Genomic DNA, 57671 nt, shown 5'->3' on the forward strand with positions numbered 1-57671 from the left:
CGACGGCTATGCCCGAGTTGCCCTGATTCATCCCTTTCTACAGGCCGTCGGACAACGCCCAGGGCCCGCGTCGCCGACCGGCGACGCGGGCCCTGTCGCCCATTCAGAACCCGTGGGTCAGGAGCGCGGCGGAGCCGGCAGCACGGCCTACTTCAGCGTCGGCGCCGCTCCCGCGCGCGGGAGTGGCACGGTCCGGTCCGGCAGGCCGAACCGGACGTCGTGTCGCGCTGGGTGATCGTGGTGTCACACGGGTAGGACTGTGGCTGTCCTGACCGGGCGTCGCCGAGACATCGCAGGAGCCGCGAGTGGCCGCTTACCACGACAGTGACGGAGCCGAGCAGGTGCCGGCGCAGGATGCTCCGCCGCCGCCCGCCGAACTGGTGGCGCTGGCGCAGGCGTACGGGGTGGACACCCGGTACCCGGGGCCGGGCGGGCAGGCGGTGGGGGCGCGGACGCTGGTGGCGGTGCTGGGGGCGATGGGGGTGGCGGCCGGGTCGCCGCAGGAGGTGCGGGAGGCGCTGGAGCGTCACCGGGCCGAGCAGCGGGCCCGGTTGCTGCCGCCGTGCGTCGTGGTGCGGCAGGGGAGGCGGACGGCGCTGGACGTGCCGGCGGACGCCCGGTTGCGGGTGGAGCTGGAGGACGGCGGGAGTTGGGAGCTGCCGCGGGGGCACTCGCACTGGGTGCCGGGGGACCTGCCGCTGGGGCGCCATGTGCTCACGGCGGAGAGCGAGGGCCGGACCGCCCGGGCCGCGCTGGTCGTCGCGCCCGAGCGGCTGCCGCAGCTCCCCGGCCGTAGTTGGGGGTTCCTCGCCCAGCTGTACTCGGTGCTGTCCGAGCGCTCCTGGGGCATGGGCGACCTCGGCGACCTCGGTGAGCTGGTCCGGTGGGCGGGGGCCGGTCTCGGCGCGGGCTTCGTGCAGATCAACCCGCTGCACGCGGGCGTGCCCACCAGCCCGTCCGACCCCTCCCCGTACCGCCCGTCCTCGCGCCGCTTCGCCGACCCGGTGCACCTGCGGATCGAGGCCGTCCCCGAGTACGCGTACCTGGAGGACGGCGCGCGCGACGAGGCCGAGGAGCTGACCCGCCGCGCCGCCCGGCTGCGCGAGGAGGTGCTCGTCCACGACGCCCTGATCGACCGGGACGCCGTGTGGCGGCTCAAGCGAGAGGCCCTGGAACTGCTGCACGAGGTGCCGCGCGGCCCCGGGCGGCAGGCCGAGTACGAGGCGTTCCGGCGCCGCGAGGGCGAGTGGCTGCGTCGGCACGCGCTGTGGAACGCCCTGGCCGAGGAGCACGGCGCGGACTGGCACCACTGGCCGAAGGGCCTGCGTCACCCGGACGGCCCACAGGTCGGGCAGGCGGAGAAGGAGCTCGGGGAGCGGGTCGAGTTCCACCGCTGGCTCGCCTGGCAGGTCGACCAGCAGCTCTCCCACGCCCAGCGGGCGGCCCGTGACGCCGGCATGCCGGTCGGCCTGATCCACGACCTGGCGGTCGGCGTCCACCCGGACGGCGCGGACGCCTGGGCGCTGCGGGACGTGCTGGCCGCCGGCATCTCGGTCGGCGCCCCGCCGGACGCCTTCAACGCCCACGGCCAGGACTGGGGCCTGCCGCCCTGGCGCCCGGACGCGCTGGCCGAGGCCGGCTACGCCCCGTTCGCGGAGCTGCTGCGGGCCACCGCCCGGCACGCCGGGGCGGTGCGGATCGACCACGTGATGGGCCTGTTCCGGCTCTGGTGGGTGCCGAACGGCCACCCGCCGACCGAGGGCGTGTACGTGCGCTACGACCCGGAGGCGATGCTCGGCGTGCTGGCGCTGGAGGCGCACCGGGCCGGGACGGCGGTGATCGGCGAGGACCTCGGCACGGTGGAGCCGGGCGTTCGGGAGGAGCTGGCGGCGCGCGGGGTGCTCGGCACCTCCGTCCTCTGGTTCGAGCGGGACTGGCAGGCCGACGGGGCACCGGTCCTCGGCCCGGACCGCTGGCGGCCGGGCTGCCTGGCCACCCTCACCACCCACGACCTGCCCAGTACGGCGGCCCGGCTCTCCGGCGAGCACGTCGAGCTGCGTCACCGGCTGGGCCTGCTGGCCCGGCCGCTGGCGGAGGAGCAGGCGCAGGCGGCGGCGGAGCTGGTGGACTGGCGGGCCGAGCTGGCGCGGCTGGGGCTGCTCGCCGAGGACGAGCCGCTGACGGCGCCGCTGCTGTACCGCTTCCTGCGGGCCACCCCGGCGGAGCTGGTCGGGGTCTGGCTGCCGGACCTCGTCGGCGACCCGCGCCCGCAGAATCTGCCCGGCACCTGGGACCAGTACCCGAACTGGCGTCTTCCGGTCGCCGACGGCTCCGGTGCGCCGGTCACCCTCGAACGCCTCGCCGCCGCCCCCGCCGCCGTCCTGCTCGCCCAGCTCCTCGCCCCGGCCGCCTCCGCCAGGCCGACCCCGACGCGCGCGCCCCTGTAAGCGGCGGGTAAGTTGGAAACGTGGACAAGAGGAACGCTTTGCGAGCCGGCGCGGTCTCCGCAACGGTCACGCTGATGATGCTGCTGACGTCGCCCGCCATGGCCTTCGCCCGGGACGACGGTGACGACCCGGGCTCCGGCCTGAGTGTCGGTGAGACCCTCGGCCTGTACGTGTTTCTGCCGCTCGTGGCCTTCGCGCTGATCGCCGGGCTGGCCGGCCTGCCGTACGGCAAGGGCAAGAAGAAGTAACTCCTCGAGGCACCTCCTCAAGGCACCTCCGCGGAGCAGGCCGACCGTCGCGTCCACCAGGACCCGCACGACCCCGAAGGGGCGCCGGACGATCCGGCGCCCCTCTGTGGTTCCGGGGGTCCGTCAGCGGGCCCCCGCCGCACGGTCGGCCGCCTGGGCCCTGAGCGCGCGCTCGACGCCCGCCCGCGCCTCGACGACCTGGCGCCGCAGCGCCGGCGCCGGCTCGGCCGAGGCCAGCCACGCGTCGGTCGCGTCCAGCGTCTCCTGCGTCACCTGCAGAGCCGGGTACAGCCCGACGATGATCTGCTGCGAGATCTCGTGGCTGCGGGTCTCCCAGACGTGCTTCACCGCCGCGAAGTACTTGGCCGCGTACGGCGCGAGCAGCTCGCGCTGGTCGGACTGCTGGAAGCCGGCGATGACGGCCTCCTGCACATAGTTCGTCAGCTTGTCGGACTCCACCACCGACGCCCAGGCCTCCGCCTTGGCCTCGGCGGTCGGCCGGGCGGCGCGGCAGGTGGCCGCGTGCTCCTGGCCGGCCGCGGTGTTGTCCCGCTCCAGCTCGGCGGCGATGAGCGCCTCGTCGGCCCGCCCGGTGGCCGCCAGGCGCACCAGCAGGGTCCAGCGCAGCTCGGTGTCCACCGCGAGGCCCTTGACCTCGGCCGAGCCGTCCAGCAGCCCGGCGAGCAGGTCCAGCTGACCGTCCGTACGGGCGACCGCGGCGAGGGCGCGGGCCCAGGCCAGCTGGTGGTCGCTGCCGGGCGCGGCGGCGCGCAGGTGCTCCTCCGCGGCGGCGGCCCAGCGGTCGAGGCCCTCCTCGCGCCACGCCGGGTCGGCGTAGGCGTCGAGGGCGAGCTTGACCTGGCGGTGCACGGACTGCACCACGCCGATGTCGCTCTCGCGCCCGATGCCGGACAGCGCCAGCGACAGGTAGTCGCGGGCGGCCAGCTCGCCGTCGCGGGTCATGTCCCAGGCGGAGGCCCAGCACAGCGCGCGCGGCAGCGACTCGGTGAAGCCGCCGAGGTTCTCGGTGACGACGGCCAGCGAGTCCTCGTCGAGCCGGATCTTGGCGTACGAGAGGTCGTCGTCGTTCAGCAGCACGACGGCCGGGCGGTGCCGGCCGACCAGCTCGGGCACCTCGGTGCGCGGGCCGTCGACGTCCAGCTCGATCCGGTCGGTGCGCACCAGCGTGTCACCGTCGAGCTCGTACAGGCCGATCGCGATGCGGTGCGGGCGCAGCACGGCCTCGCCCTTGGCGCCGGCGGGCAGCGCGGGGGCCTCCTGGAGCACCGCGAAGGACTCGATCTCGCCGTCGGTGTTCAGCACGACGGACGGCCGCAGCACGTTGATGCCGGCGGTCTCCAGCCAGGCCTTGGACCAGGCCTTGAGGTCGCGGCCGCTGGCCTCCTCCAGGGCGCCGAGCAGGTCGCTGAGCCGGGTGTTGCCCCAGGCGTGGCGCTTGAAGTACGCCTGGACGCCCTGGAAGAAGGCGTCCTGGCCGACGTACGCCACCAGCTGCTTGAGCACCGAGGCGCCCTTGGCGTAGGTGATGCCGTCGAAGTTGACCTGGACGTCCTCCAGGTCGTTGATCTCCGCCATGATCGGGTGGGTGGACGGCAGCTGGTCCTGCCGGTACGCCCAGGTCTTCATCTGGTTGGCGAAGGTGGTCCAGGAGTGCGGCCACCTGGAGCCGGGGGCCTCGGCCTGGCAGACGGCCTCGGCGAAGGTCGCGAAGGACTCGTTGAGCCAGAGGTCGTTCCACCACTCCATGGTGACGAGGTCGCCGAACCACATGTGGGCGAGCTCGTGCAGGATCGTCGCGGCGCGGGCCTCGTAGGCGGCGTCGGTGACCTTGGAGCGGAACACGTACTGGTCGCGCAGGGTGACGGCGCCCGCGTTCTCCATCGCGCCGGCGTTGAACTCCGGGACGAAGAGCTGGTCGTACTTGGCGAACGGGTACGGGAAGTCGAACTTCTCCTGGAAGTAGTCGAAGCCCTGCTTGGTGACCTCGAAGACGGCCTCCGGGTCCAGGTACTCGCGCAGCGAGGGCCGGCAGTAGACGCCCAGCGGCACCTTCTGCTCGCCGTTCTCGTAGGTGTCGAAGACCCCGACGTACGGGCCGGCGACGAGCGCGGTGATGTAGCTGGAGATCCGGCCGGTGGGCTCGAACGTCCAGACCCGGGTGTCGCCCTCGCCGACCGGCTCCGGGGTCGGCGAGTTGGAGACCACGACCCAGCCCGCGGGCGCGGTCACGGTGAACGCGAACGCGGCCTTCAGGTCGGGCTGCTCGAAGTTGGCGAAGACCCGGCGGGCGTCCGGCACCTCGAACTGGGTGTACAGGTAGGTCTCGCCGTCGACCGGGTCGACGAACCGGTGCAGGCCCTCACCGGTGTTGGTGTACTCGCAGTTCGCGACGACCCGCAGCTCGTTCTCGGCCGCCAGGCCCGGCAGCGGGATGCGGCTGTCGGCGAAGCTCGCCGGGTCCAGCCGCACGCCGTTGAGGGTGATCTCCTCGACGCTCGGGGCGACGAGGTCGATGAAGGTCTCCGCGCCGGGGGTGGTGGCGGTGAACCGGACCACGGTGGTGGACCGGAAGGTACCGCCCTCGCGGGCCGAACCGAGGTCGAGCTCGATGTCGTACGCGTCCACGTGGAGGAGGTCGGCCCGGGTGCGGGCCTCCTCACGGGTCAGGTTTGTGCCGGGCACTCGCTGCACTCCTTTGTCAGACTGATGGTCCGAATCCTCGCACGTCCAACGGACCGGGCGGCCGGAAAACCGCGGGCGGGGCGGGCCCGGGCGGTCAGCCCTGGCCCACCCCGCCCGGGTGGGTCGCCGTGTCGGTTCACGACGGGGGGTTCACGCCCCCGGCGTCACTTCTTCCACTTGGTCAGCGGACCGTCGCTGGCGCTGTAGCGGCGGAACGCGTAGACCGCGGCGCCGTCGTCCGAGATCAGGTACTCGGTGCTGCTGCTGCCGATGCTCATGCTGCTCGGCATGGCCAGGGTGCCCAGGTCGGACAGCGAGCCGTCGGTCGGCGAGAGCGTCACCAGCCGGGCCGGCTTGCCGTAGCCCTGGTCGACGATCGCGCGGACCTTGCCGTCCTTGTCGGTCCCGGCCACCAGGCGCATGTCGTTGCTGGCCGAACCGGAGTTGGCCGCCCACAGCCGCTTGCCGGTGTTCAGGTCGTAGGCGTTGATGCCCGACTTGCTGCCGCTGACCTGGACGTACAGCGTGGTGCCGCTGACCACGTTGCGGGTGACGGCCTCGTCCTGGCCGGAGAGCCGCAGGCTGTCCGAACCGGGCTCCTTGACGGACATCTGGTTGCCCGGCTTGTTGTCCTTGTCGAACGGCAGGACGTAGTCGCCCTGCGGACCGTTGGTCATCAGCAGCACCAGCGGCTTGTCCTGGACGACCGCGTCGACCTCCTCGATGCTGCCGGTGAGGGTGATCGGGGTGCTGGCCGGCTTGCCGGTCTCGGCGTTGACGATCACCAGCTGCGACTTCGGGCCGCTGGTGCCGTAGCAGCGGTCACTGACCGCGATCTGGGTGCCGGCCGCCTTGGCGCGCAGGATGCAGTCCTTGTCGCGGGGCTGGTACTGCCAGGCCGGCTGGCCGTTGGCGATGCTCAGGGCGCCGACCATGTTGCCGCCGACGGCGACCACGTTCTCGGTGACGCTGAGGGTCGGCGAGGACATCCGGTCGGCCGAGACCTTGACGCTCCAGAGCAGCTTGCCCTGCGCCAGGTCGACGGCGCCGACGGTGGAGCAGTCGCTGTCACCGGTGTTGAAGGAGACGGCGGCGATGCCCTTGGAGTTGGCGCCGTACGAGGCGGTGCACATCTCCTTGCTGCCGGCCGGGACGGGGATGGTCCAGGCCTCCTTGCCGTCGGTCAGGTTGTAGGCCTTGATGCCGGAACTGTCGGCACGCACGGCGAGCTTGTCGGTACCCCAGACGCCGAGCAGCTGGCTGGAGCTGTCCGAGGTGGCCGGCTTGGGGGCGCTCCAGGCGACGGTGAAGGTGCCGCCCTTGGTGCCGGGGCCGGGGCCGCCGCTGGTCCCGCCGTTGTCGGTGCCGCCGCTGGCGACCGGGCCCGGGCCCGGATCGGGCTTGGGGTCGGGGTCCTTGAGCAGGACGACCAGGGCGATCACGATCGCGATCGCCAGCACGCCGCCGATGATCCCGCCCCACAGCATCACGGGGTTGCGCTGCTTGGGCGCGACGGGCGCGACCGGGTAGCTGTAACCCGGCTGCTGCTGGTAGTTGTAGCCGCCGGTGTTGTAGCCCTGCCCGGCGTCCGGGGCGCCGTACGGGGCACCGGGGACCGGGTCGTACGGGCCGACCGGCGCGGCGCCGGTCGGCGGGGCCTGGGTGGGGAACCCGGTCGCGGTCGGCGCGTACGCCGCGTACTCCGGGCTGCCGACGGGCGGCTGCGCGGGTGGTGCCGGCGGCTGGGCGGGCGGCGGGCCCGCGGGTGCGGCCGGGCCCGGCACGGCCGCACCGTCGAGCTGCGTCATCTGGTCCGCGACGGCGGCCGGATCGACACCACCGCCCGGCGGGCGCCCGAACGAGACGCCCCGGTTGTCCTGCGGACCGCTGCCGGGCGTTTCGCCTGCCCCCGGCGTAGGGTGATCCCCTGCCATCTGATTCCCCGTCATGTCTGGAAGCGTCCCCCTGTCGGTGCCGTCCGGCTCCGATGGGACGGGTGAGAATTGGGCACCATGGTAGTGGTGTGCGGATTTGGGCCGCCGCCAGGACCGCGGATCGCCGTCCGCGCAGGTCCAGGCCGTGCAACACCTTCACCCCCCGATCACCGCGCCCCCACGCCCGCGCCCCGCGCCACGGTCCGCGCCGGTGGTCCGCCGTCCGCGCTCCCCCGTGCGCCCGCCGGCTCCGGCCGGGGCCCCCGTCCGGGCCCCCGGGCCGTACCCTTCAGGAGTTGAAGGGGACGCCCGGCGGAGGGGTCCCCGCCGTGGGAGGGTGGATCATGTCGACGGACACACCGGGCTCGCAGTCCTCGCTGCACCGGGCGAACCTGGAACGGGTGCTCCGCGCGGTGCGGACGGCCGGCTCGCTGACCCAGGCCGAGATCGCCCGCAGCACCGGCCTGTCCGCGGCCACCGTCTCCAACATCGTGCGGGAGTTGAAGGAGGGCGGCACCGTCGTGGTCGCCGACACCTCCTCCGGCGGCCGCCGCGCCCGCAGCGTCTCGCTCAGCGGGGACGCCGGCATCGTGGTCGGCATCGACTTCGGCCACACCCACCTGCGCGTCGCGGTCGGCAACCTGGCCCACCGGGTGCTGGCCGAGGAGAGCGCCCCGATCGACGTCGACGTCTCCGCCCAGCAGGGCTTCGACCGCGCCGAGGCGATGGTGGAGCGGCTGCTGGCGCAGGCCGGGTTCCGCCCCGACAAGGTGATCGGCGTCGGCCTCGGCGTGCCCGGCCCGATCGACGTGGAGACCGGCGCGCTCGGCTCCACCGCGATCCTGCCCGGCTGGACGGGCATCGCCCCGGGCCGGGAGCTGGCCGAGCGGCTCGGCATGCCGGTGCACGTGGACAACGACGCCAACCTGGGCGCGCTCGGCGAGCTGGTCTGGGGCGCGGGCCGCGGGCTGAGCGACCTCGCCTACATCAAGGTCGCCAGCGGGGTCGGCGCCGGGCTGGTGGTGAACGGCCAGATCTACCGCGGCCCGGGCGGCACCGCGGGTGAGATCGGGCACATCACCCTGGACGAGGCCGGGCCGGTCTGCCGCTGCGGCAACCGCGGCTGCCTGGAGACCTTCGTCGGCTCCCGCTACCTGCTCTCGCTGCTCGTCTCCACCCTCGGCCCGGACCTCAGCCTGCCCCGGGTGGTCGAGCTGGCCCACCAGGGCGACCTCGGCTGCCGCCGGGTGATCGCCGACGCGGGCCGGCAGATCGGCACCGGCGTCGCCACCCTGTGCAACCTGCTCAACCCCCGCCGGGTGATCCTCGGCGGGGACCTCGCCGAGGCCGGTGAGCTGGTGCTCGCCCCGATCCGGGACTCGGTGGCCCGCTACGCGATCCCGAGCGCCGCCCGGCAGCTCTCGGTCGTCCCCGGCACCCTCGGCGGCCGGGCCGAGGTGCTCGGCGCGCTGGCCCTGGTGATGAGCGAGATGGGGGAGTCCGGCGCGCTGGGCCGCGCCTGAGGCCGGTGGCCGCGGGCACGGCCGCCCCGGGTCGCTTTCGAACAGCCGCACCGACCGCATCGGCGCGCCCGAACGTCCGTACGTCAATCCGGCCTGACCCGCCTCCCCCGCCCGACCTCCCGGAATGGCGGTGGCCGAACCGTGGCACCGGGCGCGCCGCTCGGTGTCCGGCAGGCGGACATTAGACTCGACCGGTCGGCACCGGCCGGGACCGTCGGCCTGCCGCCGGACCGGGCAGCGACGCCCGCCGGACCGTCCGTGGTCCGCGAACACTGAACGAGGAGGAACGGGTGGCCCTGCTGACCCGCATTCGGGGACCGCGCGATCTCGACCGGCTCACGCCCGGCCAGCTGGCCGCACTGGCCCAGGAGATCCGGACCTTCCTGGTGACCGAGGTCTCCAAGACGGGCGGACACCTCGGCCCCAACCTCGGCGTGGTGGAGCTCACCATCGCGCTGCACCGGGTCTTCGACTCGCCGCGCGACCGCATCCTCTTCGACACCGGCCACCAGAGCTACGTCCACAAGCTGCTCACCGGCCGCCAGGACTTCTCCCGGCTGCGGATGAAGGGCGGCCTGTCCGGCTACCCGTCCCGCACCGAGTCCGAGCACGACGTGATCGAGAACTCGCACGCCTCCACCGTGCTCTCGTACGCCGACGGCCTGGCCAAGGCCAACCAGCTGCTGGGCAAGAGCGACCCGGTCGTCGCGGTGATCGGCGACGGCGCGCTCACCGGCGGCATGGCCTGGGAGGCGCTCAACAACATCGCCGACGCCAAGGACCGCCCGCTCGTCATCGTCGTCAACGACAACGAACGCTCGTACTCGCCGACCATCGGCGGCCTGGCCAACCACCTCGCCACCCTGCGCACCACCCAGGGCTACGAGCGCTTCCTGTCCTGGGGCAAGGAGGCGCTCCAGCGCACCCCGGTGGTCGGCCAGCAGCTGTTCGAGACGCTGCACGGCGCCAAGAAGGGCCTCAAGGACTTCATCGCCCCGCAGGGCATGTTCGAGGACCTCGGCCTCAAGTACATCGGCCCGATCGACGGCCACGACCTGACCGCGCTGGAGTCCGCGCTGACCAAGGCGCGCGGCTTCGGCGGCCCGGTGATCGTGCACTGCCTCACCGAGAAGGGCCGCGGCTACCACGCCGCCGAGAACAACGACGAGGACCGCTTCCACGCGGTCGGCAAGATCCACCCGGAGACCGGCCTGCCGATCCAGAGCGGCGGAGGGCAGAGCTGGACCTCGGTCTTCGCCGAGGAGATGGTCGCGCTCGGCCACGAGCGCGAGGACATCGTCGGCATCACCGCCGCCATGCTCCACCCGGTGGGCCTGGCCCCGTTCGCCGAGGCCTTCCCGGACCGCATCTTCGACGTCGGCATCGCCGAGCAGCACGCCGTCACCAGCGCCGCCGGCCTGGCCACCAACGGCCTGCACCCGGTGTTCGCGGTCTACGCGACCTTCCTGAACCGGGCCTTCGACCAGGTCCTGATGGACGTCGCCCTGCACAAGCTGGGCGTCACCTTCGTGCTGGACCGGGCCGGGGTCACCGGCGACGACGGCGCCTCGCACAACGGCATGTGGGACATGTCGATGCTGCAGATCATCCCGACCCTGCGGCTGGCCGCCCCGCGCGATGCCGAGCAGGTCCGCGCGCTGCTGCGCGAGGCCGTCGAGGTCAAGGACGCCCCGACCGTGGTCCGCTACTCGAAGGGCACGGTCGGCCCGGCCGTTTCCGCGGTCGGCCGGATCGGCGGCATGGACGTGCTGCGCGCCGCCGAGGAGCCCTCCGGCGCCCACCGCGCCGACGTGCTGATCGTCTCGGTCGGCGCGATGGCCCCCACCAGCCTGGAGGTCGCCGACCTGCTGGCCGCCCAGGGCGTCACCGCCACCGTGGTGGACCCGCGCTGGGTCAAGCCGGTGGACCCGGCCCTTCCGGGCCTGGCCGCCGAGCACCGGGTGGTCGTCACGATCGAGGACAACGGCCGGGTTGGCGGCGTCGGCGCGGCCGTGGCGCAGGCGCTGCGGGACGCGGACGTGGACCTCCCGGTGCGCGACTTCGGCATCCCGCAGGAGTTCCTGGACCACGCCAGCCGGGCCGAGATCCTGGCCGAGATCGGCCTGAACGGCCCGGACATCGCCCGGAAGGTGGCGGCGCTGGTGGCCAAGCTGGACGCGGCGCCGGTCGAGGCCTGACGAATGAAGCGGACGGAAGCGCCGGTGGAAGGGCTGCGCCGGGCCCGGCGGACGGACCGGCGGTCCGTTCGTGTCGGACCGGTCACCCGTTTCGCCGCCGACTGTTCGTCGTAACTTCGTAACAGTTCGTCACGAAACAAGCTGACAATCGCACTGAAAGGCGGGACCGGCGCCACCGGCGCCGATCCCGCCCGGTAGGTTGTCACCCGTGCCGACCCCCACCCGCCTCCGCCTCACCGGACTGGCCGAGCGCCTGCCCGAGCGCGTCCGTACCCGTGTACTCACCGGGTACTGGACCAGGCTGGTGCCGGTGCTCGCCCTGGTCGCGCTGCTCACCCACATCCCCTCCTTCGCCCGGCCCGTCTGGAGCCCGGACGAGGGCTTCCTGGCCACCCAGGCCCGGATGCTGGCGGACGGCGGGGTGCTGTACGACACCGTGGTGGACCGCAAGCCGCCGCTGCTGCCCTGGCTCTACCAGGCCTGCTTCGCGGTCTTCGGCTCCGCCTCGCTCTGGCCGCTGCGCACCCTGGCGGTGGTGGCCCACCTGGTCACCGCGATCCTGCTGGCCTCGATCGCCCGCGGGCGCTGGGGCAACCGGGCCGGGGCCGGGGCCGGCCTGCTCTACCTGCTGGTCTCCATCGGGCTCTCCCCGGAGGACACCCAGGCGGCGACCTTCGAGGTCTTCATGCTGCCCGCCATGGTGGCCGCCTTCCGGTACGCCGAACGGCGCCGCTGGCTGGCCGCGGGCATCGCGGTCGCCCTGTGCTCACTGACCAAGCAGACCGGCGGCGCGGTGCTGCTGCCGGTGCTCTGGATGCTCTTCCAGGACGCCCGCCGGCGCGGGGTGCGCTGGCCGCCCGCGCTGTTCAAGATCGGGTTCGGCTTCATCCTGCCGATAGCGCTGGTCGCGGTGATCCTCACCAAGCCCAAGGGCTTCCTCTTCTGGGTGGTCACCGGCAGCGGCGACTACGCCTCCTTCGGCGGCGCCTGGCTCCAGATGGTCGGCCGGGCGCTCGGCAACTCGGCCATCCTGGCCGGGGCCGGCCTGGGCTTCCTGCTCCCGGTCGGGCGCCGGCTCTGGCTCAAGCGCCGCCACCGCCCGCTGCCGGTGGCCGGCGAGGAGCACGGCTCGACCACCGACCTGTGGGTCTGGCTGCTCTCCTCGGTCGTCGCCGTCAGCGTGGGCTTCCACTTCTTCGGCCACTACTACCTCCAGCTGATGCCGCCGCTGGTGCTGCTGGGCACCGGGGCGGTCGCCACCTCGGCGGTCCGCTGGAAGCCTGTCCTGGTGTACACCACGGCCGCCGCGACGGTGTTCTGGGGCCTGGCGCTGGCCTGGCCGGGCGAGCGGCTCAACCGCACCACCGAGGTCGCCACCGCCATCGCCGCCCAGACCACCCCCAAGGACACCCTGCTGGTCTGGGGCATGCACCCCGAGCTGTACTGGCTGGCCGACCGCAAACCCGCCACCCGCTACCTGACGGCCGGCTTCCTCACCAACTACAGCGGCGGCAAGGACGGCAACCAGAACGTCGGCGAGCAGTTCAGCGTCGCCAACGCCTGGCAGACCTTCGACAAGGAGCTGGCCAACGGCCTGCCCGAGGTCGTGGTCGACGACTCCGGCATCGCCCCGTACCAGCCGGTCATGGTCCCGCGGATCGAGAACCTGCTGGACACCCACTACGAGATGGTCGGCGTCTTCGCCGACACCGTGGTCTACCGCCTCAAGCACTGAGACCGCCGTCCACGGGAAGTTCCGTCGACGACTCCGTACACGCGACGTCCGACGGTGACCCCGTACACAGGGAGGAGCCCCGGCGACCATGCGGTCACCGGGGCTCCTCCGTGTACGGGCCGGGTGTGCCTTACGCGGGCACCGAGGCCACGCCGGGGGCGAGGAAGCGCTTGCCGTTCACCCGCTCCGAGACGCCCTCACGGTCCAGGTACGGGGTGATCCCGCCCAGGTGGAAGGGCCAGCCGGCACCGGTGATCATGCAGAGGTCGATGTCCTGCGCCTCGGCGACGACACCCTCCTCCAGCATCAGGCCGATCTCCTGCGCCACGGCGTCCAGGGCGCGGGCGCGGACCTGCTCCTCGGTGAGCACCGAGTCGCCGAAGGTCAGCAGCTCCAGTACCTCGGGGTCGAGGACCTGCTGGCCGTCCGTCCAGGTGTAGAAGCCGCGCTTGCCGGCCTTGACCACCTTGGCGAGGTTCTCGGAGACGGTGAACCGCTCCGGGAAGGCGCCGTGCAGGGTCTCCGAGACGTGCAGGGCGATGGCCGGGCCGACCAGCTCCAGCAGCACGATCGGGGACATCGGCAGGCCGAGCGGCTCGACGGCCTTCTCGACGTCGGCGATCGGGGTGCCCTCGTCGATGATGCCCTGGATCTCGCCCATGAAGCGGGTCAGGATCCGGTTCACCACGAACGCCGGGCGGTCCTTGCAGAGGACCGAGGTCTTCTTCAGCTTCTTCGACACCGCGAAGGCGGTGGCCAGCGAGGCGTCGTCGGTCGCGTCGCCGCGGACGATCTCCAGCAGCGGCAGGATCGCGACCGGGTTGAAGAAGTGGAAGCCGACGACCCGCTCGGGGTGCTTCAGCTTCGAGGCCATCTCACTGACCGACAGCGAGGAGGTGTTGGTCGCCAGCACACAGGTCGGCGAGACCACGTTCTCCAGGTCCGCGAAGACGGCCTGCTTGACGCCCATCTCCTCGAACACGGCCTCGATGACGAAGTCCGCGTCGCCGAAGGCGGCGGCCTTGTCCAGCGAGCCGGAGACCAGGCCCTTGAGGCGGTTGGCCTTGTCCTGGCCGATCCGGCCCTTGCCGAGCAGCTTGTCGATCTCGGCGTGGACGTAGCCGACGCCCTTGTCGACGCGCTCCTGGTCGATGTCGGTGAGGACCACCGGCACCTCCAGACGGCGGGCGAACAGCAGTGCCAGCTGGGAGGCCATCAGGCCGGCGCCGACGACGCCGACCTTGGTGACCGGGCGGGCCAGCGACTTGTCCGGCGCGCCGACCGGGCGCTTGGCCCGGCGCTGCACCAGGTTGAAGGCGTAGATGCCGCTGCGCAGCTCGCCGCTCATGATGAGGTCGGCCAGGGCCGCGTCCTCGGCGTCGAAGCCGGCCTGCAGACTGGCCTTGTCCGCGAGGTCGAAGTCCTTGGCGGCGGCGATGATGTCCAGCGCCTTGTAGGCGGCCGGGGCGGCGCCGTGCACCTTGCCGTCGGCGACCATGCGGCCCCAGAGGACGGCGTCGTCCCAGGCCTTGCCACGGTCGATCGCCTCGCGCTCGACGACGTGGTCGCCCTTGAGGACCTTGGCGGCCCACAGCAGCGACTGCTCCAGGAAGTCGGCCGGCTCGAAGATCGCGTCGGCGATCCCCAGCTCGAACACGTCCTTGCCCTTGAGCTGCTTGTTCTGGTTCATCGAGTTCTCGATGATGACCTTGACGGCCTTACCGGCACCGATCAGGTTCGGCAGGATGGTGCAGCCGCCCCAGCCGGGGACGAGGCCGAGGAAGACCTCCGGCAGCGAGAACGCCGGGACGCCCGCCGACACCGTGCGGTAGTCGCAGTGCAGGCCGACCTCGACGCCGCCGCCCATCGCCGCGCCGTTGTAGAAGGCGAAGGTGGGGACGGGCAGCGCGGCGATCCGCTTGAAGACCTCGTGGCCGCCCTTGCCGATGGCCAGCGCGTCCGCGTGCTGCTGGAGCAGCTCGACGCCCTTGAGGTCGGCGCCGACCGCGAAGATGAACGGCTTGCCGGTGATCGCCGCACCGACGATCCTGCCCTCGGCGGCCTCGGCCTCGACCTGGTCCAGCGCCTCGTCCAGCTTGAGCAGCGAGCCCGGGCCGAAGGTGGTCGGCTTGGTGTGGTCGAAGCCGTTGTCCAGGGTGATCAGCGCCAGCTTGCCGGCCTGCAGCGGCAGGTCCAGGTGGCGGACGTGCGCGGTCGTGACGACCTCGCCCGGGAACAGCTCGGCGCCGCGCTGGAGCAGCTCAGTGGTGTTGCTCATCGTCACTTACCACCCTCGAAGTGGGGGTTCTCCCAGATGATGGTGCCGCCCATGCCGAAGCCGATGCACATCGTGGTGAGGCCGTAGCGGACGTCCGGGCGCTGCTCGAAGCGGCGGGCCAGCTGGTTCATCAGGCGCACGCCGGAGGAGGCCAGCGGGTGGCCGAAGGCGATCGCGCCGCCGTACGGGTTGACCCGCTCGTCGTCGTCCGCGATGCCGTAGTGGTCGAGGAAGGCCAGGACCTGGACGGCGAAGGCCTCGTTGACCTCGAACGCGCCGATGTCGTCGATGGTCAGACCGGCCTTGGCCAGCGCCTTCTCGGTGGCCGGCACCGGGCCGATGCCCATGACCTCGGGCTCGACGCCCGCGAAGGCGAAGGAGACCAGGCGCATCTTGACCGGGAGGCCGAGCTCCTCGGCGACGTCCTCGGCCGCCAGCAGCGAGGCGGTGGCACCGTCGTTCAGACCGGCCGAGTTGCCCGCGGTGATGTTGCCGTGCGGGCGGAACGGGGTCTTGAGGCCCGCCAGGCTCTCCATCGTGGTGCCCGGGCGCAGCGGCTCGTCCACGGTGGCCAGGCCCCAGCCGGTCTCGCCGACCTCGGGGTTGGTGTTGCGGATCGAGATCGGCACCAGGTCGGGCTGGATGTCGCCGTTGGCGTACGCCTTGGCGGCCTTCTCCTGCGAGCGCACGGCGTAGGCGTCGCAGCGCTCCTTGGTCAGGTGCGGGAAACGGTCGTGCAGGTTCTCCGCGGTCATGCCCATGAACAGGGCGGACTCGTCGACCAGCTTCTCGGAGACGAAGCGCGGGTTCGGGTCGACGCCCTCGCCCATCGGGTGGCGGCCCATGTGCTCGACGCCGCCGGCCACGACCACGTCGTACGCGCCGAAGGCGATGCCGCCGGCGGTGGTGGTCACGGCGGTCAGCGCGCCGGCGCACATGCGGTCGATCGCGTAGCCGGGGACGGACTTCGGCAGGCCGGACAGCAGGGCGGCGGTGCGCCCGATGGTCAGACCCTGGTCGCCGATCTGCGTGGTGGCCGCGACGGCGACCTCGTCGATGCGCTCGACGGGCAGGTTCGGGTTACGGCGCACGAGCTCCCGGATGCACTTGACGACCAGGTCGTCGGCGCGCGTCTCGTGGTAGATGCCCTTCGGGCCGGCCTTGCCGAACGGGGTGCGGACGCCATCGACGAAGACGACGTCCCTCGCGGTACGAGGCACGGGGGCTCTCCTCCCAGGGACCAACATTTGAGGTGGGCGGACTGCCGCCGTCGAAGACCCGAGCGGCGCCGCATCACGGCCATGCTACCCGTCGGTAACCAACCTGCCCAGGCCCCTCGGAGTGATCTGACCATGTGTCCCCGGACACGTTCCCGCCCCGTCCCACCAGCAGTGCCGTTCCCGGGGACGGCGAAGGGGATGTCGCCCGTACGGACGACATCCCCTTCATCGTGTTGCCGGTCGGCCCGGACCGCGGTCGGCCCCGCGCCGCGACCGGACCCGGGCGATCAGTCCTGGGTCGCGGCCGCGGCCGCGGCGAACGCTGCGGCCATCGCGGGTGCCACCAGGTCCACCTGCCACTGCCGGGCGCCGAGCCCGCGCAGTGCGGCGGCCACGCCCTCCGGGCCCGGGTCGGCCGGTGGCTGCCAGGAGACCCGCCGGACCAGGTCCGGGGTGATCAGGTTCTCGGCCGGCAGGCGGTACCGCTCGGCCAGCTCGCTGATCGCGCTGCGCGCGCCGGAGAGCCGGGCGGCGGCCACCGGGTCCTTCTCGGCCCAGGCCCGCGGCGGCGGCGGTCCGTCGTGCGGCGCGGCGGCTGGCGGCAGCTGGTTCTCCGGGATCTCCCGGGCGCGCTGCACGGCCGCCAGCCACTGCTCCAGCTGGCGCCGGTGCACCCGCGGGCCGAAACCCTGGACGGCCTGGAGGGCGGCGATGTTCAGCGGCATGGCCAGCGCGGCGTTCACGATCGCGGCGTCCGTGAGCACCCGGCCGGGGGAGACGTCGCGGTCCTGCGCCATCCGGTCGCGGGCGAGCCACAGCTCGCGCACCACGGCCAGCTGACGGCGGCGGCGGATCTTGTGCAGCTGCGAGGTCCGGCGCCACGGGTCGGTGCGCGGGGCCGGGCGGGGCGCGGCGGCGATCGAGGCGAACTCCTCCAGCGCCCAGCCGAGCTTGCCCTGGGCGTCCAGCTCCTGTTCGAGTGCGTCGCGCAGCTCGACCAGCACCTCGACGTCCAGAGCGGCGTAGCGCAGCCACGGCTCGGGCAGCGGGCGGGTGGACCAGTCGACCGCGGAGTGCTCCTTGGCCAGGCTCAGGCCGAGCACGTTCTCGGTCATCGGCCCGAGGCCGACCCGGGCGAAGCCGGCGATCCGCCCGGCCAGCTCGGTGTCGAACAGCTGCCGGGGTCTCATGCCGACCTCGGCCAGACAGGGCAGGTCCTGGGAGGCCGCGTGGACCACCCATTCGGCGTCCTCGACGGCCTTGCCGAGGGCGCTGAGGTCCGGGCAGGCGATCGGGTCGATCAGGGCGGAGCCGGAACCCGCGCGGCGCAACTGGATGAGGTAGGCGCGCTGCCCGTAGCGGTAGCCGGAGGCCCGTTCGGCATCGACGGCCACCGGTCCGGTGCCCGCGGCGAAGGCCGCGACGACATCGGCCAGCGCCTGCTCGTCCGCCACGACGGGCGGGATCCCCTCCCTCGGCTCGAGGAGCGGGACCGGGGCTGCTTCTTCTGGGATGGCTGCTACGGCGTCGGTCACCCCCCAAGGGTACGACGGTCCTCGCGGCCGGGAGTGTTGTCGGACTGGTCAGACTGCCACTCGACCGGGGGAACGCCCGCCCGCCCCGGGGGCGGGCGGGCGTGTCGCGGGGACAGCACTGCGGCGGCCGAGGAGGAAACGTTCCTCCTCGGCCGCCGCAGCGGTCCGGAGCGTCCGGCTCAGTGAATGATGCCGGTGCGCAGCGCGACCGCGACCATGCCGGCGCGGTCGCCGGTGCCCAGCTTGCGGGCGATCCGGGCGAGGTGGCTCTTCACGGTGAGTGCCGACAGGCCCATCGCCACGCCGATCGCCTTGTTGGACTGCCCTTCGGCGACCAGCCGCAGCACCTCGACCTCGCGGCCGGAGAGCTCGCGGTAGGCGGCCTGTTGCGGGCCCGGCGCTCCGGGGGCTCCGGGGGCGCCCGGCGCACCGGCCGCGCCCGGCATGCCCGGCATCCCGGGGCGGCGCATCCGGCCGGCCAGCCCGGCGGCGCCGAGCGGCAGGCCCGGGCGGCCCGGCATCGCGACGTTCGTCCGGGTGCCGGTCACCACGTATCCCTTGACGCCGCCGGCCAGCGCGCTGCGGACCGCGCCGATGTCGTCGGCGGCGGAGAGTGCCAGGCCGTTGGGCCAGCCCGCGGCGCGGGTCTCGGCGAGGATGGTCAACCCGGAACCGTCCGGGAGGTGGACGTCGGCGACACAGATGTCACGAGGGGTGGAGACCCGGGGGCGGGCCTCGGCGATCGAGGAAACCTCGATCACGTCCCGGACACCGAGTGCCCACAGGTGGCGGGTGACGGTGTTTCGGACGCGGGGATCGGCGATGACCACCATGGCGGTGGGCTTGGTCGGCCGGTAGGCGACCACGTTTGCGGGGTGCTCAAGAAGGACCGACACCAGGCCTCCTGCGGGGAGTGGCGGACGGAACCCCGATGGGGGCGGTCGGAGTGTTCCGCGTTCGGAAAGGGTCACAGTCTGCTTCGGCAGCAACCGTGCCCGGCTTTAGCGAAAGATCACGATCTAGTGAGTAACAATACGGACAAATCGCGCAAATGATTGATGCGACATGCCCGGTATTCGCACAAAATCGATCAGATTCGATGCCAATCGGTCGGTATCGGCCGATGAATTGACGCAGAGCGGGGTCCGAAGTCACACTCCGTCAGCCGCGGGAGTGCCCCGTCAGCCCTGGGGGTGGCGTCCGGCCCTCCGGGCGCCGTCCGGGCCGCACGCCACCCGTCAGTGCGACCGGGGGCGTCGCCGGGCCGGCATCGGGACCACTCCACCGAGTGAAGGAACCTCGGCGGGCCCCTGCGGGGACGGGGTGGCCGGCGGCAGGCCGGCGCTGATGCACAGCAGGTCCGCCCAGGCCGCCAGGTGCCGCTCGAAGCGGCCGTCGGCCGGGGTCCAGGAGGCCCGGATCTCGATCTCGGTCGAGGACGGGCGGTCCGCCAGACCGCCGAAGTACTGGGACGCGGCCAGGGTCACCGTGCCGGACGGCTCCGCGTACCCGGCGCCGTGCGCCTGGAGGGCGTCCAGCAGCCAGGCCCAGCCGACCTCCGAGAGCATCGGGTCGCCGGCCATCTCCGGCTCCAGCTCGGCCCTGGTCATCGTGACCACCCGGAACTCCCCGTTCCAGGCCTCCTGCCCGGCCGGGTCGTACAGCAGCACCAGCCGGCCGTCCGCCAGCTCCTCGCCGTCCACCTCGACCGAGGCCGTCACCGCGAACGAGTACGGGGCCAGCCGACGCGGGGCGGGCGCGGGGGAGAGCTGCACCTCGGGGCGCAGCCGCGCCCCGTCCAGGGCCGCCACCGCCGCCCGGAACTCGCTCGGCGCCCCCTCGCGACCCGCTCCGCCACCTGCTCCGCCACCCTGTGCGGGGTGCCCTCCGACCGCTGCCATGCCCCGAAGACTAGGTCGAAGCACGGGGTTATCGCCGCAACTTCTCTCCCAGCGGCGTGCCGGAACGGCAAACCCGGACAGATCCTGGAGGAAGCGACGAGACCGGCCGGGAAACCGGGCCCGGCACGCGTGCGAAGATTTGACGCGTGAGCGAGACTACGGCAGACACGACGGCGGCCACCCACGACGGCCCGACCACCCCCGCGCGCCGCGGCGCCGCGCACGACTCCGCGTTCCTGCGCGCCTGCCGGCACGAGCCCGTGCCGCACACCCCGGTGTGGTTCATGCGCCAGGCCGGCCGCTCGCTGCCCGAGTACCTGAAGGTCCGCGAGGGCATCCCCATGCTGGAGTCCTGCATGCGGCCCGAGCTGGTCAAGGAGATCACCCTGCAGCCGGTGCGCCGGCACAAGGTGGACGCGGCGATCTTCTTCAGCGACATCGTGGTGCCGCTCAAGGCCGTCGGCATCGACGTCGACATCAAGCCCGGCATCGGCCCGGTGATCGCCGACCCGATCCGCACCGCCGAGGACCTGAAGCGGCTGCGCCCGCTGGAGCCGGACGACGTCCCCTACATCACCGAGGCCGTCGGCCTGCTGGTGGACGAACTCGGCGAGACCCCGCTGATCGGCTTCGCCGGAGCGCCCTACACGCTGGCCAGCTACCTGGTCGAGGGCGGTCCGTCCAAGAACCACGAGAACACCAAGGCCATGATGTACGGCCGGCCCGAGCTGTGGGCCGCCCTGGTGGACCGGCTCGCGGACATCACCTCGGCCTTCCTCAAGGTGCAGATCGAGGCCGGCGCCTCGGCGGTCCAGCTGTTCGACTCCTGGGTCGGCGCGCTCGCACCGGAGGACTACCGCCGCTCGGTGATGCCGGCCAGCACCAAGGTCTTCGACGCCGTCGCCGGCTACGGCGTGCCGCGGATCCACTTCGGCGTCGGCACCGGCGAGCTGCTCGGCCTGATGGGCGAGGCCGGCGCGGACATCGTCGGCGTCGACTGGCGGGTGCCGCTGAACGTCGCCGCCGAGCGGGTCGGCCCCGGCAAGGGCCTGCAGGGCAACCTCGACCCGGCGGTGCTGTTCGCGCCCACCGAGGTCGTGGAGGCCAAGGCCCGCGAGGTACTGCACGCCGCCCAGGCGCTCGGCACCAGCGGCCACATCTTCAACCTCGGCCACGGCGTGCTGCCGTCCATGGACCCGGACGCGCTCAGCCGCCTCGTCGCCTTCGTCCACGAGGCCAGCGCGCGCTGACCTCCCGGTGACGGGCCCCCGGCTCCGGGGGCCCGGCTACCCGGCCGCGACGTCGATCCCGGCCCGGCGCAGCAGCGCCGCCGTCACCCCGTCGCCGGGGCGCAGCTGCCCGGTGAACGTCCCGTCGTACACCTGCCCGCAGCCGCAGGACGGGCTGCGCGCCATCAGCACCGCCCGCCGCGCCCCCGCCTCCTCGGCGGCGGCCAGCGCCGCCCGGGCGCCGGCCAGGAACTCCTCGGTGCAGTCGGTGCCGGTGGCGTCCACCACCCGGGCCCGCCCGTCCAGCACGTCCGCGCCGTCCCCGCCCACGATCTCCGCCGGCGGCCGCGGCGTCGGCAGCCCGCCCGCCCCCTCCGGGCACACCACCACGGCCCGCCCCTCCCCGACCAGCCGCACCGCGCCGTCGGAGGTCTTCGCCCGCCCGTCGTACCGGCAGGGAATCCCGGCCAGACACGCGCTCACCACGATCGGTTCCATGCGAAGCAGCGTACGGGACACGGCATTTCCACCAGTTCGGGCCCATGGACGAGCTGCCGGAACGGATGTACCCGCCCGTGCGGAGGGCTGGTACGCCGAGGACCTCGGCCACCTGCCCGACGCCCCCAAGCACATCGAGCTGATCGACGGCGCAGCGGTGTTCCGCGGCTGGCCGCAGACGAGCCGGCACAGCCGGGTCGGATCCCGATGGACCGAGACGTCGGACGCGCTCGTGCCGGAACGCGAACGGCGGGTGCCGTTTCCGATCCTGATCGACCTGGACGGCTGGTGTCGAGCGGTGGGCGTGCGGGGGATTGAGGGTTCGGCGTAAGGACCTGCGAGACTGCGGAGCATGTCGGATGCACAGGTCGTCGTCGTCGGTGGTGGGATCGCGGGGCTGGCTGCGGCCGCTTTCCTGAGTGGGGCGGCCGGGGGGCCGGCGCGGGCGCGGGTGACGGTGCTGGAGGCGTCCGGGCGGGTCGGCGGGAAGCTGTGGGGCGGCGAGGTCGGCGGGGTCCGGGTGGACCTCGGGGCCGAGTCGGTGCTGGCCCGGCGGCCGGAGGCGGTGGAGCTGGCGCGGGCGGTCGGCCTCGGCGAGGAGCTGGAGCCGCCGACCACCGCGAAGGCCGCGATCTGGACCCGCGGCGCGCTGCGGCCGCTGCCCGGCGGGCAGGTGATGGGCGTCCCCGGTGACCTGGCGGCGCTGGCCGCCTCCGGGGTGCTGACCGACGAGGGACTGCAGCGGGCCCGGCACGAGCAGGCCACCGAGGTCGGCGAGGACGTCGCGATCGGCCGCTACGTCGCCGACCGGCTGGGCCAGGAGGTGGTGGACCGGCTGGTCGAGCCGCTGCTCGGCGGCGTCTACGCCGGCCGCGCCGACGAGATCTCGCTGCGTGCCGCCGTCCCGCAGCTGCTGTCGATCGCGCGCGGCGGCGGCTCGCTGGTCGAGGGGGTGCACGAGCTGGCCTCCCGGCCGAAGGTGGTCGGCACCCCGGTGTTCCAGGGCCTGCGCGGCGGCCTCGGCACCCTGCCCGGCGCGGTCGCCGCGGCCTGCGTCGAGGCGGGGGTGGAGGTGCGCACCGACGCCCCGGTGGACGAGCTTCGCCGCACCCCCGGCGGCTGGCGGGTGGTGACCGGCGGCGAGGTGCTGCACGCGGACGCCGTGGTGCTGGCCGTCCCGGCGCCCGCCGCGGCCCGGCTGCTGCGTGAGGACGCCCCGGCGGCCGCCGCCGAGCTGGACGCCGTCGAGTACGCGGGCATGGCCCTGGTGACCCTGGCCTTCCGCCGCGCCGACCTGGCCGAACTCCCGAGCGGCAGCGGCTTCCTGGTGCCGCCGGTGGACGGGCGGCGGATCAAGGCCTCGACCTTCTCCTCCAACAAGTGGGGCTGGCTGGAGCGTTCCGCGCCGGACGCGTTCCTGCTGCGCACCTCGCTGGGCCGGTACCGCGAGGAGGAGGCGCTGGGGCTGGCGGACGAGGAGCTGGTGGCCCGCTCGCTGGCGGACCTGGAGGAGGCGGTCGGGCTGACCGCCCGGCCGTACGACACCTTCGTCTCCCGCTTCTCGGCCGGTCTGCCGCAGTACCCGGTGGGGCACCTGGACCGGGTGGCCCGGGTACGGGCGGCGGCCGGGCGGGTGGGCGCGCTGGCGCTGTGCGGCGCCGCGTACGACGGGGTGGGCATCCCGGCGTGCATCGGTTCGGCGGCCGCCGCGGCGGCGGCCGTCGACAGACTGTTGACCCCGGCGACCGGGGAAGGTTCCACGGAGAGGACAATGGGCGCATGACTGAGAGCGTTGAGCGGGAGCCGGAGCAGCGGCCCGAGAAGAAGAAGGCGCGCGACCTGAACCAGGTCATCCGCTACACCATGTGGTCGGTGTTCAAGCTCAGGGGCGCCCTGCCCGAGGACCGCACGGCGCTGGCCGCCGAGGTGGACGAGCTGTTCGCCCAGCTGGACGCCAAGGACGTGACCGTGCGCGGCACGTACGACGTCTCCGGTCTGCGCGCGGACGCCGACATCCTGGTCTGGTGGCACGCCGCCGACTCGGACGACCTCCAGGAGGCGTACAACCGCTTCCGCCGCACCGGCCTGGGCCGGCTGCTGGAGCCGGTCTGGTCGAACATGGCGCTGCACCGCCCGGCCGAGTTCAACAAGTCGCACATCCCGGCCTTCCTGGCCGACGAGCGCCCGCGCGACTACGTCTGCGTGTACCCGTTCGTCCGCTCCTACGAGTGGTACCTGCTGCCGGACGAGGAGCGGCGCGCGATGCTCGCCGAGCACGGCATGATGGCGCGCGGCTACCCGGACGTGCGGGCCAACACGGTGGCCTCGTTCGCGCTCGGCGACTACGAGTGGCTGCTCGCCTTCGAGGCGGACGAGCTGCACCGGATCGTCGACCTGATGCGCGACCTGCGCCCGTCCCGGGCCCGGCTGCACGTCCGCGAGGAGGTGCCGTTCTTCACCGGCCGCCGCAAGCCGGTCGGCGAGCTGCTGAACGGCCTGGTCTGAGCGGCCTGCTCTGAGCGGCCTGCTCTGAGCGGTCCCGCGGTCCTCGGAGGCCGGTTCCCCCTGGCGGGGAGCCGGCCTCCGGCATTCCCGGGGTCCGTCGTGAGGCCGGCGGGGTGGGCGCAGCCGGCCCTCAGGTCCGGTGCGGGCGCAGGGCGGCGCGGAGCCGGGCGTCGGGCAGGACGGCCGGGCCGTTCATGGCGACGGCGGTGAGCAGTTCGCGCTCCTCGTCGTCGGCCAGGCCGCGCTGGCGGGCCGGGCGGACCTCGCGCAGCACCTCCTGGCCGATCGGGGAGGCCCAGCGGGTGTACGGGTAGACGTCGACCCGGGCCATCAGCAGGGTGCCCGAGGTGAGCACCAGCGGCAGTGAGAACCAGGCGAGCGGGGCGAGGGTGGCACCGCCGGTGAGGACGCCGAGGGCCAGCGAGGCGGCCAGCAGGACCAGCGCCAGCAGCAGTGCGTGCCGGACCTGCCGGACCACCACCACGGTGTTGCGCTGCACCAGGGCCGGGGTGGCCAGGCCCGCCAGGGCGAGCCGGGCGCCGATCTCCAGCACGGTGGGGTGCTCGGCCATCGCCCGGCGCAGCTCGTCGGTCGGGCACTGGCCCTCGGAGCCGACGGTGGCGATGACCGCCCGCTCCAGGCGGCTGCGGCCCTTGGGGTCGACCACGGTGGTCCACCCGGTGTGCGCCAGGTGCAGCCGGCCGCGGCCGGCCATCAGGACGAGGGCGAGTTCGACCACCCGGTCCGGGCCGCCGGCCAGGTAGGCGGTCTCGTACAGGCCGATGCCGACGGCTTCGGGGGGCCGCAGACCGCTCTGGTCGGTGAGGGCGTCGGCGGTGGCGGTCATCCGGACCAGTCGGACGCAGGACAGGACCGCCGCGACACAGGCCGGTATGAGGAACAGCAACCACATGGGCTTGTTGTATGCCTGCGCCGACGGCGCGCGGAACGGCTTCCCGGTCCGCGATACCGAACTGTGACGTCCGGCGGTGGCGTCGGTGGTGCGCGGAACCGGGCCGCCGAGCGTCCTCGGTCGGCCCGGCGGGGGTCAGGAGCCGCAGCCGCCCCCGCAGCTCGACCCGCAGCTGGAGGAGGACGAGGAGCCGCAGCTGGAGGAGCTGGAACCGCAGCTGGAGGAGGACGAGGAGCCGCAGCTCGACGAGGAGGACCCGCAGCTGGACGAGCCGCAGCCGGAGCCGGAGCCGGAGGAACCGGAGGAACCGCACCAGGTGCCGGAGCCGCAGCCGGAGCCGGAGGAGCAGGAGGATCCCGACGACGAGGACGACGCGGAGGCGTTCGCGGTGACCGCCTGCCGCACGGCCTCCTCCTCGGCCGACGCGGCCAGCAGCGCGGTCTCCAGCTCCGGGTTCTCCAGCCCGGCGGCGGCCAGGCCGCCGAGCGCGAGCGCGCCCAGCAGCGCGCCGCCGGCCAGCCGCAGCGGCATCCCGGCGTTGGGCGTCCACGGGCTGCCCTGCATCAGGGAGAGCTGGCGCTGCCCGGCCGGGGTGATCCGGCCCTTGACCGGCGGGTTGGCGAGCAGCGAGACGAAGCCCCCGACCAGCAGGAGGCCCGGAACCCAGAGGTTCGGGCGCTCGTGGCCGACGACGCCGTCGTCGAGCAGCAGGGCGGCCACCGCCGAGGCCACCACGACGAGCATCGCGAGCCAGAGCAGCCGGCGGGCGGTGCGGGCCCGCCGCAGCCGCTCGGGGCGGCGCAGCAGACCGCGGTCGGCGAGCCGGTCGCCGATCTCCTGGACGGCGGCGGAGCGCATCACGGTGCGCCGCAGCGGGCCGAGTTCGCGGCTCCCGGTCGGGCCGACGGCGTCCTGGACGGCCTTGTCGACGGCGTCGTACGGCTTGGCGCCGGTGAGCGTGACCAGGCCGGAGCGGCTGATCACGGCCTGCTCGCTCAGGTGCATCCGGACCATGGCGGTGTCGAACACCCGCCCGGGCCCGCCGGACAGGAACGCGGTGTCGAGCAGCGGCAGGCCGCGGCCTGGCAGGCCCTTGGCGTACCGGACCCGGCCGATGCGCTGCCGGGTCTGGGCGGCGTACAGGGCGGCGGCCACCAGCAGGACGGCCGGGACGGTGAAGTAGCTGTTGTGCCACATGGGCGGTTCCCCCGGAATGGTGACGGTCGGTCAGGGCGCGGTGGCGCCGTGGTCGCCGGTGGTCGGCTGTCGGCGCAGGGCCCGGCGCAGGCGCGCGAGCGGGCCCTGCGGTCGTGCGGGTGCCGGGCGGAGCCACTGCTCCAGCGCCCGGCGGTGGTCGGCGGCGAGCGGGCCGCCGTCGGTGAGCGCCCACTGGGCGAAGGCCCGGGCGTCGGCGCGGTAGCCGCCGGCCTGTGGGTGGCGGCGGGCGTAGCCGAGGAAGAGCGGCCCGTACTGCGCCCCGAGCAGGCGGGGCAGGTCCGGGGCCACCTTGGCGGTGGTGTCCCGCCGCTTGGCGGCCAGGCCGGTGGACTGGGCGCGGACCTGGCGCTCGTCGAAGCCGGGCGGGACGGGCCCGCCGGCCACCAGGGCGGCCAGCAGCTCCTCCTGGCGCCGGGCCAGGCGCCGCCGGGCGGCGGCGGGGTCCCGGTCGGCGGCGCGGTCCCGGCCGGCGTCGGGCTGTGCCGGTGTCGTCAGGTCGCTCATCGCGGGGTGCTCCCCTCCAGCACCCTGCGGATGGCGTCCAGTTCACCGGCCAGCTCGCTGGGCGGCGGGAAGTTGGCGTCCCGTTCCAGCAGCACCCCGGGCGGGGCGACCCGCGCGCAGAGTTCGGCCAGTACCTCCAGCACCGGTTCGGTGACGGGGTGGGCGTGGGTGTCGTGCCAGACGCCGTCGACCAGGGTGCCGCCCGCGACGTGGACGTAGGCGAGCGCCTCCAGCGGCAGGCGGTCGAGCTCGGCGGCCGGGTCGATGCCGAGGTTGACCCGGTTGGTGTGCAGGTTCGCGACGTCGATCAGCAGCCGGACGCCGGTGCGCTCGACCAGCTCGGCGAGGAACTGGCCCTCGGTGAACTCGTCGTCCGGCCAGGCGAGCTGGGCGGCGACGTTCTCCAGGGCGAGCGGCACCGGCAGGTGGTCCTGGGCGATCCGGACGTTCTCGGCGATCACCCGCAGCGAGTCCCGGGTGCGGGGGACGGGCAGCAGGTGGCCCGCCTCCAGGCCGCCGGCCCGGACGAACGCCAGGTGCTCGGTGACCAGCGGGGAGCCGAGCGCCAGCGCGGCCCCGGCGAGCCGGTCGAGGCGGCCGGGGTCGGGCAGGTCGGCGCCGCCGAGGCCGAGGCCGACGCCGTGCGGGACGACGGTGACGCCGCGTTCGCGCAGCACGGTCAGCGAGTCGGGCAGGTGGTCGGCGCAGATGTTCTCGGCGACCACCTCGACCCAGTCCAGGCCGGGCTGGCGCTCGACCACGGTGTCGATCTCGCCGCGCCAGCCGAGGCCGACGCCCAGTCGGGGCGGGGCTTCGCGGCCCGCGGCCGCTCGGGGCGCGCTGTGCACGGGCACGGCGGCGGAGCCGGGCAGTTCCAGGGCAGGGGAAGTCATCGGGTTCGCCCCCTTCGGAGGGCCGGACGGGAGGCCGTCGACCGGTACGGGCGTCGTCGCCGGAACCGCGCGGCCGTGCTGCTGAGAATGTCCCCGGGCGGGGCGGCTGCCAAGCCTCACCCGGTCTTCTCAGAGCATTATTTGAGCATGTCGTCCCGGGGGTGAGGGACTTTGGTCCCGAGCCCGGGCCGTCCGCGCAGGTGGGGCGCCCTTGCCGGGGGGAAAATCGGAGGCGCCGGACGGGTGGGCGCGGCTAGCGTGGGAATCCATGACTTCTCTCTCTTCTTCCTCCCTGACGATCCGTGGCTTCCGCCCCGAGGACGCCGAGGCCGTGGTCGCGGCCCACCGGGCCGGGCGCGAGCACCTGGTGCTCTCCGCCGAGGCCCTGGTCTGGCTGAACGCCCGCCCCAGCCCCGAGGAGCACTTCCGCACCTTCGTCGCCGAGCTGGACGGCCGGGTGGTCGGCGCGGTGCGCTGCGGGGTGGTGCTCGGGACGACGACCACGGGCGTCGGCTACGCCAACGGCAGTGTGCTGCCCGGGTTCCGCCGGCACGGTGCGGCCTCCGCACTGCTGGCCGCGGCCGAACGGCACCTGGCCGGGCACGGGGTGGCCGAGCTGCACACCTGGGTGGACGACGAGCCCGCCTCGCTGGCCTTCGCCACCGCCCGGGGCTACCGGCTCGGGCGCGCCATGCACTTCGCCGGTCGGGACCTGACGCTCCCGCTGCCGCCCGCACCCGTACGGCCGGTCGGCGTCGAGCTGCGCCCGGCCGCCGACTGGGCGGCCGACCCGCACCCGGTGTTCCTGGTCGAGGCGGACGCCATCCTGGACGAGCCCGGCAGCGAGGTGCCGATGGACGCCCTGGAGTACGAGGACTGGCTGCGCGACGACTGGTCCCGGCCGGACCGGGACCTGGCGCTGAGCGTCGTGGCCGTGGTGGACGGACGGCCGGCCGCGTTCAGCATGGCGCAGACCGACGGGGACGGGGGCTACTGGTCCGCGTTCACCGCCTGCCGCCGGGAGTTCCGGGGCCGGGGGCTGACCAAGCTGGCCAAGCTGGAGTCGCTGCGGCTCGCCGCGGCGGCGGGCTACCGCCACGCGTACACCAGCAACGACACGACCAACGGGCCGATGCTGGCGATCAACGCGTGGCTCGGGTACGAGCGCTGCGCGGGGGAGCGCAAGGGCATCAAGCAGCTGGAGCGGCCGTCGGAGCGGGAGGGCTGACGCTCCGGCCCGTCGTGCCGGGGGAGTGCGGCCGACAGGACGGGCCGGGGACGTGGCCGGCCCGTACCCGCCACGGTCGGCGGGCCGAGTCACTTCGGCCAGATGTGGTCCAGACCACACGGGACGAATCGGGACGGTCCGGGTTGCTCCGGGCGTGAAGTGGCTTGAACCGCAATGGTTTTGCTCCACTCCTGTCACGGGATGGGGATAATCGCGCACATGACGATCAGCCGTGCGAACGTGAGCGCGATTGCCGAGGACCTGTACGTGTGGCTCCCGCCGAAGCGGGGGTGGGGCCTGGCCAACTGTGGGCTGCTGGCCTCGGAGACCACCGCGCTCTGGATCGACACGCCGTACGACCCCTCGATGGCCGGGGAGTTCCTCGCCGCGAGCCGGCGGCTGCTGCCCGACGGGGTCGGGATCGACCGGGTGGTCGTCACCCACGCCAACGGGGACCACCTGTGGGGCGCCGGCGTGCTGCCGGACGCCGAGGTGATCGCCACCCGCGAGGCGCTGGAGCACATCCACTGGGAGCCCACCCCGCAGCAGCAGCACGCACTGGTCGCCAACAGCGACCCGGACTCGCCGCTCGGCGGCTACCTGAAGGAGCACTTCGGGCGGTTCGACTGGTCCAGCACCGAGCCGGTGCGCCCCGACACGGTCTTCACCGGCGAGCTGGAGCTGACCGTCGGCCGCTACCCGGTGCGGATCACCAGCCTGCCCGCCGCCCACACCGGCGGCGACCTGCTGGTCCACCTCCCGCACCAGCGCACGGTGTTCACCGGCGACGTGATCTTCTCCTCGACGCCCGAGCAGCCCGGCGACCACCCCTCGCACTGGGCCGGACCGCTGGAGAACGTCATCGGCGCCTGCGAGCAGGCCCTGGCCACCGGCGCGGAGATCTTCGTGCCCGGCCACGGCCCGGTGCTCGACCGCGACGGAGTCCAGCAGCACATCGGCTACCTCGCCTACGTCCGCGAGCGCGCCCACACCCTGCACGCCGCCGGGATACCCGCCCTGGACGCGGCCCGACGGGTGATCGCCGAGCAGCGCCACCCCGAACTCGGCCTGCCCGAGCGGCTGGTGCTCACCGTCGCGGCCGAGTACCGGCACCTGGACGGCTCGGCGGCCCCAGGCGCCCTGGAGGCCCTGGGCCAGGTCGCCCTGGTGGCCCGGGAGCTGGCCGAGGACGCCGCCCGCGCCCCGCGCCCGCGCACCGTCCGGAACTGACCCGGCCCGCGTTCCCCTCCCCACCACCAGCCCGACAGGCCCGGCGGGCCCGGCCGCAGCGCCCGGTCCGACCCGCAAGCACCCCCGAGGACTCCGATGACGCAGATCGCGCTGATCGTCCTGGCGCTGGTCGCCGCCGTGGCCGCGGCCGTGCTCGCCCGCGGCCGGGCCGGGGCCGTCGCCCGGGCGACGGCCGCCGAGACCGCGCTCGACCGGGGCGAGGAGCGCACCCGGGCCGCCGAGGGCCGGCTCGCCCGCGCCGAGCAGCAGCAGCGCGAGGCGCAGGAGGCCGCCCGGCGCTCCGCCGAGGAGGCCCGGCGGGCGGAGGAGCGGGCCCGGGCCGCCGAGGACGGCGCCCGCGAGGCGCGGGAGGCGGCCCGGCAGGCCGAGGACACCGCCCGGGAGGCCGTGCGGCAGGGCGCCGCCGCGACCGCCCGGGCCGAGCAGGCCGACCGCGCGCTCGCCGAGGCCGAGGCCCGTGGCGCCGCGCTGCTCGCCGAGATCGGCCACCTCGCCCAGGAGCGGGTCGCCGCCACCGCCGTACGGCTCACCCACACCAACGCCCCGCTGGTCGGCCCGCTGGACCCGCAGGCCGTCGGCCCCGAGGCCGTCCGGGCGTTGCAGGCCGTCCTGGACGCCGCCCACGCAGCGCTCGCCGACGAGCGCGAGCGGGTGGACGCCGCCGCCCGCGCCGCCATGCGCGGCGCCACCTCCCGGATCCAGACCCTGCTGTACCAGATCCAGAGCCTGGTCCAGCAGCTCCAGCACGAGAACGACGACCCCCGGCTGCTGGAGGTCGACTTCCGCAACGAGGTCGCGCTGCGCCGGATCCAGACCGTCGCGGTGCTCTGCGAGGCCTGGCCGGGCCTGGCCCGCACCGACTCGCCGCTCGCCGAGGTGGTCGTCGGCGCTCTCTCCCGGGTGCCCGGCTACGGCCGGATCAAGGTCGCCAACCACCTGCGCGAGCAGCGCCTCGCCGTGGTCGCCCGGGCCGCCGAGCCGGTCGCCGTCACCATCGCCGAGCTGCTCGCCAACGCCACCGCGTACTCCCACCCGGAGACCGACGTCCCGGTCACCGTCCAGCAGGGCGGCCGCGGCGCGCTGGTGATCATCGACGACAGCGGCATCGGCATGGACGAGGACCAGCTGCGCCGCGCCCGCCGACTGCTGGCCGGCCCGCCGGACATGCTGCTCACCGAGCTCGGCAACCCGCCCAAGACCGGCTTCGCGGTGATCGGCAAGCTGGCCCGCCAGTACGGCTTCTCCTGTCACATCGAGCCCTCGCCGTACGGCGGCATGCGGACCATCGTGCGCATCCCGGCCGCGCTGGTGACCGTGGTGGACGACGAGCAGCCGCTGTCGGTGCTCACCCCGCTGCCGCTGCGGGCCGGTGCCGGGCCGGCCCCGGCGCCCACCGTCGCGGCCGTCCCGCCGATGCGCGACGCGGACGGGCCGGACGGCCCGCGGCTCGCCGACCGCCACAACCAGCCGGGCCCGCATCCGGCCCCGGCCATCCGCGTGGTCCCCGACCCGGTCGCGGACGGGCCCGCGACGGACGCCCCCGCAGCCGGCACCCCCGCGACGGACGCCCCCGCGGCCGAGACTCCCGCAGCCGACGACGGCACCGGCCTGCCCACCCGGCGCCGCCGCCGTCCGCTGGCCGCCGAACGGCCGGCCGCCGCGGAGCCCGCCACCGCCCCCGCCCCCGCCGCCGAACGCACCCCCGAGCAGGCCGCCGCCCACTGGCAGGCGCTGCAACGGGGCACCGACTCCGGCCGGGCCGCCGTGGCCCGGGCCGCCCGGGAGGAGGCCGCCGCCGGAAACGGCGACAGCACCCCCGCCACCCCCGGCGACACCACCGCCGGCCGCGCCCCCGGTGACCGGAGCGCCGGTCCGACCTCAGAAGGAGCCGAGCAGTGAGCAGCACGCCCAGCCCGACCACCACCGACGAGATCTCGTGGGTGCTGACCCCGCTGCTGGAGCTGCCGGGGGTGCTGCACGCGGTCATCGCCACCGGGGACGGCCTGGTCGAGGGCGCCTCGGACGGCCTGGAGCGCGCCTCGGCCGAGCGGGTCGCCGCGATGACCGCCACCGTCCACGCCGCCGCCCGGGCCTTCACCGCCGCGTTCACCGACGCCGAGCGGCCCCGGCTGGCCCAGACCGTGGTGGAGTCCGACCTCGGCTACGCCGTCGTGGTGCCCGCCGGGGAGAACACCTCGCTCGCCGTGTTCACCTCGCCGGACGCCCAGCTCGGCAACGTGGCCTACCAGATGCAGCTACAGGTCGCCGCCCTCGGTCGCGCGCTCGCGAGCCCGGCCCGGCGGCAGGACGACGACGACCGGTCATGACCGCCGTCCCCCGCAGGCGGATGGTGCCCGCCTACCTGGCCACCGGCGGCCGCAGCCGCCCCGGCACCAAGGGCTTCGAGCGGCTGACCGTGCTGTTCGCCGACCGCGCCGACCCGCCGGACGCGCTCGAACCCGAACACCGCCGGCTCTGGGAGCTGCTGCGCCCCGGCGCGCTGACCGTGGTGGAGGCCGCCGCGCACCTGCGCCTGCCGGTCAGCGCCACCGTCTTCCTCGCGGCCGACCTGGTCGAGGCGGGCTGCCTGCACGCCCGCGCGCCGATCCCGCGTGCCCAGCAGACCGACCGCTCCGTCGTCGAGAGGCTCCTCGTTGGACTCCGTGCGCTCCGGTGACCCGGCCGGCCGGCCGGGCCCGGAAGACCAGACAGGACGGCCCGGAGGGGCGGAGCAGCCGGGCCGGGTCGGCTACCTGCCCGACCGGGACCAGACGCTGATGAAGCTGGTGGTGGCCGGCCCGTTCGGGGTCGGCAAGACCACCCTCATCCGCACCCTCTCCGAGATCGCCACCCTGCACACCGAGGAGGCGATGACCGAGACCGGCCGCCCGGTGGACGACCTGGCCGGCCTGCCGGAGAAGAGCACCACCACCGTCGCCGTCGACTTCGGCCGGCTCACCCTGCCCGGCAACGTCGTGCTCTACATGTTCGGCACCCCCGGCCAGCGCCGCTTCTTCCCGCTCTGGCAGGACATCGCCCGCGGCGCCGTGGGCGCCCTGGTGCTCGCCGACACCCGCCGGCTGGCCGACTCCTTCGAGATCATGGACATGGTCGAGGAGCAGGGCCTGCCGTACGCCGTCGCCGTCAACCGCTTCCCGGACGCACCGGACCACCCGGTCGAGGTGCTGCGCACCCACCTGGACCTGCACGCCGCCACCCCGCTGCTGTTCTGCGACGCCCGGGACCGCGACAGCAGCCTGGACACGCTGATCGCGCTGGCCGAGCACGTCCTGGACGCCCTGCCCGCCGCCCCCGCCACCCCGGAGCAGCCGTGACCGACGAGTCCCGCCCGACCCCGATCCACGGCCCGGCCTTCGCCGCCGCCCCCCGGCTGGTCTACGAGCGGCTGCGGCGGCACGGCGCGGTCGCCCCGGTGGAGGTCGCGCCCGGCGTGGACGCCCTGCTGGTCACCGACTACCAGGCCGCGCTGGACCTGCTGCGCGACACCGACACCTTCTCCAAGGACTCCCGGGCCTGGCAGCGGACCGTCCCGCCGGACTCCCCGCTGCTGCCGGTGCTCGGCTACCGCCCGACCGCGCTGTTCAGCGACGGCGAGACCCACGCCCGCTACCGGGCGGTGATCACCGACGCCCTCGCGCTGTTCGAACCGCACCGGCTCCAGCGCCAGGTCGCCGAGACCGCGCACCGGCTGATCGACCGCTTCGCCGCCGTCGGGCACGCCGACCTGATCGCCGAGTACGCCCGCCAGCTGCCCGCCTTCGCGCTCACCACCTGGTTCGGCGTGCCGGAGGAGCAGCGGGCCGAGGTGGTGGCCGCGATCACCGGGCTGATCGAGTCCACCGCGAAGGCCGGCGCCTCGTACGGCAAGCTCCTGGCGGTGGTCACCGCGATGGTCGCCGAACGCCGCGAGCGCCCCCGGCACGACCTCGCCTCCTGGTACGTCACCCACCCGGTCGGGCTGGACGACGACGAGGTGATCCGGCAGATCACCCTGACCCTGATCGCCGGGCACGAGCCGACCACCAACCTGATCGGCAACGCCCTGCTGCGCCTGCTCACCGACGCCCGCTACGCCGGCTCGCTGTTCGGCGGCGCGATGACCGCCCACCAGGCGATCGACGAGGTGCTCTGGCACGAGCCGCCGATGGCCAACCTCTCGGCGCACTACCCGCGGTACGACATCACCTTCCACGGCCGGGAGATCAAGGCGGGCACGCTGGTCCTGGTCTCGTACGCGGCCGCCAACTCCCAGGCCGCGCCGCCCACCGGCGACGGCGGGCTGCGCAGCGGCGAGAGCGCCCACCTGGCCTGGGCGGCCGGGCCGCACGCCTGCCCGGCCAGGGACCCGGCCCTGCTGATCGCGATCACCGCCATCGAGCAGCTGGGCAGCCGGCTCAGCGACCTCGAACTGTCCACCCCCGCCGAGGACCTGCTCTGGCGCCCGGGCCCGTTCCACCGGGCCCTGATGCACCTCCCGGTCCGCTTCGAACCGGTCCCCGCGTGACGCCGGGAGGCCCGGACACCGTGCGGTGCCCGGGCCTCCGTACCGTCGTTCGTCCTACTCGGCCGGCCGCAGCGTCAGCGAGACGCTGTTGATGCAGTACCGCTGGTCGGTCGGCGTGCCGTAGCCCTCGCCCTCGAAGACGTGCCCGAGGTGCCCGCCGCACTTCGCGCAGCGCACCTCGACCCGGCGCATGCCGAGCGTGTTGTCCTCGATGTACTGGACCCGGTCCTCGGCCAGCGGTGCGTAGTAGGACGGCCAGCCGCAGTGGCTGTCGAACTTGGTCTCGGAGCTGAACAGCTCGGCCCCGCAGGCCCGGCAGCCGTACACGCCGACCGTTTTGGTGTCGGTGTACTCACCGGTGAACGGGCGCTCGGTGCCCGCCTCGCGGAGCACGTGGTACTCCTCTGGGCTGAGCTGGGCGCGCCACTCGGCCTCGGTCTTCTCGATCTCGTAGCTCATCTCACGGCTCCCGGTCGCGGCGTACGTCGGACGGACGTGGGTCAGACGTTGGAGGCAACGTTCGCGAGGTGCGTCAGGATTTCCGGCCCCAGGTTGGTGACGTCGCCGGCGCCCATGGTGAGCAGCAGGTCGCCCGGGCGGGCGAGGCCGGCCAGCAGAGCGGGGGCAGCGGCGAAGGAGTGCTCGGCGGTGACCTCGGCGCCGGCCCGGCGGGCGGCGTCGATGATCAGCTCGCTGGTCACGCCGGGGATCGGGTCCTCACGGGCAGGGTAGATGTCCAGCACCACCGAGGCGTCGGCCAGGGCCAGGGCCCGGCCCATCTCCTCGGAGAGCTGCTCGGTGCGGCTGAACAGGTGCGGCTGGAAGACCACCAGCACCCGGCCCCCGCCGGTCAGGCCCTCGCGGATGGCCTCCAGGTCGGCGGTCATCTCGGTGGGGTGGTGGGCGTAGGAGTCGATCACCTGGACCCCGCCGGCCTCGCCCTTGAGCTGGAGGCGGCGGCGCACCCCGGTGTACGCGCCGAGGGCCTCGGCCAGGTCGGCGGCCGGGACGCCCAGCGCGACGCCGGCGGCGAGCGCGGCCACCGCGTTGTGGGCGTAGTGCCGACCGGGCACCGAGACGGTGAAGGTCAGCTCGGCGCCGTCCAGCAGCACGGTGACCTCGCTGGTCATGCCGTGGGCGACCACCGACAGCACCCGCAGGTCGGCGTCCTCGGCGGAGCCGACCGTCACCACGTTCAGGCCCTCGCGGCCGGCCACCCGGGAGGTGAGCTCGCGGGCGCCGTCGTGGTCGGCCGAGACCACCAGGGTGCCGCCGGGGACGATCCGGCCGACGAAGGTCTCGAAGGACTCGTAGATCTCCTCGATCGAGGCGTAGTTGGCGTGGTGGTCCAGCTCCACGTTGAGCACGATCGCCACCTCGGGCGCGTACTTGTGGAAGCTGCGGTCGCTCTCGTCCGCCTCGGCGACGAAGATCTCGCCGGCGCCGTGGTGGGCGTTGGAGCCGGGCGCGTCGAGGTCGCCGCCGATCGCGTAGGACGGGTCCAGGCCCAGCTCGCCGAGGGCGACGGCGAGCATGCTCGTGGTGGTGGTCTTGCCGTGGGTGCCGGCCACCGCCAGCGCCCGGCGGCCGCCCATCAGCGCGGCCAGCGCGTCGGAGCGGTGCACCACCGGGATGCCGCGCTCGTGGGCGGCGACCAGCTCCGGGTTGTCGGCGCGGATCGCGCTGGAGACGACCACGCTGCTGGTGCCGTCCGGCACGTGCTCGGCGGCGTGGCCGACGTGCACGGTGGCGCCGAGGGCGCGCAGCGCGAGGACGGTCTCGGACTCCTTGGAGTCGCTGCCGGAGACGCTGGCCCCGCGCACGGCGAGGATCTTCGCCAGGCCGGACATCCCGGCGCCGCCGATGCCGATGAAGTGCGGGGCGTGCAGGTCGTGCGCGGCGTCGTTCAAGGCGTGGCTCCGTACGGGCGGGGGCAGACAGGTCGGGCGGACGGGACGGGAAGACGGAATCGTCCTCGCGGGCGGACCGCAAGGACGATTCTGCACCACCGGCGCTCCGGGCCAGGAGTCGCTCAGGAGTCGCTGGCGAACAGCCGGAGCACCGGGACCCCCACCTTGTGCCGGGCCTGGGAGGCCCAGTCGCGGTGGAAGAACTCCTCCACGAAGTGCGGCGAGGTGAGCACCACCACCTCGTCCGCCCGCTGCTCCTCGACGACCGTGCGCAGCCGCTCCAGCGGCTTCTCCTCGACCAGCTCGCCCACCGCCTCGGCCCCGGCCGAGCGCAGGTGGCGCAGGCTGTGCTCCAGCGACTCGGTGGCCACGGTCGGTCCGGTCTCGGACTCGTCGTGCTCGTGCACCACCTTGTCGAGGTGGCCGAGGGCGACGTCGTCGAGCGCCCGGAGCAGTTCGTCCTGCTTGCCGCGCGGCTGCATCAGGACGACGAAGGACACCTCCTCCTCGCCGTGGAGCGTGGTGACGAGCTCCACGTCCGCGTCGGAGAGAGCCTTTTCGATCATCAGTACCGTCTTGAACACGTGAGTCCTTCCAGTGGCCGGCCCCCGGGCCCCGGCATCGCATAACGGGATCACGATCAGGGGGTCACGGGGTCATCCGAACCCGGGTGACGCAGGTAGCGGGTGAAGAGGAATCCTTTCTGCTCGATCAATGAGACCAGCCGCATCCGCTGCACGTCCGGCATTCGGGCATCGTGCAGGATGCGCGGCGCGTCGCCACCGGTCAGCAGCGGGGCCAGCGACAGGCACAGCTCGTCCACCAGGCCGGCCGCCGTGAGCTGCCCCAGCAGGCGCGGGCCGCCCTCGGTCAGCAGCCGGGTCCAGCCGCGCTCGGCCAGGGCCGCCACGCCCGCCCGCAGGTCCACCGAGCCGGTGCCGGCGACCACCAGGTCGGCCACCTCGGCGACCGCCCGGCGGCGCTCCGCGGAGGCGTCCTCGGTGGTGATCACCACCGTCCTGACCAGCGGCTCGGTGAACAGCGGCGCGGTCAGGTCCAGTTGCAGCGAGCGGGTCACCACGGCGATCGCCGGGGCGGGAGCCTGCCCCGCCGCCGTCCGGGCCGCCGCGAACTCCCTGCGCGCCCGGGCCGGCCGGTAGCCCTCGGCGCGGACGGTCTCCGCGCCCACCAGTACCACGTCCGACAGCGCCCGCAGCACCCCGAAGATCCGCTTGTCGGCGTCCCCGGAGAGCCCCTCGGACAGCCCGTCCAGCCTGGCCCCGCCGTCCAGACCGGCCACCATGTTGGCGCGCAGCCAGGGGCGCCCCTGATTCACCTGTTCGGGGTACGCGTAGACGGCGGCGAGCGATTCCAGTGCGGCCGGATCGGCGAGCCGCCCGCTCAGCGGGCTGATCAACTGTTGCATGCACCCAGTCTTCCACCGCGGGGCCGCGGGCCGTTCGGGACGGCGTACGGGGCAGGCGTACCCTCTACTGATGTGCCCGCAGCCTCCCACTCCGCAACCGCGACCGAGCCGATAGCCGCCGCACCCGTGTCCGGCTCCCCGATCGCGCTCACCGACCGCCGACCCGTCGTGCCCGCCGAGCGGCTGGTCGCCGAGATGGTCCCGCCGCCCCGGTTCGCCGACGTGAGCTTCGGGACGTACATCCCGGACCCGACCCAGCCGAGCCAGTACGAGGCCGTCCAGGTCCTGGAGCAGTTCGCGGCCACCCTCGGCAGGGGAAACGGTTCCGCGCCCAAGCGCAGCTGGTTCCGCCGCTCCGCGCCCGCGCCCACCGGCCCGGCCGGGGTCTACCTCGACGGCGGCTACGGCGTCGGCAAGACCCACCTGCTCGCCTCGCTCTGGCACGCCGCCCCGGGCCCCAAGGCCTTCGGCACCTTCGTCGAGCTGACCAACCTGGTCGGCGCGCTCGGCTTCCAGCAGGCCGTGCAGACCCTCTCCGGCCACACGCTGCTCTGCATCGACGAGTTCGAGCTGGACGACCCGGGCGACACCGTGCTGGTCTCCACCCTGCTCGGCCGACTGGTCGAGAACGGCGTGAAGCTCTGCGCCACCTCGAACACCCTGCCGGAGAAGCTCGGCGAGGGCCGCTTCGCCGCCGCCGACTTCCTGCGCGAGATCCAGGGCCTGTCCGCGCACTTCCGCCCGATGCGGATCGACGGCCAGGACTACCGCCACCGCGGCCTGCCGGACGCCCCGCCGCCGTACACGGACGAGGCCGTCGGCGCGGCCGCGGCCCGCACCCCCGGCGCCTCGCTGGACGACTTCGACGCCCTGCTCGCCCACCTCTCCGCCGTCCACCCCAGCCGCTACGGCGCGCTGCTGGACGACGTCACCGCGGTCTGCCTGCGCGGCGTCAAGCAGGTCGACGACCAGTCCACCGCGCTGCGCCTGGTCGTCCTGGCCGACCGGATGTACGACCGCGAGCTGCCGATCACCGCCTCCGGCCTGCCCTTCGACCAGGTCTTCCCGGAGGAGATGCTCCGCGGCGGCTACCGCAAGAAGTACCTGCGCGCCATCTCCCGCCTGGTCGCCCTCGCCCGGGACAGCGCCAAGTAGGACCGAGCCCGTAGCCTCCGCCCCGGTCAGGCGGCCCCCCCTCGCGGAGCGAGGGGGGACGCACAACCGAGGACCGGGCTGGCCGCGCGTGCCGGACTGCGCGAGGAGACGGTCGAGAGCATCGAGGAGAGCGGCGTCGATCCGACTCTGCCGCTGATCGAGTGCCTGGCCGCCGCCTTCGACGCCGCGGTCCGCATCGATCCGTCCCGCGACCCCGTCATCAGGTTCGAGGCGCACGGGGCCTGACCGAAGCGGACCCGCTTGTCGGTGGGGGGTCGTACGGTGGAGGCGTGCGTCCCATCACGAGTATTGAGCGGTCCGTGGCGCCTTTCGAGGTCGTCAGTCCCTTCCAGCCGAACGGCGACCAGCCGGCGGCGATCGCCGAGCTGGAACGGCGGATCAGGGGAGGGGAGAAGGACGTCGTGCTGCTCGGTGCCACCGGCACCGGCAAGTCGGCCACCACGGCCTGGATGATCGAGAAGCTTCAGCGCCCCACCCTGGTGATGGCGCCGAACAAGACGCTGGCCGCGCAGCTGGCCAACGAGTTCCGCGAGCTGCTGCCGAACAACGCCGTCGAGTACTTCGTCTCGTACTACGACTACTACCAGCCCGAGGCGTACGTCCCGCAGACGGACACCTACATCGAGAAGGACTCCTCGATCAACGAGGAGGTCGAGCGGCTGCGCCACTCGGCGACCAACTCGCTGCTCACCCGCCGGGACGTGGTCGTGGTCGCCTCGGTCTCCTGCATCTACGGCCTCGGTACCCCGCAGGAGTACGTGGACCGGATGGTGCGGCTCAAGATCGGCCAGGAGATCGACCGGGACGACCTGCTGCGCCGCTTCGTCGACATCCAGTACGCCCGCAACGACGTGGCCTTCACCCGCGGCACGTTCCGGGTCCGCGGCGACACCATCGAGATCTTCCCGGTCTACGAGGAGCTCGCCGTCCGGATCGAGATGTTCGGCGACGAGATCGAGGCGCTGTACACCCTGCACCCGCTCACCGGCGAGATCATCAGCCAGGACGACTCCGTCCACGTCTTCCCCGCCTCGCACTACGTGGCCGGCCCCGAGCGCATGGAGCGCGCGATCACCGGCATCGAGAAGGAGCTGGAGGGCACGCTCGCCCGGATGGAGAAGCAGGGCAAGCTGCTGGAGGCCCAGCGGCTGCGGATGCGCACCACCTACGACATCGAGATGCTGCGCCAGATCGGCACCTGCTCGGGCGTCGAGAACTACTCGATGCACTTCGACGGCCGGGAGCCGGGCTCCCCGCCGAACACCCTGCTCGACTACTTCCCGGAGGACTTCCTCCTGGTCATCGACGAGTCGCACGTCACCGTCCCGCAGATCGGCGCGATGTACGAGGGCGACGCCTCGCGCAAGCGCACCCTGGTCGAGCACGGCTTCCGGCTGCCCTCCGCGATGGACAACCGCCCGCTGAAGTGGGAGGAGTTCCTGGAGCGGACCGGCCAGACCGTCTACCTGTCGGCGACGCCGGGCCCGTACGAGCTGTCGCGCGGCGACGGCCAGGTCGAGCAGATCATCCGCCCGACCGGTCTGATCGACCCCGAGGTGATCGTCAAGCCGACCGAGGGCCAGATCGACGACCTGGTACACGAGGTCCGCAAGCGGGTCGAGCGGGACGAGCGCGTCCTGGTCACCACGCTGACCAAGAAGATGGCCGAGGACCTCACCGACTACATGCTCGGCCTGGACATCCGGGTCCGGTACCTGCACAGCGACGTGGACACCCTGCGCCGGGTGGAGCTGCTGCGCGAGCTGCGGGCGGGCCGGTACGACGTGCTGGTCGGCATCAACCTGCTGCGCGAGGGCCTGGACCTGCCCGAGGTGTCCCTGGTGGCGATCCTGGACGCGGACAAGGAGGGCTTCCTGCGCTCCGGCACCTCGCTGATCCAGACGATCGGCCGCGCCGCCCGCAACGTCTCCGGCCAGGTCCACATGTACGCGGACAAGATCACCCCCGCGATGGAGAAGGCCATCGACGAGACCAACCGCCGCCGGGCCGTGCAGCAGGCCTACAACAAGGAGCACGGGATCGACCCGCAGCCGCTGCGCAAGAAGATCGGCGACATCCTGGACACCCTCGCCCGCGAGGACGTGGACACCGACGAGCTGCTCTCCACCGGGTACCGCAACCAGGGCAAGGGCAAGGCCCCGGTGCCGGCGCTGGGCGCGGAGCGCAAGCCGGCCAAGTCCCTGCCGGCCGCCGAACTGGCGGACCTGATCCAGGAGATGACCGACCGGATGCACACGGCCGCCGCCGACCTCCAGTTCGAGGTCGCGGCCCGGCTGCGCGACGAGGTCAAGGAACTGAAGAAGGAGCTGCGGCAGATGCGCGAGGCCGGTGTGGCGTAGTCACACGGAAGGGGCACCGGAGGGGCGCACCCGTGCGGTGACCGGGACTGGCCGGAATGGCACCGGTCAAGTCCGCGGGTGTCTCAGCCTTGCCACAAACGGGGAAACCCGGGAGAGGCCGGGGTGTCGCAGGCCCTAGGCTGGCCTGCGGCATCGTGCCCTCGGACGGGGTTGCGGGCCGTACGCAGAGGGGGCCTCAGCCGGGGGACGGCGACGGGGTGTTCCACCGTGGAGCCGCGCGGGTGTGACCGCGCGGCCGGCAGAGAGGGCAACGTCGTGTCGGTGAACCTGGCCAAGGGGCAGCGGGTCAGCCTCCAGAAGGGGCAGGGCGACGCCCTGACCGTGGTCCGGATGGGCCTCGGCTGGCAGGCCGCCCCCAAGCGCGGGCTGTTCGGCAGCCGCACCCGCAAGATCGACCTGGACGCCTCGGCGCTGCTGTACGCCGAGAAGACGCCGTCCGACGTGGTGTTCTTCTCGCACCTGGAGAGCGAGGACGGCTCCGTCCGGCACACCGGCGACAACCTGGAGGGCGGCTCCGGGGCCGAGGACGACGAGGCGATCCTGGTCGACCTGGTCCACGTGCCGGTGAACATCACCCAGGTGGTGTTCACGGTGAGCTCGTACACCGGGCAGACCTTCGCGGAGGTGCAGCGGGCGCACTGCCGGCTGGTGGACGAGACCACCGGCCTGGAGCTGGCCCGCTACGAGCTGGCCGGCGGCGGGCCGCACACCGGGCAGATCATGGCCAAGGTGGTCCGGGACGGCAACGGCGGCTGGGAGATGCAGGCGATCGGCGCACCGGCCAAGGGGCGGACCTTCCAGGACCTGCTGCCGGCGATCGACCCGTTCCTGTAGCCGTGGCCCGGGTGGCCCCGGCGGCCCGGCAGCCCTGCGGTCTTTACCTTCTTTACCTTTCCTTGGAGCGCCTGTTACTCTCGTAGGCAGCGGAGGGGAGTATTCCTCGACAGCCGACCCCGTCATCACGGATGCCCGTCGTGGCCTCCCGGGGCGCTGGCCCGATGGGCGGAAGAGACCTCCGGCAGTGACGATGACTGTCTCGCCTACCTGCCGGAGGAGCAGTAGTGGACGTTTCCGTAACCATGTGGGTCTCCACGATCCTGGTGCTGATCGCACTGGTCGTGGCCGACTTCTTCATCGGAGGGCGCAAGCCGCACGAGGTCTCGATCAAGGAGGCCGGAGTCTGGACGGCCGTCTGGGTCGCCCTGGCGGTGCTCTTCGGCGGCTTCCTCTGGTGGCACTCCGGCGGGGAGCCGGCCGGCGAGTTCTTCGCCGGCTACATCACCGAGAAGTCGCTCAGTGTCGACAACCTCTTCGTGTTCATCCTGATCATGGGCAAGTTCGCGGTGCCCAGGATCTACCAGCAGCGCGTGCTGATGTTCGGCGTGATCATCGCGCTGGTGCTCCGGGCGGTGTTCATCGCCGGTGGTGCCGCGCTGGTCTCCGAGTTCTCCTGGGTGTTCTTCATCTTCGGCGGCTTCCTGATCTGGACGGCCTGGAAGCTGATCAAGGAGGCCCGCGCCGAGGAGGAGGACGAGGAGGAGTTCGAGGAGAACCGCCTGCTCAAGTCGATCACCCGCCGCTTCCCGGCCACCGAGGACTACCGCGGCACCAGGCTGTTCGTCCGGGAGAACGGCCGCCGGCTGATCACCCCGATGCTGATCGTCATGCTGGCGATCGGCACCACCGACGTGCTGTTCGCGCTGGACTCGATCCCGGCCATCTTCGGCCTGACCCAGGACCCGTACGTCGTCTTCACCGCCAACGCCTTCGCCCTGATGGGGCTGCGCCAGCTGTACTTCCTGATCGGCGGCCTGCTGAAGAAGCTCGTCCACCTGTCGTACGGCCTGTCGGTGATCCTCGGCTTCATCGGCGTGAAGCTGGTGCTGCACGCCGCGCACGAGGCGGGCGCGCACTGGGCCCCGGAGATCGGCATCCCGTTCTCGCTGGCCTTCATCGTGGCGGTGCTGGCGATCACCACCTTCACCAGCCTGCGGGCCTCGAAGAAGGCCGAGCAGGCCGAGCCCGAGAAGCTCGACGCCTGACGCCCGGTGCCGGCGCCCCTGAGGCCGGCGCGCGGCACCGCCGAGGCCCCCGCGACCGCTTCCGGTCACGGGGGCCTCGGCCGTTCGGCGGGGCGGGCTACCAGCCCCGCTCGCGCCACTCGGCGAGGTGCGGGCGCTCGGCCCCGAGGGTGGTGTCGTTGCCGTGGCCGGGGTAGACCCAGGCCTCGTCGGGCAGGACGTCGAAGATCTTCTCGGTGACGTCGCGGTAGAGGGTCCGGAAGGCCTCCGGGTCGCCCCAGGTGTTGCCCACGCCGCCGGGGAAGAGGCAGTCGCCGGTGAAGACGTGCTGGTGGCCCTGGGGGTCGTCGTAGATCAGCACGATCGCGCCGGGGGTGTGGCCGACCAGGTGCCGCACGGTCAGCGCCACGTCGCCGACCCGCAGCTCGTCGCCGTCCGCGAGCAGCAGCTCGGTGGGGACCTCGATGCCCACGGCGTCGTGCTCGCCGGCGGCCGTCCGGGCGCCGGTGGTGGCGACCACCTCGGCCAGCGCCCCCCAGTGGTCGTGGTGCCGGTGGGTGGTGACCACCGTCGCGAGGTCGTCGCCGACGGTCTCCAGCAGGGTCGGGGCGTCGGCGGCCGCGTCGATCAGGAGCTGTTCGTCGGTGGCCCGGCAGCGCAGCAGGTAGGCGTTGTTGTCGTACGGGCCGACGGCCACCTTGGTGATGATCAGGTGGGCCAGCTCCCGCACGTCCGGCGCTCCGCCGACCTTGACCGCTCCGTGGTACGTCATCCGTTCGCTCCCTCTGCAGTGGCTCCTGGGACCATCCTCGCGTCGTCAGCCCAGCGGGGGAAGCTGGGGGAGGGCGGTGTCGGGGGTGCGGCGCAGGCCGTCCCCGGCGGAGCGGCCGGAGAGCCAGGCGGTCAGGGCGCGCACCGGGCCCTCGACGGTCAGGGCGGGCTCGCCGGTGCCGATCAGGCCGCGGTCCCCGGTGTCCTCGGCGACCAGCTGGACGGCGGGCAGGTCGGTGCCGTGCAGCGTGGCGGCGAGCCGGTCGAACTCGGCGACGGCGAACGGCTCGGGCCACTCGGCGAAGGTGTAGTCGGCGTCCAGGTCGACGACGTGGTACTCGATCTCGGCGAGGCGCTTCCAGACGAGGTCGGCGGCCGGGAAGACGGCGCCGGAGCGGTGGCGCACCTCGGCGGCCCAGTCCTCGTCGGCGAGCAGCGCGGCGGCCGCGGCGAAGGCCTCGTGCGAGGCCCGCAGGTCGGCGAGCTGGACGTCCAGCGGCCGGCCGGCGCCGTCCTCGATGCCCTGGTCGCGGGCCTGCTCGGTGGCGTACTGCGGGATGTCGGTGCCGGTGCGGACGCCGGTCAGCAGGTTGACCAGCGAGTCGGCGTTGCGGGCGAGGTGGGCCAGCACGTGGCCGCGGGTCCAGCCGGGGAGCGCGGAGGGCTCGGCGACGGCCTCCGGCTTCAGCGCGGAGACGGTCTCCAGCATGCGCCGGGTGCTTGCCTCGACCAGGTCCAGTCGATCGGCGGCCAGTGCGGCGGCGGAGTGCGAGTCGGTCATCGAATCTGCCTTCTGTGCGAGACGGCGCGTTGCCCGCGGGGGCTTCGCTCGTTGACCAGGCGACGCTACCGCCGAATCCGGGCCCTGAGCAGGGCCTTTTTCGGTCCGGATACGGACGGTCCCGGGACGGTCCTCACTCGTTCGGGTGGTCTCCGCTGGACAGAGTCGATATTCGAACGTCTGAGCTATAGGCTGGCTGCCGCATGCTGGAAGAAGTACCGACTCTCATCGCAAGCCGTCTTGCCCCGGAGAAAGGCGCCAGAAGCAGTGGCCGACCGCCTCATCGTCCGCGGTGCTCGTGAGCACAACCTCAAGAACGTCTCGCTCGACCTGCCCCGCGACTCCCTCATCGTCTTCACGGGCCTCTCCGGCTCCGGCAAGTCCTCGCTCGCCTTCGACACGATCTTCGCCGAGGGCCAGCGCCGCTACGTCGAGTCGCTGTCCTCCTACGCCCGTCAGTTCCTCGGGCAGATGGACAAGCCCGACGTGGACTTCATCGAGGGCCTCTCCCCGGCCGTCTCGATCGACCAGAAGTCCACCAACCGCAACCCCCGTTCGACCGTCGGCACCATCACCGAGGTCTACGACTACCTGCGCCTGCTGTTCGCCCGGATCGGCAAGCCGCACTGTCCGCACTGCGGCCGCCCGATCGCCAAGCAGTCGCCGCAGGCGATCGTGGACAAGGTGCTGGAGCTCGCCGAGGGCACCCGTTTCCAGGTGCTGAGCCCGGTGGTGCGCGAGCGCAAGGGCGAGTTCGTCGACCTCTTCGCCGACCTCCAGTCCAAGGGCTACTCCCGCGCCCGCGTCGACGGCGCGACGATCCAGCTCGCCGAGCCGCCGAAGCTCAAGAAGCAGGAGAAGCACACCGTCGAGGTGGTGATCGACCGCCTCACCGTCAAGGACAGCGCCAAGCGGCGGCTCACCGACTCGGTGGAGACGGCCCTGCGGCTGTCCGGCGGCATGGTCGTGCTCGACTTCGTCGACCTCCCCGAGGACGACCCGGAGCGCGAGCGGATGTACTCCGAGCACCTCTACTGCCCGTACGACGACGTGTCGTTCGAGGAGCTGGAGCCGCGCTCGTTCTCCTTCAACTCGCCGTTCGGCGCGTGCCCGGACTGCTCGGGCCTGGGCAACCGGATGGAGGTCGACCCGGAGCTGGTCGTCCCGGACGTCGAGCGCTCGCTGGACGAGGGCGCGATCCACCCCTGGTCGGCCGGGCACGCCAAGGAGTACTTCCAGCGCCTGATCGACGCGCTGGCCGGGGAGCTCGGCTTCCGCACCGACATCCCCTGGGCCGGGCTGCCCGCCCGCGCCAGGAAGGCGCTGCTGTACGGGCACAAGCACCAGGTGGAGGTCCGCTACCGCAACCGCTTCGGCCGGGAGCGCTCGTACAGCACCGGCTTCGAGGGCGCGATCCCGTTCATCCAGCGCCGGCACACCGAGGCGGAGAGCGACAGCAGCCGCGAGCGCTTCGAGGGCTACATGCGCGAGGTGCCCTGCCCGACGTGCCAGGGCACCCGGCTCAAGCCGGTGGTGCTCGCGGTCACCGTCGAGGGCAGGTCGATCGCCGAGGTCTCCTCGATGTCGATCAGCGACTGCTCCGAGTTCCTCGGCGCGATGAGGCTCAACGCCCGGGACAAGCAGATCGCCGAGCGGGTCCTCAAGGAGGTCAACGAGCGGCTGCGCTTCCTGGTCGACGTCGGCCTGGACTACCTCTCGCTCGACCGCGCGGCCGGCACCCTGTCCGGCGGCGAGGCCCAGCGCATCCGGCTGGCCACCCAGATCGGCTCCGGCCTGGTCGGCGTGCTGTACGTGCTGGACGAGCCGTCCATCGGCCTGCACCAGCGGGACAACCACCGGCTGATCGAGACGCTGGTGCGGCTGCGCGACATCGGCAACACCCTGATCGTCGTCGAGCACGACGAGGACACCATCAAGACCGCGGACTGGGTGGTCGACATCGGCCCGGGCGCCGGCGAGCACGGCGGCAAGGTGGTGCACTCCGGCTCGCTGAAGCAGCTGCTCTCCAACAAGGAGTCGCTGACCGGCCAGTACCTCTCCGGCAAGCGCTTCATCCCGATCCCGGCCGCGCGCCGCGAGCGGGACAAGAAGCGCCAGCTGACCGTCCACGGCGCCCGCGAGCACAACCTCAAGGACGTCACGGTCGGCTTCCCGCTCGGCACCTTCACCGCGATCACCGGCGTCTCCGGCTCCGGGAAGTCGACGCTGGTCAACGACATCCTGTACACCCACCTCGCCCGGGAGCTGAACGGCGCCCGCAGCGTGCCCGGCCGGCACACCCGGATCACCGGCACCGACCAGGTGGACAAGGTGGTGCACGTCGACCAGTCGCCGATCGGCCGTACCCCGCGCTCCAACCCGGCCACCTACACCGGGGTGTTCGACCACGTCCGCCGGCTCTTCGCGGAGACGCAGGAGGCCAAGGTCCGCGGCTACCTGCCCGGCCGGTTCTCCTTCAACGTCAAGGGCGGCCGCTGCGAGAACTGCTCCGGCGACGGCACCATCAAGATCGAGATGAACTTCCTGCCGGACGTCTACGTGCCGTGCGAGGTCTGCCACGGCGCCCGGTACAACCGGGAGACGCTGGAGGTCCACTACAAGGGCAGGTCCATCGCCGAGGTGCTGGACATGCCGATCGAGGAGGCGCTGGACTTCTTCGAGGCCGTCCCGGCGATCGCCCGCCACCTGCGGACGCTCAACGACGTCGGCCTCGGCTACGTCCGGCTCGGCCAGTCCGCGCCCACCCTGTCCGGCGGCGAGGCGCAGCGCGTCAAGCTCGCCTCGGAGCTCCAGAAGCGCTCCACCGGGCGGACGGTCTACGTGCTGGACGAGCCCACCACCGGCCTGCACTTCGAGGACATCAGCAAGCTGATCAAGGTGCTCAGCGGGCTGGTGGACAAGGGCAACACGGTGATCGTCATCGAGCACAACCTCGACGTGATCAAGACCGCCGACTGGGTCGTCGACATGGGCCCCGAGGGCGGCTCCGGCGGCGGCACGGTGGTCGCCGAGGGCACCCCGGAGCAGATCGCCGCCGTGCCGGAGAGCCACACCGGCAAGTTCCTGCGGGACATCCTGCCGGTCGGCTTCGCGGACGCCCCGGCCGCCGCCCCGGCGAAGAAGGCGCCGCGCAAGCGCGCGGCCGCCGCGAAGAAGTAGTCCCGTCCGCCCACCCCGCCGCTCCCGCCACCCGCACCGCCGGGTGGCCCGGGAGCGGCGGCGTGGTGCGGCATAGACTCCCGTGGTCCCTCGCAGCCGCAGCAACCGTAGGAGCGCACCGATGTCCGAGGCCCCCGAGACCAGCCCCACCGCCTCCCGTCGCACCCTGCTCTGCGGGGCCGCGGCCGTCCTGGCGGCCGGCGGCTCCGTCGCGGTCACCGGATGCGGCTCGTCCGCCTCCTCCTCCGGCACCAGCGCCCCCAAGGGCCCGGTCGACCTCGGCCCGGCCTCGGCCGTGCCGGAGGGCGGCGGCAAGGTCTACCGCGAGCAGAAGATCGTGGTGACCCAGCCCACCGCCGGCCAGTACAAGGCGTTCAGCGCCAAGTGCACCCACGCCGGCTGCGTCGTGGACCAGGTGAAGAACGCCCAGATCCAGTGCCCCTGCCACGGCAGCCGGTTCGCCATCGCGGACGGCGCCGTGCAGGACGGCCCGGCCCCCACCCCGCTGCCCGCCTACACCGTCACGGTCGAGGGCGGCAACCTCAAGGTGACCCCGAGCTGAGCCAGTTGACCGCCTCCCGACCGCCACGGTCCCCCTTGACGATCTCCACTCCGCGGCCCCGTCCCCACTCGGTACGGTGGACCCATGGCTGACCCGAGCACCTATCGCCCCGCGCCCGGTGCGATCCCGACCTCCCCCGGTGTCTACCGGTTCCGCGACGCCCACGGCCGGGTCATCTACGTCGGCAAGGCCAAGAGCCTGCGGCCCCGGCTCTCGTCCTACTTCCAGGACCTGGCCGGGCTGCACCCGCGCACCGCGACCATGGTCACCACCGCCGCCTCGGTGGAGTGGACCGTGGTCGGCACCGAGGTCGAGGCGCTCCAGCTGGAGTACTCCTGGATCAAGGAGTTCGACCCGCGGTTCAACGTCAAGTACCGCGACGACAAGAGCTATCCGGAACTCGCCGTCACCCTCAACGAGGAGTACCCGCGCGTCCAGGTGATGCGGGGGGCGCACCGGAAGGGCGTGCGCTACTTCGGCCCGTACGGGCACGCCTGGGCGATCCGCGAGACGGTCGACCTGCTGCTGCGCGTCTTCCCCGTCCGCACCTGCTCCAACGGCGTCTTCAAGCGCGCCCGCCAGGTCGGCCGGCCCTGCCTGCTCGGCTACATCGGCAAGTGCGCCGCGCCCTGCGTCGGCAAGGTCTCCGCGGACGAACACCGGGCGCTCGCCGAGGACTTCTGCGACTTCATGGCCGGGCGCACCGGCAACTACCTGCGCCGGCTGGAGGTCGAGATGCAGGAGGCCGCCGCCGAGCTGGAGTACGAGAGGGCGGCCCGGCTGCGGGACGACATCGGCGCCCTCAAGCGCGCGATGGAGAAGAACGCCATCGTGCTCGCCGACGCCACCGACGCCGACCTGCTGGCCCTCGCCGAGGACGAACTCGAAGCCGCCGTGCAGATCTTCCACGTCCGCGGCGGCCGGGTCCGCGGCCAGCGCGGCTGGGTCACCGACAAGGTCGAGGACGTCGACACCGCCGGCCTGGTCGAGCACGCCCTCCAGCAGCTCTACGGCGGCGGCGAGTCCGTCCCGCGCGAGGTGCTCGTCCCCGCCCTGCCCGAGCCGGTGGAGCCGGTCCGCGAGTGGCTGAGCGGCCTGCGCGGCAGCCAGGTCGACCTGCGCATCCCCCAGCGCGGCGACAAGAAGGACCTGATGGCCACCGTGCAGCGCAACGCCCAGCAGGCGCTCGCGCTGCACAAGACCAAGCGCGCCTCCGACCTCACCACCCGCAGCCGCGCCCTCCAGGAGATCGCCGACGCGCTGCGACTGGACTCCGTCCCGCTGCGCATCGAGTGCTACGACATCTCGCACCTCCAGGGCGAGGACGTGGTCGCCTCCATGGTCGTCTTCGAGGACGGCCTGGCCCGCAAGAGCGAGTACCGGCGCTTCCAGATCAAGGGCTTCGAGGGCCAGGACGACGTCCGCTCGATGCACGAGGTGATCAGCCGGCGCTTCCGCCGCTACCTCCAGGAGCGCGAGCAGACCGGCGAGTGGGCCGTCCCCGAGGAGGACGACCCCGACACCGGCGACGGCGGCACCCGGGACGGGGACGGCCGCCCCAAGCGCTTCGCCTACCCGCCCCAACTCCTGGTCGTCGACGGCGGCCAGCCGCAGGTCGCCGCCGCCAGGCGCGCCCTGGACGAGCTGGGCATCGACGACGTCGCGCTGTGCGGCCTGGCCAAGCGACTGGAGGAGGTCTGGCTGCCCGGCGAGGACGACCCGGTGGTGCTGCCGCGCTCCAGCGAGGGCCTCTACCTGCTCCAGCGGGTCCGCGACGAGGCGCACCGCTTCGCGATCAGCTATCAGCGCAACAAGCGTTCCAAGCGACTCACCGCCGGGGAACTGGACTCCGTCCCGGGCCTCGGCGAGACTCGCCGCCGGGCGCTGCTCAAGCACTTCGGCTCGCTGAAGAAGCTCCGGGCCGCCACCGTGGACGAGCTCTGCGAGGTACCCGGCATCGGACGCCGCACCGCGCAGACTGTTGCGGAGGCGTTGTCGTCCCGTACACCCGCCGCACCCGCGGTCAACACCGCGACCGGCGAGATCATCGAGGACGGGGCCGAGCCGATGGCAGCACCCCGGACCGCACCATCCCAGGAGACGCCATGACGGCCGACGCCGCCCGTCAGCCGGTGTGCCCCGGCCCCGCCCGCCTGCCCGGGCCGGGGAAGGGCGGCCGAGCCGTACGCGTTCTCCCCAGCAGAAAGACCGAGAGCGGGGAACCGAAGTGACCGTGTCAGACGTGGCCGAGAACGCGCCGGAGCTGGTGATCATCTCCGGCATGTCCGGAGCCGGCCGCTCCACCGCCGCCAAGTGCCTGGAGGACCTCGGCTGGTTCGTGGTGGACAACCTGCCGCCGGCCCTCATCCCGACCATGGTCGACCTGGGCGCCCGCTCCCAGGGCAACGTCGCCCGGATCGGCGTGGTCGTGGACGTCCGCGGCCGGCAGTTCTTCGACGACCTGCTCACCTCGCTGGACGAGCTGGAGAAGCGCGGCGTCCGGCTCCGGGTCGTCTTCCTGGACTCCTCCGACGAGGCGCTGGTGCGCCGCTTCGAGAGCGTCCGCCGCCCGCACCCGCTCCAGGCGGACGGCCGGATCGTGGACGGCATCGCCCAGGAGCGCGACCTGCTGCGCGACCTGCGCGGCGAGGCCGACCTGGTGATCGACACCTCCAACCTCAACGTGCACCAGCTGCGCGCCAAGCTCGACGCCCAGTTCGCCGACCACGACGAGCCCGAGCTGCGCGCCACCGTGATGTCCTTCGGGTTCAAGTACGGCCTGCCGGTCGACGCCGACCTCGTGGTGGACTGCCGCTTCCTGCCCAACCCGCACTGGGTGCCCGAACTGCGGGCCCGCACCGGCACCGACGCGGACGTCGCCGACTACGTCTTCCAGCAGCCCGGAGCCAACGAGTTCCTGGACGGCTACGCCGAGCTACTCCGGATCGTGACCGAGGGGTACCGCCGCGAGGGGAAGCGCTACATGACGCTTGCCGTAGGCTGCACCGGTGGCAAGCACCGCAGCGTCGCCATGTCCGAGCGTCTGACCAAGCGTCTCATCGCCGACGGAGTCGAGACGGTGCTCGTTCACCGTGACATGGGACGGGAGTAACCGCCGCCTCCCTGCCGGGCCCGTCGGCGGAGCGGTCGGCGGGCCGAGGAACGCGAGGTGAGTGTGGCGGGATACGTGCCCGGGCGGCAGCCGCAGAGCAGGACCGGTGACCGGGCCGGGAGCCCGGCCCGGCCCACGGCGCCGGGCCGCCCGCGCAGCAGTCCCTCCCGCGCCAATCCGGCTCCCCGGATCACCGCGCTCGGTGGCGGACAGGGCCTGTCGGCCTCGCTGTCCGCGCTGCGCCGGCTCACCAGCGACGTCACCGCCGTGGTGACCGTCGCCGACGACGGCGGCTCCAGCGGGCGGCTGCGCGAGGAACTGGGCGTGCTGCCCCCGGGCGACCTGCGCAAGGCGCTGGCCGCGCTGTGCGGGGACGACGACTGGGGCCGCACCTGGTCCGAGGTGATCCAGCAGCGCTTCACCGGCAACGGCGAGCTCGGCGGCCACGCGGTCGGCAACCTGCTGATCGTCGCGCTCTGGGAGAAGCTGGGCGACCCGGTGGCGGCGCTGGACTGGGTCGGCCGGCTGCTCAACGTTCAGGGCCGGGTGCTGCCGATGTCGGCGGTGCCGCTGGACATCGAGGCGACCGTCCGGGGCCACGACCCGGCGCGCCCCGGCGAGGTCACGGCCGTCCGCGGCCAGGCCGACGTCGCGGTGACGCCGGGTACGGTGCAGTCGATCCGGCTGCTGCCGGACGCGCCGCCCGCCGTCCCGGAGGCGGTCACCGCCGTCCGGGAGGCGGACTGGGTGGTGCTCGGCCCCGGCTCCTGGTTCACCAGCGTGCTGCCGCACCTGCTGGTGCCCGAGCTCGCCGCCGCGCTCACCGAGACCCGCGCCCGCCGCCTGCTCACCCTGAACCTCGCCCCCCAGCCCGGGGAGACCGAGGGCTTCACCCCGCAGCGCCACCTGGAGGTCATCGCCGACCACGCCCCGGGCCTCGCGGTGGATGCGATCCTGGTGGACGAGCGCGCCGTCACCGGCGGGGCCTTCGGCCAGGCCGACCTGGACGGTCTGGAGAAGGCCGCCGAACGGATGGGCGCCGCTCTGGTGCTCGGCTCGGTGGCCCGCACCGACGGGACGCCGCGACACGACCCCGAGCTGTTGGCGGCAGCGTACGACCGGATTTTCCGGACACATGGAAGGATCGGGCCATGGCGATGACTCCAGCGGTGAAGGACGAGATCAGCCGGCTCCCGGTCACCCGGGCCTGCTGTCGCAAGGCGGAGGTGTCGGCGATCCTGCGGTTCGCGGGCGGGCTGCACATCGTGAGCGGCCGCATCGTGATCGAGGCGGAGCTGGACACCGGCGCGGCGGCGCGGCGGCTGCGCAAGGACCTGCTGGAGATCTTCGGGCACTCCTCGGACCTCGTGGTGATGGCACCCGGCGGGCTGCGCCGCGGCAGCCGTTTCGTGGTCCGGGTGGTCAAGGACGGGGAGCTGCTCGCCCGCCAGACCGGGCTGGTCGACGGCCGCGGCCGTCCGATCCGGGGTCTGCCCCCGGCGGTCGTCTCCGGGGCCACCTGCGACGCCGAGGCGGCCTGGCGCGGGGCCTTCCTGGCACACGGCTCGCTCACCGAGCCGGGCCGCTCCTCCTCGCTGGAGATCACCTGCCCCGGCTCCGAGGCCGCCCTCGCCCTGGTCGGCGCCGCCCGTCGGCTCGGCATCCCGGCCAAGGCCCGCGAGGTGCGCGGCGTGGACCGGGTGGTGATCCGGGACGGCGACGCGATCGGCGCCCTGCTGACCCGGCTCGGCGCGCACGAGTCGGTGCTCGCCTGGGAGGAGCGCCGGATGCGGCGCGAGGTGCGCGCCACCGCCAACCGGCTGGCCAACTTCGACGACGCCAACCTGCGCCGCTCGGCCCGCGCCGCGGTGGCGGCCGGCGCCCGGGTGGCCCGCGCGCTGGAGATCCTCGGCGACGAGGTGCCAGAGCACCTGGCCGCGGCCGGCCAGCTGCGGATGCAGCACAAGCAGGCCTCGCTGGAGGAGCTGGGCGCGCTCGCCGACCCGCCGCTGACCAAGGACGCGGTGGCCGGCCGGATCCGCCGCCTGCTGGCGATGGCCGACAAGCGCGCCTCCGAGCTCGGCCTGCCGAGCACCGAGGCCAGCCTCACCGACGAGATGGCGATGAACTGACGCTCACGCTCCGTGACGACACCACGGCCGGCGTCCCGCTCCCGGGACGCCGGCCGTCGGCGTCCGCGGACGGCCTCCCGGACGGCCCCCCGGGGGCGCTCCGGAGGGTCCCGCGGACCGGCTCCCGAACGGGCTTCCGGACCCGCCGGCCCTCCCGAATTGGTAGAGACCATTGGCCCGGGGCCAACTGCCCGACGGATCAGGGCCGGACGGCCTGAAAGCGGGTTTCGGCCGCGCCACGCCCAGTCTCAGCAGGCGGCGCGATGTGCCGTCCCAGGCCCGGGAGGGGTAGGGTCATAGGCGGTCGGGGACTTCCCAAATCTCACCCCCGTCGGGGCCCTGCCCCGGCGTACCTAACGAGGAGATCGGTTCGTGACGATCCGGGTAGGCATCAACGGCTTCGGCCGCATCGGCCGCAACTTCTTCCGCGCGGTCAAGGCTCAGGGCGCGGACATCGAGGTCGTCGGTGTCAACGACCTCACCGACACGAAGACCCTGGCTCACCTGCTCAAGTACGACACCACCCTGGGTACCTTCCCGGGCGAGGTCTCGCACACCGAGGACAGCATCACCGTCGACGGCCACACCTTCAAGGTGACCGCCGAGCGTGACCCCGCGAACCTTCCGTGGGCCGCCCTGGGCGCCGACATCGTCGTCGAGTCCACCGGCATCTTCACCAAGGCCGAGGCCGCGAAGAAGCACCTCGCCGCCGGCGCGAAGAAGGTCATCATCTCGGCGCCCGCCACCGACGAGGACGTCACCATCGTCCTGGGTGTCAACGACGAGAAGTACGACGCCGCCAACCACCACGTCATCTCCAACGCCTCCTGCACCACCAACTGCGTGGCGCCGATGGCGAAGGTGCTGAACGAGAGCTTCGGCATCGTCAAGGGTCTGATGACCACCGTCCACGCGTTCACCAACGACCAGGTCACCCTGGACTTCCCGCACAAGGACCTGCGCCGTGCTCGTGCGGCCTCGCAGAACATCATCCCGACCTCGACCGGTGCCGCCAAGGCGACCGCCCTGGTCCTGCCGGAGCTGAAGGGCAAGCTGGACGGCACCTCGCTGCGCGTCCCGGTCCCGACCGGTTCCATCACGGACCTGGTCGTCACCCTGGAGCGCGAGGTCACCAAGGACGAGGTCAACGCGGCCTTTCAGAAGGCCGCGCAGGAGGGCCCGCTCAAGGGCATCCTGGCCTACACCGAGGACCCGATCGTCTCCTCGGACATCGTGAACGACCCGGCCTCCTGCATCTTCGACTCGCAGCTCACCATGGTCCAGGGCAACCAGGTCAAGGTGCTCGGCTGGTACGACAACGAGTGGGGCTACTCGAACCGCGTCGTCGACCTGGTCACCCTCGTCGGCGGGCAGCTCTGACCTTGCGGGAGCTGACGTGATGTAGGGGCGAGGGCCCGGACGGCGTACGGTGCCGACCGGGCCCTCGTTCCGCGCTCAAGGACTTCTCAGGCGGCCCCTGCGCCGTGCCGCCTCACTGCGCATCAACCATCTCCCCAGGAGAGACCGAATCCCCGTGAAGACCATCGAAGAGCTCATCGAAGCCGGTGTCGAAGGCAAGCGCGTCTTCGTGCGCGCCGACCTGAACGTGCCGCTGGACGGCGACACGATCACCGACGACGGCCGGATCCGCGCCGTCGCGCCGACCATCGCCAAGCTGGCCGCGGCCGGTGCGAAGGTCGTCGTCGCCTCGCACCTCGGCCGCCCCAAGGGCGCGCCGGACCCGCAGTTCTCGCTCGCCCCGGCGGCCAAGCGCCTCGGCGAGATCCTCGGCAGGGACGTCGCCTTCGCCACCGACACCGTCGGTGACGGCGCCCGGGCCGTCGTGGCCGCGCTGGGCGACGGCGAGGTCGCGCTGCTGGAGAACCTGCGCTTCAACGCCGGCGAGACCAGCAAGGACGACGCCGAGCGCAAGGCCTTCGCCGAGCAGCTGGCCGCGCTGGCCGACCTGTACGTGGGCGACGGCTTCGGCGCCGTGCACCGCAAGCACGCCTCGGTCTACGACCTGCCGGCCCTGCTGCCGCACGCCGCCGGCGACCTGATCGCCACCGAGGTCGGCGTGCTGAAGAAGCTCACCGAGGACGTCGCCCGTCCGTACGTGGTGGTACTCGGCGGCGCCAAGGTCTCCGACAAGCTCGGTGTGATCGACAACCTGCTGAAGAAGGCCGACCGGATCCTGATCGGCGGCGGCATGGCGTACACCTTCCTCAAGGCCAAGGGCCACGAGGTCGGCATCTCGCTGCTCCAGGAGGACCAGATCCCGACCGTCCTCGGCTACCTGGCCGAGGCCGAGCAGCGCGGCGTCGAGTTCGTGCTGCCGAAGGACGTCCTGGTCTCCTCCGACTTCCCGGACCTCAAGACCAAGGCCCCGGCCAACCCCTCGACCGTCGCCGCGGACGCCATCCCGGCCGACCAGGAGGGCCTGGACATCGGCCCCGAGACCCGCGAGCTGTACGCGGCCAAGCTGGCCGACGCGGGCACGGTGTTCTGGAACGGCCCGATGGGCGTGTTCGAGCACCCGGACTACGCGAACGGCACCAAGGCCGTCGCGCAGGCCCTGACCGACAGCGACGCGTTCACCGTGGTCGGCGGCGGCGACTCCGCCGCGGCCGTCCGCATCCTGGGCTTCGACGAGAAGAAGTTCGGGCACATCTCGACCGGCGGCGGCGCCAGCCTCGAGTACCTGGAGGGCAAGACCCTCCCCGGTCTCGCCGCTCTGGAGGACTGAAACACATGACCGACCGTCTCCCGCTGATGGCGGGCAACTGGAAGATGAACCTCAACCACCTTGAGGCCATCCAGCACACCCAGAAGCTGGCCTTCGCGCTGGCCGACAAGGACTACGAGGCCGTCGAGGTCGCCGTCCTGGTGCCGTTCACCGACCTGCGCTCGGTGCAGACCCTGGTCTTCGGCGACAAGCTGAAGATCAAGTACGGCTCGCAGGACATCTCGCAGCACGACGGCGGGGCCTACACCGGTGAGGTGTCCGGCCCGATGCTGGCCAAGCTCCAGTGCACCTACGCGGTGGTCGGGCACTCCGAGCGCCGCCAGTACCACGGCGAGAACGAGGAGATCGTCAACGCCAAGGTGAAGGCCGCCTACCGCGCCGGGGTCACCCCGATCCTGTGCGTCGGCGAGCCGCTGGAGATCCGCAAGGCCGGCACCCACGTCGAGTACACCCTGGCCCAGCTGGACGGCGCCCTGGCCGACGTCCCGGCCCACCAGGCCGAGTCGATCGTGGTCGCCTACGAGCCGGTCTGGGCGATCGGCACCGGCGAGGTGGCCACCCCGGAGGACGCGCAGGAGGTCTGCGCCGCCATCCGCAAGCGGATCGCCGAGCTGTACGACGCCGAGCTGGCCGGCAAGGTCCGGGTGCTGTACGGCGGTTCGGTGAAGTCGTCGAGCGCGGCCGGCCTGATGGCCAAGCCCGACATCGACGGCGGCCTGGTCGGCGGTGCCTCGCTGGACGCCGACGAGTTCGTCAAGATCGTGCGCTACCGTGAGCAGGCAGTAGGCTAACGCCGCCGCAGCAACGTAGGCTTTGGGGCCGGACCGCCGTACGCGGCCCGGCCCCTTCGCCGAAGATACGAGAGAGTTGGTCCCGTCGTGGTTCTCGGGTTCTCGATTGCCCTGATCATCTTCAGTCTGCTGATGATCCTGCTGGTGCTGCTGCACAAGGGGAAGGGCGGCGGCCTGTCCGACATGTTCGGCGGTG

General features: G+C 73.0%; 46 protein-coding genes and 1 pseudogene (1 of these 47 running past the window's edge). 30 read left to right on the top strand and 17 right to left on the bottom strand.

Annotation, left to right across the window (positions count from 1 at the left end):
• Positions 1–305: 305 nt before the first annotated feature.
• A complete protein-coding gene (gene malQ, locus ACZ7RU_RS20070; RefSeq protein WP_470342277.1) occupies positions 306–2447 on the top strand; it encodes a 4-alpha-glucanotransferase in 2142 nt (713 codons plus the stop codon).
• A gap of 20 nt (positions 2448–2467) precedes the next feature.
• On the top strand, positions 2468–2695 hold the full coding sequence (locus ACZ7RU_RS20075; protein WP_387757927.1) for a hypothetical protein: 228 nt from the start codon (positions 2468–2470) through the stop codon (positions 2693–2695).
• Between the two features lie 123 nt (positions 2696–2818).
• Here ACZ7RU_RS20075 and pepN read toward each other — a convergent pair whose 3' ends face one another.
• Together pepN and ACZ7RU_RS20085 are read right to left on the bottom strand one after the other, a co-directional pair.
• Complete coding sequence (gene pepN, locus ACZ7RU_RS20080) at positions 2819–5398, bottom strand: aminopeptidase N (RefSeq protein ID WP_470342278.1); 2580 nt, start codon at positions 5396–5398, stop codon at positions 2819–2821.
• Between the two features lie 164 nt (positions 5399–5562).
• Positions 5563–7206 (bottom strand): outer membrane protein assembly factor BamB family protein, encoded by a 1644-nt coding sequence (locus ACZ7RU_RS20085; RefSeq protein WP_470342279.1) that lies wholly within the window; start codon positions 7204–7206, stop codon positions 5563–5565.
• A gap of 470 nt (positions 7207–7676) precedes the next feature.
• Here ACZ7RU_RS20085 and ACZ7RU_RS20090 point away from each other — a divergent pair, with 470 nt between their 5' ends.
• The 3 genes from ACZ7RU_RS20090 to ACZ7RU_RS20100 all read left to right on the top strand — a co-directional run bounded on the left by ACZ7RU_RS20090 (position 7677) and on the right by ACZ7RU_RS20100 (position 12788).
• Positions 7677–8855 carry an ROK family transcriptional regulator gene (locus ACZ7RU_RS20090; protein ID WP_470342280.1) on the top strand — a complete coding sequence of 393 codons (1179 nt, stop codon included), beginning with the start codon at positions 7677–7679 and terminating at the stop codon, positions 8853–8855.
• Positions 8856–9145: 290 nt separating this feature from the next.
• The gene (gene dxs, locus ACZ7RU_RS20095; protein ID WP_470342281.1) at positions 9146–11053 is read left to right on the top strand and encodes a 1-deoxy-D-xylulose-5-phosphate synthase; all 1908 of its coding nucleotides are present in this window, start codon (positions 9146–9148) and stop codon (positions 11051–11053) included.
• Positions 11054–11261: 208 nt separating this feature from the next.
• The gene (locus ACZ7RU_RS20100; protein WP_470342282.1) at positions 11262–12788 is read left to right on the top strand and encodes an ArnT family glycosyltransferase; all 1527 of its coding nucleotides are present in this window, start codon (positions 11262–11264) and stop codon (positions 12786–12788) included.
• Between the two features lie 130 nt (positions 12789–12918).
• Here the strand turns inward: ACZ7RU_RS20100 and ACZ7RU_RS20105 are convergent, their stop codons facing one another.
• The 5 genes from ACZ7RU_RS20105 to ACZ7RU_RS20125 all read right to left on the bottom strand — a co-directional run bounded on the left by ACZ7RU_RS20105 (position 12919) and on the right by ACZ7RU_RS20125 (position 19722).
• Positions 12919–15066 carry a 3-hydroxyacyl-CoA dehydrogenase NAD-binding domain-containing protein gene (locus tag ACZ7RU_RS20105; RefSeq protein WP_470342283.1) on the bottom strand — a complete coding sequence of 716 codons (2148 nt, stop codon included), beginning with the start codon at positions 15064–15066 and terminating at the stop codon, positions 12919–12921.
• A 2-nt stretch (positions 15067–15068) separates the two neighbouring features.
• Positions 15069–16286, bottom strand: coding sequence for a thiolase family protein (locus ACZ7RU_RS20110; RefSeq protein ID WP_387757939.1), 1218 nt, complete (start codon positions 16284–16286; stop codon positions 15069–15071).
• 287 nt (positions 16287–16573) lie between these two features.
• Positions 16574–17821 carry a ribonuclease D gene (locus ACZ7RU_RS20115; protein WP_470342284.1) on the bottom strand — a complete coding sequence of 416 codons (1248 nt, stop codon included), beginning with the start codon at positions 17819–17821 and terminating at the stop codon, positions 16574–16576.
• Between the two features lie 179 nt (positions 17822–18000).
• Positions 18001–18717: a response regulator transcription factor gene (locus ACZ7RU_RS20120; protein WP_030288221.1), complete on the bottom strand. Its 717-nt coding sequence runs from the start codon at positions 18715–18717 to the stop codon at positions 18001–18003.
• Positions 18718–19059: 342 nt separating this feature from the next.
• Positions 19060–19722 carry a DUF3000 domain-containing protein gene (locus tag ACZ7RU_RS20125; RefSeq protein WP_470342285.1) on the bottom strand — a complete coding sequence of 221 codons (663 nt, stop codon included), beginning with the start codon at positions 19720–19722 and terminating at the stop codon, positions 19060–19062.
• A 236-nt stretch (positions 19723–19958) separates the two neighbouring features.
• Here ACZ7RU_RS20125 and hemE point away from each other — a divergent pair, with 236 nt between their 5' ends.
• Positions 19959–20972: a uroporphyrinogen decarboxylase gene (hemE, locus tag ACZ7RU_RS20130; RefSeq protein ID WP_470342442.1), complete on the top strand. Its 1014-nt coding sequence runs from the start codon at positions 19959–19961 to the stop codon at positions 20970–20972.
• 36 nt (positions 20973–21008) lie between these two features.
• Here the strand turns inward: hemE and ACZ7RU_RS20135 are convergent, their stop codons facing one another.
• Positions 21009–21449, bottom strand: a complete 441-nt coding sequence (locus ACZ7RU_RS20135; protein ID WP_470342286.1) for a 2-thiouracil desulfurase family protein — start codon at positions 21447–21449, stop codon at positions 21009–21011.
• On the opposite strand from ACZ7RU_RS20135, the gene ACZ7RU_RS20140 reads away from it, so the two are divergent.
• From ACZ7RU_RS20140 to hemQ, 3 genes are read left to right on the top strand one after another with little or no spacing between them, the layout of a single operon-like run.
• A complete protein-coding gene (locus ACZ7RU_RS20140; RefSeq protein WP_470342287.1) occupies positions 21448–21780 on the top strand; it encodes a hypothetical protein in 333 nt (110 codons plus the stop codon). The genes ACZ7RU_RS20135 and ACZ7RU_RS20140 overlap by 2 nt on opposite strands.
• Before the next feature lie 21 nt (positions 21781–21801).
• Positions 21802–23232: a protoporphyrinogen oxidase gene (gene hemG, locus ACZ7RU_RS20145; RefSeq protein ID WP_470342288.1), complete on the top strand. Its 1431-nt coding sequence runs from the start codon at positions 21802–21804 to the stop codon at positions 23230–23232.
• Positions 23229–23954, top strand: a complete 726-nt coding sequence (gene hemQ, locus ACZ7RU_RS20150) for a hydrogen peroxide-dependent heme synthase (protein WP_470342289.1) — start codon at positions 23229–23231, stop codon at positions 23952–23954. Before hemG ends, hemQ begins: the two co-directional genes overlap by 4 nt.
• A 130-nt stretch (positions 23955–24084) precedes the next feature.
• Here hemQ and ACZ7RU_RS20155 read toward each other — a convergent pair whose 3' ends face one another.
• The 3 genes and pseudogenes from ACZ7RU_RS20155 to ACZ7RU_RS20165 form a co-directional block, all read right to left on the bottom strand.
• Complete coding sequence (locus ACZ7RU_RS20155; protein WP_470342290.1) at positions 24085–24867, bottom strand: TIGR04222 domain-containing membrane protein; 783 nt, start codon at positions 24865–24867, stop codon at positions 24085–24087.
• Positions 24868–25002: 135 nt separating this feature from the next.
• Positions 25003–26064, bottom strand: a complete 1062-nt coding sequence (locus ACZ7RU_RS20160) for a TIGR04222 domain-containing membrane protein (protein ID WP_470342291.1) — start codon at positions 26062–26064, stop codon at positions 25003–25005.
• Positions 26065–26094: 30 nt separating this feature from the next.
• Positions 26095–27437, bottom strand: a pseudogene (locus ACZ7RU_RS20165) (MbnB/TglH/ChrH family RiPP precursor modification enzyme).
• Positions 27438–27750: 313 nt separating this feature from the next.
• Between ACZ7RU_RS20165 and ACZ7RU_RS20170 the strand changes: the two are divergent.
• The 7 genes from ACZ7RU_RS20170 (at position 27751) to ACZ7RU_RS20200 (ending at position 34486) form a co-directional block, all read left to right on the top strand.
• Positions 27751–28710 carry a GNAT family N-acetyltransferase gene (locus ACZ7RU_RS20170; RefSeq protein WP_470342292.1) on the top strand — a complete coding sequence of 320 codons (960 nt, stop codon included), beginning with the start codon at positions 27751–27753 and terminating at the stop codon, positions 28708–28710.
• Positions 28711–28929: 219 nt separating this feature from the next.
• Positions 28930–29940 (top strand): MBL fold metallo-hydrolase, encoded by a 1011-nt coding sequence (locus ACZ7RU_RS20175; RefSeq protein ID WP_470342293.1) that lies wholly within the window; start codon positions 28930–28932, stop codon positions 29938–29940.
• Positions 29941–30036: 96 nt separating this feature from the next.
• Positions 30037–31860: an ATP-binding protein gene (locus tag ACZ7RU_RS20180; RefSeq protein ID WP_470342294.1), complete on the top strand. Its 1824-nt coding sequence runs from the start codon at positions 30037–30039 to the stop codon at positions 31858–31860.
• A complete protein-coding gene (locus ACZ7RU_RS20185) occupies positions 31857–32288 on the top strand; it encodes a roadblock/LC7 domain-containing protein (RefSeq protein ID WP_470342295.1) in 432 nt (143 codons plus the stop codon). Before ACZ7RU_RS20180 ends, ACZ7RU_RS20185 begins: the two co-directional genes overlap by 4 nt.
• On the top strand, positions 32285–32638 hold the full coding sequence (locus ACZ7RU_RS20190; protein WP_470342296.1) for a DUF742 domain-containing protein: 354 nt from the start codon (positions 32285–32287) through the stop codon (positions 32636–32638). The genes ACZ7RU_RS20185 and ACZ7RU_RS20190 overlap by 4 nt, the downstream gene beginning before the upstream one ends.
• A 100-nt stretch (positions 32639–32738) precedes the next feature.
• On the top strand, positions 32739–33296 hold the full coding sequence (locus ACZ7RU_RS20195) for a GTP-binding protein (protein ID WP_470342443.1): 558 nt from the start codon (positions 32739–32741) through the stop codon (positions 33294–33296).
• Positions 33293–34486: a cytochrome P450 gene (locus tag ACZ7RU_RS20200; protein ID WP_470342297.1), complete on the top strand. Its 1194-nt coding sequence runs from the start codon at positions 33293–33295 to the stop codon at positions 34484–34486. The genes ACZ7RU_RS20195 and ACZ7RU_RS20200 overlap by 4 nt, the downstream gene beginning before the upstream one ends.
• 54 nt (positions 34487–34540) lie before the next feature.
• Here the strand turns inward: ACZ7RU_RS20200 and msrB are convergent, their stop codons facing one another.
• From msrB to ACZ7RU_RS20220, 4 genes are all read right to left on the bottom strand, one after another.
• Entirely contained in the window at positions 34541–34945 is a 405-nt protein-coding gene (msrB, locus tag ACZ7RU_RS20205) for a peptide-methionine (R)-S-oxide reductase MsrB (protein WP_470342298.1), read from the bottom strand.
• Between the two features lie 41 nt (positions 34946–34986).
• Positions 34987–36375, bottom strand: a complete 1389-nt coding sequence (gene murC, locus ACZ7RU_RS20210; protein ID WP_470342444.1) for a UDP-N-acetylmuramate--L-alanine ligase — start codon at positions 36373–36375, stop codon at positions 34987–34989.
• Between the two features lie 143 nt (positions 36376–36518).
• The gene (locus ACZ7RU_RS20215; RefSeq protein WP_470342299.1) at positions 36519–36980 is read right to left on the bottom strand and encodes an indole-3-glycerol phosphate synthase; all 462 of its coding nucleotides are present in this window, start codon (positions 36978–36980) and stop codon (positions 36519–36521) included.
• 56 nt (positions 36981–37036) lie between these two features.
• On the bottom strand, positions 37037–37822 hold the full coding sequence (locus ACZ7RU_RS20220; RefSeq protein ID WP_470342300.1) for a pyrimidine reductase family protein: 786 nt from the start codon (positions 37820–37822) through the stop codon (positions 37037–37039).
• 111 nt (positions 37823–37933) lie between these two features.
• On the opposite strand from ACZ7RU_RS20220, the gene zapE reads away from it, so the two are divergent.
• The 4 genes from zapE (at position 37934) to ACZ7RU_RS20240 (ending at position 43421) form a co-directional block, all read left to right on the top strand.
• Positions 37934–38977: a cell division protein ZapE gene (zapE, locus tag ACZ7RU_RS20225; protein ID WP_470342445.1), complete on the top strand. Its 1044-nt coding sequence runs from the start codon at positions 37934–37936 to the stop codon at positions 38975–38977.
• A gap of 290 nt (positions 38978–39267) precedes the next feature.
• On the top strand, positions 39268–41358 hold the full coding sequence (uvrB, locus tag ACZ7RU_RS20230; protein WP_470342301.1) for an excinuclease ABC subunit UvrB: 2091 nt from the start codon (positions 39268–39270) through the stop codon (positions 41356–41358).
• Positions 41359–41634: 276 nt separating this feature from the next.
• Positions 41635–42213 carry a TerD family protein gene (locus ACZ7RU_RS20235; protein WP_470342302.1) on the top strand — a complete coding sequence of 193 codons (579 nt, stop codon included), beginning with the start codon at positions 41635–41637 and terminating at the stop codon, positions 42211–42213.
• 227 nt (positions 42214–42440) lie between these two features.
• The gene (locus tag ACZ7RU_RS20240) at positions 42441–43421 is read left to right on the top strand and encodes a TerC family protein (protein WP_470342303.1); all 981 of its coding nucleotides are present in this window, start codon (positions 42441–42443) and stop codon (positions 43419–43421) included.
• A 97-nt stretch (positions 43422–43518) separates the two neighbouring features.
• Here ACZ7RU_RS20240 and ACZ7RU_RS20245 read toward each other — a convergent pair whose 3' ends face one another.
• Together ACZ7RU_RS20245 and ACZ7RU_RS20250 are read right to left on the bottom strand one after the other, a co-directional pair.
• Positions 43519–44172 (bottom strand): MBL fold metallo-hydrolase, encoded by a 654-nt coding sequence (locus tag ACZ7RU_RS20245; RefSeq protein ID WP_470342304.1) that lies wholly within the window; start codon positions 44170–44172, stop codon positions 43519–43521.
• Between the two features lie 45 nt (positions 44173–44217).
• Entirely contained in the window at positions 44218–44952 is a 735-nt protein-coding gene (locus ACZ7RU_RS20250) for a maleylpyruvate isomerase family mycothiol-dependent enzyme (protein ID WP_470342305.1), read from the bottom strand.
• Positions 44953–45219: 267 nt separating this feature from the next.
• Between ACZ7RU_RS20250 and uvrA the strand changes: the two genes are divergently transcribed.
• The 10 genes from uvrA to secG form a co-directional block, all read left to right on the top strand.
• Positions 45220–48132: an excinuclease ABC subunit UvrA gene (gene uvrA / locus ACZ7RU_RS20255; RefSeq protein ID WP_470342306.1), complete on the top strand. Its 2913-nt coding sequence runs from the start codon at positions 45220–45222 to the stop codon at positions 48130–48132.
• A 121-nt stretch (positions 48133–48253) separates the two neighbouring features.
• Positions 48254–48694 carry a Rieske (2Fe-2S) protein gene (locus tag ACZ7RU_RS20260; protein WP_470342307.1) on the top strand — a complete coding sequence of 147 codons (441 nt, stop codon included), beginning with the start codon at positions 48254–48256 and terminating at the stop codon, positions 48692–48694.
• Between the two features lie 84 nt (positions 48695–48778).
• Entirely contained in the window at positions 48779–50803 is a 2025-nt protein-coding gene (gene uvrC, locus ACZ7RU_RS20265; protein ID WP_470342308.1) for an excinuclease ABC subunit UvrC, read from the top strand.
• A 118-nt stretch (positions 50804–50921) separates the two neighbouring features.
• Positions 50922–51806, top strand: a complete 885-nt coding sequence (rapZ, locus tag ACZ7RU_RS20270) for an RNase adapter RapZ (RefSeq protein WP_037830760.1) — start codon at positions 50922–50924, stop codon at positions 51804–51806.
• Positions 51807–51869: 63 nt separating this feature from the next.
• On the top strand, positions 51870–52967 hold the full coding sequence (locus tag ACZ7RU_RS20275; RefSeq protein WP_470342446.1) for a gluconeogenesis factor YvcK family protein: 1098 nt from the start codon (positions 51870–51872) through the stop codon (positions 52965–52967).
• Positions 52958–53938, top strand: a complete 981-nt coding sequence (gene whiA / locus ACZ7RU_RS20280; RefSeq protein ID WP_049649611.1) for a DNA-binding protein WhiA — start codon at positions 52958–52960, stop codon at positions 53936–53938. The genes ACZ7RU_RS20275 and whiA overlap by 10 nt, the downstream gene beginning before the upstream one ends.
• 372 nt (positions 53939–54310) lie before the next feature.
• On the top strand, positions 54311–55318 hold the full coding sequence (gene gap, locus ACZ7RU_RS20285; RefSeq protein WP_030238422.1) for a type I glyceraldehyde-3-phosphate dehydrogenase: 1008 nt from the start codon (positions 54311–54313) through the stop codon (positions 55316–55318).
• Between the two features lie 154 nt (positions 55319–55472).
• Positions 55473–56684 (top strand): phosphoglycerate kinase, encoded by a 1212-nt coding sequence (locus ACZ7RU_RS20290; protein WP_470342309.1) that lies wholly within the window; start codon positions 55473–55475, stop codon positions 56682–56684.
• A 5-nt stretch (positions 56685–56689) separates the two neighbouring features.
• The gene (tpiA, locus tag ACZ7RU_RS20295) at positions 56690–57475 is read left to right on the top strand and encodes a triose-phosphate isomerase (RefSeq protein WP_470342310.1); all 786 of its coding nucleotides are present in this window, start codon (positions 56690–56692) and stop codon (positions 57473–57475) included.
• Positions 57476–57562: 87 nt separating this feature from the next.
• A protein-coding gene (secG, locus tag ACZ7RU_RS20300; protein WP_380668215.1) for a preprotein translocase subunit SecG crosses the window boundary here: on the top strand, positions 57563–57671 show its beginning. Its footprint extends 128 nt past the window's final position; only the first 109 of its 237 coding nucleotides appear in the window; its start codon is at positions 57563–57565; its stop codon lies off the right edge, out of view.

It is taken from the genome of Kitasatospora sp. NPDC114501 (genome assembly GCF_055633695.1).

Bases quoted from the DNA above. Each gene is read 5' to 3' on its own strand.
- ACZ7RU_RS20195 (WP_470342443.1), top strand. From the start codon at position 32,739: ATGAAGCTGGTGGTGGCCGGCCCGTTCGGGGTCGGCAAGACCACCCTC.
- ACZ7RU_RS20085 (WP_470342279.1), bottom strand. From the start codon at position 7,206: ATGACGCAGCTCGACGGTGCGGCCGTGCCGGGCCCGGCCGCACCCGCG.
- ACZ7RU_RS20180 (WP_470342294.1), top strand. From the start codon at position 30,037: ATGACGCAGATCGCGCTGATCGTCCTGGCGCTGGTCGCCGCCGTGGCC.
- msrB (WP_470342298.1), bottom strand. From the start codon at position 34,945: ATGAGCTACGAGATCGAGAAGACCGAGGCCGAGTGGCGCGCCCAGCTC.
- hemQ (WP_470342289.1), top strand. From the start codon at position 23,229: ATGACTGAGAGCGTTGAGCGGGAGCCGGAGCAGCGGCCCGAGAAGAAG.
- ACZ7RU_RS20175 (WP_470342293.1), top strand. From the start codon at position 28,930: ATGACGATCAGCCGTGCGAACGTGAGCGCGATTGCCGAGGACCTGTAC.
- ACZ7RU_RS20260 (WP_470342307.1), top strand. From the start codon at position 48,254: ATGTCCGAGGCCCCCGAGACCAGCCCCACCGCCTCCCGTCGCACCCTG.
- ACZ7RU_RS20090 (WP_470342280.1), top strand. From the start codon at position 7,677: ATGTCGACGGACACACCGGGCTCGCAGTCCTCGCTGCACCGGGCGAAC.
- ACZ7RU_RS20140 (WP_470342287.1), top strand. From the start codon at position 21,448: ATGCGAAGCAGCGTACGGGACACGGCATTTCCACCAGTTCGGGCCCAT.
- ACZ7RU_RS20125 (WP_470342285.1), bottom strand. From the start codon at position 19,722: ATGGCAGCGGTCGGAGGGCACCCCGCACAGGGTGGCGGAGCAGGTGGC.
- ACZ7RU_RS20155 (WP_470342290.1), bottom strand. From the start codon at position 24,867: ATGTGGTTGCTGTTCCTCATACCGGCCTGTGTCGCGGCGGTCCTGTCC.
- ACZ7RU_RS20220 (WP_470342300.1), bottom strand. From the start codon at position 37,822: ATGCAACAGTTGATCAGCCCGCTGAGCGGGCGGCTCGCCGATCCGGCC.
- tpiA (WP_470342310.1), top strand. From the start codon at position 56,690: ATGACCGACCGTCTCCCGCTGATGGCGGGCAACTGGAAGATGAACCTC.
- ACZ7RU_RS20170 (WP_470342292.1), top strand. From the start codon at position 27,751: ATGACTTCTCTCTCTTCTTCCTCCCTGACGATCCGTGGCTTCCGCCCC.
- hemG (WP_470342288.1), top strand. From the start codon at position 21,802: ATGTCGGATGCACAGGTCGTCGTCGTCGGTGGTGGGATCGCGGGGCTG.
- whiA (WP_049649611.1), top strand. From the start codon at position 52,958: ATGGCGATGACTCCAGCGGTGAAGGACGAGATCAGCCGGCTCCCGGTC.
- ACZ7RU_RS20250 (WP_470342305.1), bottom strand. From the start codon at position 44,952: ATGACCGACTCGCACTCCGCCGCCGCACTGGCCGCCGATCGACTGGAC.
- ACZ7RU_RS20105 (WP_470342283.1), bottom strand. From the start codon at position 15,066: ATGAGCAACACCACTGAGCTGCTCCAGCGCGGCGCCGAGCTGTTCCCG.
- ACZ7RU_RS20135 (WP_470342286.1), bottom strand. From the start codon at position 21,449: ATGGAACCGATCGTGGTGAGCGCGTGTCTGGCCGGGATTCCCTGCCGG.
- uvrC (WP_470342308.1), top strand. From the start codon at position 48,779: ATGGCTGACCCGAGCACCTATCGCCCCGCGCCCGGTGCGATCCCGACC.
- ACZ7RU_RS20190 (WP_470342296.1), top strand. From the start codon at position 32,285: ATGACCGCCGTCCCCCGCAGGCGGATGGTGCCCGCCTACCTGGCCACC.
- ACZ7RU_RS20160 (WP_470342291.1), bottom strand. From the start codon at position 26,064: ATGTGGCACAACAGCTACTTCACCGTCCCGGCCGTCCTGCTGGTGGCC.
- ACZ7RU_RS20245 (WP_470342304.1), bottom strand. From the start codon at position 44,172: ATGACGTACCACGGAGCGGTCAAGGTCGGCGGAGCGCCGGACGTGCGG.